The sequence below is a fragment of the Paramesorhizobium endophyticum genome, from assembly GCF_014640615.1.
Lineage (GTDB): Bacteria > Pseudomonadota > Alphaproteobacteria > Rhizobiales > Rhizobiaceae > Paramesorhizobium > Paramesorhizobium endophyticum.
Genome location: NZ_BMHH01000015.1, coordinates 56289 through 112683, shown reverse-complemented (window position 1 = coordinate 112683; position 56395 = coordinate 56289). Strand labels below are relative to the sequence as shown.

The window sequence follows — 56395 nt, the reverse complement described above, 5'->3', positions numbered from 1 at the left end:
GCTGGTCTTTCTGATGGCCGTGCTCGGCGCAGCACTTCGGGGCGGCCTATGGCCGGCATTGTTCGCTTCGGCGGTGAGCGCGGCGGCGTTCAACTTCTTCTTTCTTGACCCGCTCTATACGCTGGATATCAGAGATCCCGAAAGCACGGTCGCGTTCGGCTTCTTCCTTGGCGTGGCGATCATTGCCAGCAATCTTGCCAGCTTGGTGCAACGGCAGGCGGCAACGGCGCGCGTGCGCGCGCGGGCGACTGAAGCGCTCTATCTTTTCAGCAAGAAACTTGCGGGGGCCGGCACGCTGGAAGACGTGCTATGGGCGACTGTCTATCAGATCGCATACATGCTTCGCGTCAGAGTGGTGATCCTCCTGCCGCGGGACGGGCGCATTGCGGTGGAGGCGGGTTATCCGCCGGACGATACGCTCGATGATTCCGATATTGCCGCGGCCTATTGGGCATGGGAGCATGACCGCCCGGCGGGACGCGGCGCCGATACCCTGCCGGGAGCCAAGCGTCTTTATCTGCCGCTCAGAACGGGGCGCAATCGTGTCGGTGTGGTCGGGCTCGACAATGACAAGCAGGGACCGGTTCTGTCGCCTGACCAGCAGCGCCTCTTCGATTCCCTTGCCGATCAGGCAGCCCTGGCGATCGAGCGTATCCAGCTTGCGGTCGATGTCGACAATGCCAGGCTTGCTGCTGAGGCCGACAGGCTCCGCTCGGCTCTTCTGGCTTCCCTTTCGCATGATCTCAAGACGCCGCTTGCATCCATCCTGGGGGCAGCCGGGACATTGCGGGATTATTCATTGTCTCTGCCGGAAGCCGACCGAGCGGAATTGCTTTCGACGGTTGTCGAGGAGTCGGAGCGCCTCAACCGTTTCATAGCCAACCTCCTCGATATGACGAAGCTGGAATCGGGCGCTACGGACGCTTCTTCCTCGCCGAACTATATCGGCGACATTGTCGGAAGCACGCTTCGCCGCACGGAGAAAATACTGGGAGGGCATCAAGTTGAACTGGCCATTCCCGAAGACCTCCCGATGGTGAGGCTCGATCCGGTGTTGTTCGAGCAGGTGCTGTTCAATCTCCTCGACAATGCGCGGAAATATGCGCCCGCCGGGTCGCGCGTGCTTATTCGAGCCTGGGCGGATGATGCGCATGTTGTGCTTCAGGTTATCGACGAAGGGCCGGGCATTCCGCCGGAGGATCTCACCAAGATATTCAACAGCTTCTACCGGGTTCGCAAAAGAGATAAGGTGCAGGCCGGTACGGGCCTCGGCCTCGCAATCTGCAAGGGGTTTGTCGAAGCCATGGGAGGCACGATCGAGGCGAGCAATCGCACTGACCGGTCCGGGGCGATTTTCACGGTCAGGTTTCCAAGCGCGCCGGAGCCCGCCAATCTGGATGGCAAATCATGAGTACATCCACGGTCAAGATACTCGTTGTCGATGACGAACCGCCGATCCGCAAGCTGCTGAGGGTCGGCTTGACGACCGAGGGCTACGCCGTTCTGGAGGCGCAGAACGCCGAGGAGGCGATCGCCTGCATCAGCAGGGACAAGCCGGATTTGATCCTTCTCGATTTGGGACTTCCCGACATCTCGGGACATGATCTACTGGTGCGCTGGCGCGGCGAGCAGCTTGAACTGCCGATCATTATCCTGTCGAGCCGTACCGACGAAGCAGGCATCGTCAAGGCTCTCGAACTGGGAGCGGACGATTATCTCACCAAGCCGTTCGGCATGCGGGAACTTGCCGCCCGCATCCGGGTCGCGCTCCGCCACCGGCTGCAGCAGCAGGGGGAGCGTCCTGCTTTCCAGACAGGTGACCTGTCGGTGGATCTCGTGAAAAGGATCGTGAAGATCGCAGACAGGGAAATCAAGCTTTCGCCGAAGGAGTACGACATTCTGCGCCTTCTCGTGCAGCATGCCGGCAAGGTCATCACGCACCAGCATATTCTCAAGAATGTCTGGAATGAAAGCACCGACGTTCAATATCTGCGCGTCTATGTGCGGCAGCTCAGGCACAAAATAGAGAAAACGCCGGACCAGCCGCAATATATCATTACAGAAACGGGAGTAGGATACAGGCTTCGTGAGCCGGACTCGTGAGGCGTTTGACCTAGAGCGGGTCGCGCTTAATCGTACCCATTGCGCTCGCTCTAGATTCTTAGTTTGTCGCATTGTCGCGGTCGTTAAATGAGGCCATTTAACTGCGAAATGCTTTAGCAGCCGGCCAGATAGAATTGCTGGAGCGGATGCATCAAATTCATCCGAACCTCGATGTTCAGCGGCGCCTCTGACTGAACATGAAATACGGTCCGCCGATGAAGGCGGCAAGAAGGCCGGCGGGGATTTGCCAGGGAAAGATCATCGTCCGGCCCAGCCAGTCGGCGGCAAGGAGGATGAGGCCGCCGGCCAGCGCCGAGGCGAAGAGCTGCGGCAACGCGCGATGGAAGCCGAGGGTTCGGGCAAGATGCGGAGCCATCAGCCCGACGAAGCTCAGCGGGCCGATGAGCAGGGTCGCGACGCCCGTGGGGATCGCAATCAGCAGCATGAGCAGAAGACGCGCACGTTTCAATGTCAGGCCGAGGGCTTGCGCGCTTGTCGACCCAAGCGGCAGGATATCGAGCCAGCGGGCCGTCAGGGGGAGGGCGGCCAGGAGGACCAGCGCCGTCGCCGAGGCGATGATGGCGTCGGCGGTATCGGCGCGATAGGTCGAGCCTGCCATCCAGGCGAGGAGATATTCCAGCCTTTGATCGCCCGACGCGATGAACAGGGCCGAGAAGGATGAGGCGATCGTCGTCACCGACACCCCTGATAGCAGGAGCTGTCCGCCGGAAAAGCGGTTGCGGCGGCCAACGGCCAGCAAAGCGAAAAGCGCCCCGAGCGAACCGGTAGAGGCCGCGACGAGCATCATGACATGGTCGATGCCTGTGGTGACAAGCATCAGCGCCAGCACGCCGATGGTAGCGCCGCCGGAAACGCCGAGAATTTCCGGCGCGGCCATGGGATTGCCGGTCATGCGCTGCATGAGCGTGCCCGCAAGCGCCAGCATGATGCCGCATCCCAACGCGGTGAAGACGCGCGGCGCGCGCAACTCCAGCAGTTCAGCCGACAAGGTCCAATGCCAGCCGTCGATACCGCGGCCGAACGCAAGGGAGGCAATGACCGTACCGGCGAGTACGGCGCAACCGATGCCGATGTTTCGCCAAGAGCCGCGCCGTTCGGAAAGAAGGCCCGGTGGGGCGGGTTCCGGCATTGCACGCACTTTGGCGAGGAGGAACAGGAGCAGCGGCGCGCCGAGGAGGGCGGTCGCCGTACCCGCGGGTACTTCCGAGGGAAAGGGCGCGATTTGCACCAGCCGGTCGGTCAGCCACAGCAGGGAGGCTCCGGCCAGCGGCGCCCAGACGAGGCGCTTGCGCAAGGTGCGCGCGCCCATGATCTGCGTGAGGGCAGGGGCGGCAAGCGCGACAAAGCTGATGACGCCGGTATAAGCGACGACGACGCTGTTCAAGGTGACGGCCAGGCACAGGCCCCCCATGCGGATGAAGGCAGGACGGGAGCCGAGATTGCGTATGCCCTCCTGGCCCAGTTCGAGCAAGATCAGCGGGCGCAGAAGCATGAAGGCTGCAAGCAGTGCGGTCAGCAGCCAGGGGATCAGGGCGAGAGCACCTGCATCGCCATTCTGGATGAGCGATCCGCTTTGCCAGATGAACAGTTCCTCGGAATATTCCCGATTGAGCGCCATCAGAAGGGCGCTGGCCGAACTGCAGGTCAGGCTGATGATCAGGCCTGTAATGATGATCGATACGGGTGAGAAGGCCCGGTCGCGGGCGATCATGAAAACGAAGGCCGTGCTCGCCGCGCCTCCCGCGAGCGCGACCCAGATTCTTCCCCCGTCGAGCATTGAGGGGGCGTAGAGCGTTGCAATGGTGATGGCGAGGCTTGCCCCGGCATTGGTGCCGATGGTGGTTGGTTCCGCCAGTGGATTGCGCAGGATTTGCTGGAGGAGCACTCCGGTCAGCGCCAGGGCGGCGCCCGCAAGCGGCGCGATGACGAGGCGCGGCAGCGCGGCATGGCGGAAAAGCAATTGCCGGGGATCGTTGAGATCGGTGGAAACGAGGGCTTTCCACCACAGTTCGAGCGGCAGGAGCTTCAGGAAGCCCGCGATCGTCAGCGCCGCCGCCAGCAATACGGGAAGCATGACCAGCAGAACCAGGGTCCTTTGGCTACCGGCAAGCCGGGCGGGAGGGAGAGCGGCGTTCATCTATTTGCCAACAATGCCGCGAAGCGCTGCGCTGCAAGAAGACCGCCGAAAGGCCAGACCGGCGCGATCCTGGTCACCCGGCCATTCCTGACGCAGGGGAGATTGTTCCACAATGAGCTGTTGTCGATGCGGATCTGGACATGCTTCGGAATGGGATCGAGCGAAATCACCGTGGCGTCTCCGACCAGGACCAGATCCTCGACGCCGATTTGCGCGAAGCCCCAGGAGGTGGTGGGCCGAACCCATGCATTGGTAAGCTCGAGCTTGTCCATGACATCCTGAAACAGGCTTCCCGCGCCATAGACCCGAACATGACGGTCATCGAATATACTGATGATGCAAAAAGGCCGCGTTGCCAGGGGCGCAAGCTTCGCCCGCGCCCGCGCGATGGTATTTTCGACATCTGCGATCAATTGCTCTGCCTGCCGCTCGCGGTCCAGTACGGTTCCAAGCCTCCGGGTTTCCGCGACAGCTTGGGCAAAGGGCGAGGCGGTTCCGTCATAGAATGGAATGCTGAAGGTGGGTGCGAAGCGGACGAACTCCTTTTCTTCGAGCCCATAGCCATAGGCGCCGACGATAAGATCGGCTTCCAGCTTTGTCAGCAATTCCCGGTTGGGCTCACTGCGTGACCCGATATCGAGGACGGAGTCGGGAAGTGCAGGCTCGATCACCCAATCGCGATAGCCCTTGAGGTCGCCGACGGCGATGGGGGATATGCCGAGCGATGTCACCATCTCCGCTGACGTCCATTCGAGGCATACCACGCGGCGCGGCGGGCGCGTCTTTGCGATGGCGCGACCTCCACCCAGTCCGGCCAGCGCCAGCCCGCCAAACAACGCCCGTCGTGTAATCGCAGCGACCATCAACCGAACTACCAGCTATATTTCACGGTGCCGGTTACACGGCGTCCCTCGCCATAGAAACAGCCGAAACTTTCGTCGAAGCAGGAAGCGACGTATCGCTTGTCGAACAGGTTGGTGACGTTGAGCTTGAAGTCCAGATCCTTCCACGCATAGTGGACGGATGCGTCGACAAGCGTGGCGGAAGGCACCTTGAAGGAATTGGCGTCATCGCCATAGGTCGAACCCATATAGCGGATACCGGCGCCGAGGCCGAGGCCCTCAAAACGGCCGCTCTGGATCGTGTAGTCGGCCCAAAGCGATGCCTTGTGGCTGGGCACGCCATAGGGGACATGGTCTTGAGTCACTTCGTCGCCCTTGGTGACTTCGGTGTCCAGATAGGTGTAGGCCAATCGCAGGTCGAGCCCGGCGGTGAGGCTTGCGACGCCTTCCACCTCGATGCCGCGCGAGCGGATTTCGCCGGTCTGATCGGTGACGTTGCCGAACTTCCTGACAACGTTCTGCTTGGTGAGATCGAAGGCGGCGACGGTGATGAAGGAATTCCAGCCGGTTGGCTGGTATTTCACGCCGATTTCATATTGCTCGCCGGTTTCCGGTTCGAAGGGGTCACCGGAGGGATCGCTGCCCAATTCGGGCATGAAGGATGTGGAATAGCTGGCATAGGGCGCCAGCCCGTTCTCCGCGAGATAGACCACCCCGGCGCGGCCGGTAAAGGCGCTATCGGACTGCTCGCTCGCGCTGTCGTTGAGATTGTCGTCGATCTTCGTTTTCGACCAATCGTGCCGGCCGCCCAGCGTGAACGCCCAGTTGCCGAGCTTTATCTGGTCCTGCGCATAGATGCCGAACTGGTTCTGCTTCTTGTCCGCGTCCTGGTACGGGTCAAGCGGCGTGATCGGCGCGCCGTAAACCGGATTGAAGATATCCTCGAGCGGATCGATGGAGCCGCCTGCGCCGAAGTCGCTGTAGTCGGTGTATTGATAATCGAGCCCCAGCAGCAGCTTGTGGGTGAGTGCCCCGGTTTCGAAATTGGCCTCCGCCTGGTTGTCGATGGTGAAGGTGCCGGCGGTCACGCGGCCCGCATCCGTATATCGCTCGTAGGTTTGCTCGTTGGCGTCCAGGCCGGAACCGAAAACCCCAAACGCCTCATTGTCGAGATAGGCGTAGCGGGCGTTCTGCCTGATGGTCCAGGTGTCGTTGAAGGTATGCTCGAATTCGTAGCCGAGCATGGCCATCGAGGTGTTGTAATAGTCGTGGCCGGGTTCGCCGACGAAGCGGCTTATGGGAAGGGTGCCGTTGCTGTTGGGCAGGACCGTGCCGCGCGCCGGCAGGAACTGGTTGCCCCAGCCCTGCTTGTCCTTCTGGTATTTGGCAAGAAACGTCAGGCTCGTCTCCGCATCCGGCGCCCATTTCAGTGCCGATGACAGGAAGATGCGGTCGTCCTCGACATAGTCGACAAAGGTGCCTCCATCCCGGAACAAGCCGGTCACCCGGCCGGTCAAGACCCCTTCTTCGTCGAGCTTCCCGCTCACGTCGAACTGGGCCTGGTAGCGGTCGAAGCTGCCGGCGCTGAGCTCGACTTCCCGGATGGTCTCCTCAGTCGGACGCTTGCTGACATAGTTGATCATGCCGCCGGGGCCGATCTGGCCGTAGAGCACCGAGCTTGGACCGCGCATGATCTCGAGCCCGTCGGCGCCGTATACATCAAGCGTCAGGAAGGATGCGTAATCGGTGCCTCTAAGGCGCAGCCCATCGACATAGAATACTTCGTCATATGCACTGAAGCCGCGCAATTGCAAACCGTTGCCGCGCAGGTCGCCGCCATAGAGCTCGCCGGTCACGCCCGGCACGTAGCGCAATGCCGCGCCGAGTGTCTGCGCGCCCTGGGCTTCGATCTCCTTTGCCGTGACAACGGAGATGGACTGCGGCGTTTCGATCAAGGGCGTATCGGTCTTCATGCCGGCGGAGCCCTGCTTGGCGACATATCCGACCTGTCCCCATGCGGATTCGATACGGGAATCGATGGTGATCGGATCGAGAACGATCGACCCGGTGTCCGCGTCCGCCGTGGTGGCCCCCGTCGTCTCGATGAGCGTGACGGTCGTGGCATTGGTGAAGCGGTAGCTGAGCCCGGTCCCGCGCAGCAGCCTGGACAGCGCCTCTTCCCGCGTCAGATTTCCCGACACGGCGCGGGAATTGCGGCCACGGGCGAGATCGGCGGGATAAAGCACCTGCAGATTGCTGCGCTCGCCGAACTGCGCAAGGGCGCTACCGAGCGATGCCGCTGGAATGGCATAGCTTATGCGTCCAGGCTGCGCCGCCTGGGCTTGCGCCATGGAGGGGTAGATCGCCGCCGTCGCCAGCAGCGCAAAATTCACGCGGGCGAGAGTCGCCCCGATTGCAACCGATATACATTTGCCGAACCCCTGCATGCCGTCCCTCTCACGCAAAACTTTTGTCCCCGTTGGACGCGATGATTTGCGTCCGTCGAGGGCATGACGAGTCCCGGCGGGCAGTCCCTCACCTAAAATATGAAAAAAATAGTCATAAAAAAATTCACGCCCTTATGCGGGGCGCAGCAGCACCAGATAGGGGGTGAGCTCAGTGGCTCTCACCGGCAATGTCCCGGTGATGGCGTCAAGCACGCCATCCGGATTGCGGATGTCGAAAATGCCGCTGACGCGCAAGGAAAGCAGCCGCTTGTCGAGGATGCGGATCGTGCCGCGGCGATAGCGGTTGACATCGTTTATGACGCGCCGCAACGGCTGGTCGTTGAATATAAGCTTGCCACGCCGCCATGCGGTTTCCGCCGCAAGCGTCTCCCCCTGTGCCGCGCTTATGCGCCCGTCCTGATAGGAAGCGCTTTCACCCGCTTGAAGCCGCGTATCGATCGCGCCCGGCGCGGGCGTGACGGATACAGCGCTTTCCTCGACGGCGACGATGACGTCGTCATCGGTCATGTGGACGACGAATTCCGTCCCAAGGGCAGTGGTGCGCCCGCCCGCGGCTTCGACGATGAAGGGGCGGCTCGCATCCTTCGCCACCTTGAAGAAAGCCCGACCGCGCCGCAGGAACAGCCGTCTGGCCGCCGGTGTATAATCGACGGACAGGGCGCTATCGGCGTCGAGATCGACAATGCTTCCGTCAGCCAGCGTCAGCGATTTGAGTTCGGACGTGCCGGTATAATGGTCGCTGGCGATGAAATCCGGCACGCCGTTCAGCGCGAAGAGCCCTCCGGCGAGCGTAAGCGTGGCCGCGCCGCCCAGGAAAACGCGTCGCGAAAGGAGGGCCCGGCGTGCAGGCTGTCGCCGGCGAGGATCGTCTATGCCATCCATCGAAGACCAGATGCCGGCAAGCTTTTCATATTCCCGACGGTGCGCGGCATCGTCCGCGAGCCATCGCTCGAATGCCTGCCGATCCTCCACCGTGGCATCGCCGGAATTGATCCGCACGAACCATGCGAGCGCCGCTTCGCGAACGGTCTGGCTGGCAATATTGTCGCTGCTTCGGGCCATCGGCAACCAGTTTGGAGGAGGGCGAACCGGAAATGACGGCCGCATATCGAAAACAAGACGGCTCTCGAGGGGCTTTCCCTCACTCGGCCCATGAAAAAATCAATCGAGCAAGCCCGCCATCCGGTCGCGGCAGTGCGAAAGCGCCTTCATGATGTGCTTTTCCACCATGCTGCGCGAAATGCCGAGCGCATTGGCGATCTCCGCATGGCTCAACCCGTCGAATTTGTGCATCAGGAACACCTCGCGGCATTTATCGGGGAGCTCATCGACGGCCTGCTCCAGAATCTTGAGGCGCTGGCGGTAATCGATCACACTGTCCGGCAGCGGTTCGTCCAATGGCTGGTCATGGCCATTCTCCGCTGTGAAGTAGCGGGCGCGGGAGGTCTCCGCGCGCAGATAATCGACCGCGATGTTGTTGGCGACGCGGAAGATATAGGCGCGTGGACTGAGAACCAGCGTTTCAGCAGGCAGATGACGCAAGCGCAGATAGGTATCCTGCGCCACGTCGCGCGCGGAGGCGGCATTGCCGAGCTTTTTCGTCAGGTGCCGGACCAGATCGGCATAATGCAGGGTCAGCATATGCAGCAGCGGAGACTTTTCGTCCGTGACCATTCCAGGCACCAACTTGAACTTCGATATATGTTCGTGAGCAAGCCAGCTTTAGGCATGTTTAATAGATGAGTAAAGGTGGGGGCAAACACGACGCGCCGCCTGACGAGGGCGGCTGAACAAATGACGGGCGAAATCCCATCGCAGGACGTGGGAGATCTTAATCAGGAGGTTAGGCGTTGCAGCCCCGCGCTCAAGCGTCCTCGCCATGCTCGGTGATGACGGTGAGGAAAGCGGGGCCGTAGCGATCGAGCTTGGTTTCGCCGATGCCGGGCACGCCGGCCATTTCATCCCGTGAGGTGGGGCGGGCGGCGGCCAGTTCCATCAGCGTGCGGTCGTGGAAGATCACATAGGGCGGGACGTTCTGCGCGCGGGCGAGTTGCATTCGCTTTTCGCGCAGCGCCTGGAACAAGGCCTGGTCCCGCTCGGGCAGGGACTGGGTTGCCGCCTGCCTGCGCGAGGTCTTGTCGCGTGACGGTTTCGATTTTGGCGGCACGCGCAGCATGAGCGTCTGCTTTTCGCGCAGAAACAGCCGGCCCCTCTCCGAGATCGACAGGCCGCCATGTCCGGCGAAATCGACGTCGACCAGCCGGTGCGCGATCAATTGGCGGATGATGGCCCGCCATGTGCGGTTGTCATGCTCGCGCCCGATGCCATAGGTCGAGAGCTGGTCATGGCCGAAGCGGCTGATCCGCTCGTTCTCGACGCCCAAGAGCACATCGACGATATGAGCCTGCCCGAAGCGCTCGCCGGTCCTGTGGATGCAGGACAAGACCTTCTGGGCGGCTATCGTCCCATCGAACAGGCTTGGCGGCTCCGCGCAGGTATCGCAATTGCCGCATGGCTCGCATTCGTCGCCGAAATAGGAAAGTAGCACTTGCCTGCGGCAGCCCGCGGTTTCGGCGAGGCCCAGAAGGGTGTCCAGCTTCAACCGCTCCATGCGCTTGCGCTGATCCGGCGCTTCGGATTCCTCGATGAAGCGGCTGCGCAGCACGATGTCTTCATAGCCGTAGAGCATCATCGCGTCCGCAGGCAGGCCGTCGCGTCCCGCGCGCCCGGTCTCCTGATAATAGGCCTCGATGCTTCCAGGCAGGTCGATATGCGCGACGAAGCGCACATCCGGCTTGTCGATGCCCATGCCGAAGGCGATGGTCGCCACCATGATGACGGCTTCCTCATGCTGGAAGCGGGCCTGGTTCGCCTCCCGCGCCGCCTTGTCCATGCCGCCATGATAGGAGAGGGCGTCATAGCCGAGGCCGCGCAGCCATTCGGCGGTCTCCTCCGTCCTGCGCTTCGAAAGGCAGTACACGATGCCGCTTTCCCCTTCGTGATCCACAAGGAAGCGCTTCAGCTGCGCGCGCGGATTGTCCTTCTCCATGATCACATAGCGGATGTTGGGGCGGTCGAAGCCGGCGATGAAGGCATCGCGCTCATCGATCTGAAGGTGCGAGAGGATTTCGGCCCGCGTCGGCTCGTCGGCGGTGGCCGTCAGCGCCATGCGCGGTATATCGGGGAAATGCGCCGTCAACGCGTCGAGCTGGCGATAGGACGGCCGGAAATCATGCCCCCATTGCGACAGACAGTGCGCTTCATCCACGGCAATCAGCGAGAGCGGCACGCTGGTCAGGAGCTTCACGACATCCGGCTTCAACAGGGTCTCGGGCGCCACATAGAGCAGGTCGAGCGTTCCGGCGGAAACGTCGCGCCACAGATTGCGCCTGTCATCGCCGCCAAGGTCGGAATTGAGCGCCGCCGCCTTCACGCCAGCCTGCCGCAGCGCCGAAACCTGATCGGCCATCAGCGCCAGAAGCGGCGATATGACGACGCCCATGCCAGGCCGGGCAAGAGCCGGTATCTGATAGCAAAGCGATTTTCCGCCGCCCGTCGGCATCAGGACGAAGGCATTGTTGCCCGCCATCACATGCGAGACGATCTCCGCCTGCCGGCCACGAAAGGCATCGTAGCCATAGACGGTCTTGAGAATATGAAGCGGATCGGTCGTCAAGGAATCACTTGGGCTTTAGAATGTGAGCAATTTCGTTGATAGCAGAGATTGGAGGAAATCGATCTGTTTTCGTGGCAACGCGACGCTCATTCTCGCTATTCACGGCTTCGCGCTCCGCCCGCCTGACCTCCAGCCTTGCTTCGGACCGAATTCCGCGATGACTGGCGGCAGCATTCTGCTACAAGGGCCATCAAAATCGGAACAGCGAGGTTCGCCAGCGTGTCAGACAGTTTCTTCCCGGATTCCTTCGATGCCTTCCTTTTCGACATGGACGGCACCATCCTGACTTCAATCAAGGCAGCCGAGCGGGTGTGGACGACTTGGGCGGTGGCCCATGGGGTGGATGTCGAGACGTTTTTGCCGACGATCCACGGTGTCCGGGCGGTCGAGACGATCAGCAGGCTCAATCTGCCTGGCGTTGATCCCGTGGCCGAGGCGGAAGCCCTTACCGAAGCGGAGATCGCCGATCTCGAGGGGATCGAGGCCATCGCCGGCGCGCCGGATTTTCTCGCCGCGCTGCCTGCTGACCGCTGGGCGATCGTGACTTCCGCCCCGCGGCGGCTTGCGCTGCGCAGGATCGAGGCGGCCGGGCTTCCCGTGCCTGAGACCATGGTTACAGCCGAGGATGTCACCTTCGGCAAGCCCGCTCCCGATTGCTTCCTGCTGGCGGCGCAGCGCCTGGGGGGCGCTCCGGAGCGCTGCCTGGTCTTCGAAGACGCGGCGGCGGGCATCGCCGCGGCGGAGGCGGCGGGGTGCAAGGTCGCGGTCATGACGACCACGCACCGGCACGATATGGAAACGCCGCACAGGAAATTGGCGGATTTTTCGGGGGTGCGGCTGTTGCAAGGCGGCGAGGGAGCGCTTCAGGTGGCTCTAGCGTCCTGATGGGCAATGCTGCAGACGTGGTGCGCTTATCGGACAGCACAGACTTTCGAGCGTGTCAGGAAGCGTCTTTCGCGCCCGTTGTCGAGCGAGAACATGCCGCCGCGCCCCGGCACCACGTCGATGATGAGGTCGGTATGCTTCCACGCCTCGAACTGCGAGGCGCTGATGTAGAACGGCGCGCCGCCTATGTGGCCGAGCAGCACGTCATTGTCGCCGATGATGAAATCTCCCTGCGGATAGCACATCGGCGACGAGCCGTCGCAGCAGCCGCCGGACTGGTGGAACAGCACCGGGCCGTGATCCGCGATGATCTCCTTGAGTAGTTCGAGCGCGGCGGGGGTGGCGGTGACGTTGCCCATGATGCGGTCCTTTCGGAGTGACCAGCGGTGTGGCTGGAGTTCTTCAATTCGAAATGCCGGCGGGACAGTACCCCCCTCTGGCCTGCCGGCCATCTCCCCCACAAGGGGGGAGATTACGCCTTCATTAATGCCCGGTATCAATCGCAGGCGCCGAATATGAGGAGGGCAAGATCCATCAGCCAATCTCCCCCCTTGTGGGGGAGATGCCCGGCAGGGCAGAGGGGGGTGCCTAGCGGTTTCCTCAAAACATGATCAACTCAAAAAAAGCCCAGCTTCTTCGGGCTGTAGCTCACGAGCATGTTCTTCGTGTTCTGATAATGGTCGAGCATCATTTTGTGGGTTTCGCGTCCGATGCCGGATTGCTTGTAGCCGCCGAAGGCCGCGTGGGCGGGGTAGGCGTGGTAGCAATTGGTCCAGACGCGGCCCGCCTGGATGGCGCGGCCGAAGCGGTAGCAGCGGTTGACGTCGCGGCTCCAGATGCCCGCTCCGAGGCCGTAGAGCGTGTCGTTGGCGATGGACAGCGCCTCCTCGTCATCCTTGAAGGTGGTCACCGACACGACGGGCCCGAAAATCTCCTCCTGGAAGATGCGCATCTTGTTGTGGCCCTTGAAGACGGTGGGCTTGATGTAATAGCCCCCGGCAAGGTCACCAGGCAGTTCGTTCCGCTCGCCGCCGGTCAGCACCTCGGCGCCCTCCTGGCGGCCGATGTCGAAATAGGAGAGAATCTTCTCCAATTGCTCCGAAGAGGCCTGCGCGCCGATCATGGTGGCGGGGTCGAGCGGATCGCCCTGCACGATGGCTTCCACCCGCTTCAGCGCCCGCTCCATGAACTCGTCATAGATGTCTTCCTGGATGAGCGCGCGGCTTGGGCAGGTGCAGACCTCGCCCTGGTTGAGCGCGAACATGACGAAGCCCTCGATGGCCTTGTCGAAGAAATCGTCGTCCTCCTGCGTCACGTCCTTGAAGAAGATGTTGGGCGATTTGCCGCCCAACTCCAGCGTGACGGGGATCAGGTTCTGGCTGGCATATTGCATGATGAGCCGCCCCGTCGTCGTCTCGCCGGTAAAGGCGATCTTGGCGATGCGCGGCGAGGAAGCGAGCGGCTTGCCCGCTTCGAGGCCGAAGCCGTTGACGATGTTGAGCACGCCCGGCGGCAGGAGATCGCCGATGAGGTCGGCCCATAGCATGATCGTCGCCGGCGTCTGCTCGGCAGGCTTGATGACGACGCAATTGCCGGCGGCGAGCGCGGGGGCGAGCTTCCAGCAGGCCATCAGGAGCGGGAAGTTCCAGGGGATGATCTGGCCGACGACGCCCAGCGGCTCGTGGAAATGATAGGCGACCGTGTCGTGGTCGATTTCGGAGAGCGAGCCCTCCTGCGCGCGGATCGCCCCGGCGAAATAGCGGAAATGGTCGATGGCGAGCGGCACATCCGCGGCGGTCGTCTCGCGGATCGGCTTGCCATTGTCCCAGGTTTCGGCGAGCGCCAGCAGATCGAGATTTTCCTCCATGCGGTCGGCGATGCGGTTCAGGATGAGGGCGCGCTCGGCCACGCTGGTGCGGGCCCAGGCGTCTTTCGCCGCATGGGCGGCGTCGAGCGCGGCTTCGATATCGGCGGCATCGGAACGGGCGACTTCGCCGAGCGGGCGGCCGGTCACCGGCGAGATGTTCTCGAAATAGCGGCCCGATTTCGGCGCGACCCATTGGCCTCCGATGAAATTGTCATAACGCTTGGCGAAGGGCATTTTCGCGGTGCGTGAAAACTCTACTTTGTTCATGACTTCCTCCCGAGAAGCGACGCCGCGGAGTGCGGCATGTATAGAATGCTCCTCGGGTAAGCCAGGGTCAAGACAAGCATAGTATAATGCGCCAGCGCCGAATATTACACGGCGCTGCGCTGAGGCGGTCCGCGGCGCTTATCCCGGGAAGAAGGCGAAGCGGATGATGAACAGCGCCGCGACGATGATCGTTGCGGGATGCAATTCCTTCCAGCGGCCGGTGAAGAGCTTCAGCACGGTATAGCTGATGAAGCCGAAGGCGAGGCCGTTGGCGATGGAATAGGTCATGGGCATGGCGAGCGCGGTCACGGCGGCGGGGACCGCTTCGGTCACATCATCCCACTCGACTTCCCGCAGCTCACGCATCATGAGCGCGGCGACGTAGAGGAGGGCAGGGGCCGTGGCATAGGCCGGAACGGAGGCTGCCAGGGGGGAGATGAAGAGCGCGGCGAGGAACAGAACCGCGACCACCAGCGCGGTCAGTCCCGTCCTGCCGCCCGCCGCCACGCCGGAGGCGCTTTCGACATAGGCGGTGGTGCTGCTCGTGCCCAGCATCGCGCCGGCGACAATGGCGGAGCTGTCGGCCATCAGCGCGCGCCCGAGCCGGTTCTGCTTGCCTTCGGGCATCAGATTGGCGCGTTTTGCCACGCCAACCAGGGTGCCCGTCGCGTCGAACACTTCGACGAGGACGAAGACGAGGATGACATGCAGCAGCCCGCCATGCAGGGCGCCGAGGATATCGAGCTGCATGAAGGTGGGCGCGATGGACGGCGGGGCCGACACGAGGCCCTGAAACTGGTTGGCCCCCACGATCCAGGAAAGCACCGTCACGGCGAGGATGCCGATGAGGATCGCGCCCCTGACCCGCAGCGCATCCAGCACCGCGATGATGAAGAAGCCGAGAATGGCCAGAAGCGGGCCGGTCTGCCGCAGATCACCCAGGGTGACGAGTGTCGCCGGGTTCTTGACGACGATATGGGCATTTTCAAGCGCGATCAGCCCGAGGAACAGGCCGATGCCCGCCGCGATGGCGCTGCGTAAGGAGTGAGGAATGCCGTCGATCACCCATCGCCGGAGGCCGGTGGCCGAAAGGAAGACGAAGATGACGCCGGAGATGAACACCGCGCCCAGCGCCTGCTGCCAGGTGAAGCCCATAGCCGAGACGACGGTGAAGGCGAAGAAGGCATTGAGCCCCATGCCCGGCGCCATGCCGATGGGCCAGTTGGCGTAAAAGGCCATGATCAGGGTGCCGAGCGCCGCCGCTAGGCAGGTCGCCACGAAGACGGCGCCGCGATCCATGCCCGTGGTCGAGAGGATCTCGGGATTGACGAAGATGATGTACGACATGGTCAGGAACGTCGTGACGCCGGCAACCAACTCGGTGCGGACGGACGTTCCGTTTTCGCTCAGCTTGAAAACTCGTTCCAACATGTTTCTTCCCATCGCGTCTCGCCGGGGCCTGCCTTCGGCATATGCCGATTGCTTATTCCCGCGCGAGCGCGGGCGCAACGGAAATTCGAATCCAGGCAGGGACTTGGGGCTAACCCCTGCCGATGTGGTCGAACTTGACCGTAGCTCAGATAGCCGCCTGCCGCACGGCGTCGATGAATGCGCGCAGCGCCGGGGCCATCTGGCGCTGCCTGGGGTAGCAGAGGAAAAAGCCGGGGAAGGGCTCCGACCATGCCTCAAGCAGCGGGACGAGCCGCCCTGCCGCCAAATCGGCGGCCACGATCTCGTCGGTGCAGAAGCCGATGCCGGCGCCCGCAAGCGCGGCGCGTTTGGCCAATTCCTTGTCGTTGACGATCAGCGGGCCGTCGACCGTCACATGGAACCACCTGCCGTCCTCGCAGAACTCCCAGGCATAGGGCTGCAACTGGCCCGGCCAGCGCCAGCGGATGCAGCGATGGCGGAGGAGATCGCGCGGGTGCGACGGCGCGCCATGCCGCTCGATATAGTCCGGGGAGGCCACGGCGACCTGCCGCATTTCGGGGCCTATCCGTACGGCAATCATGTCCTGCTCGATCACTTCGCCGATGCGCAGCGACACGTCGAAACCGCCCGCGACCATATCGACCGCTTCGTCGTCGAGCGTCATGTCGATGACGATTTCGGGATGAGTGCGCAGGAATTCCGGCAGGATGGGCTCGATATAGCGCGCCGCGCCAGAACGGAAAGTGTGAACCCTCACCGTGCCTGAGGGGCGCTCCCGCGCCTGCCGCGCGGTGAGGACGGCAGCGCCCAGCTCGCTAATGGCCGGTCTTATCCTGTGGAACAGGTTCTCGCCCGCCGCCGTCAGGGAGACGCTGCGCGTTGTCCGGTTGAGAAGCTGGATGCCGATACCCTCCTCCAGCCCACGGATCGTCTGGCTCAATGCAGAAGGGGTGATGCCCAAGGTCTCGGCGGCGCGGCTGAAGCTCAGCGCTTCGGCCACCGCCACGAAGGCGCGGAGTTGGTTATAATCGGAGCCGGGGAGAATGATGTCCATGCGCGCAAGGAAGCACTTTTAAGCGCAGCTAACAAGCGAAAGTGATTTTCCCCGTATTATACCGGAGCGGGCCGGTGGCTATCTTCCTCGGCGTTAGAAGGAGACCAATCATGACCACATGGTTCATCACGGGCATTTCACGCGGCTTCGGGCTGGAACTGACGAAGGCGGCTCTTGCCAGGGGCGATACGGTCATCGGCACGGTACGGGACGGCGCGCCCGAAATCGGCGCGGACAGCGGACGGCTTCACGTGCTCAAGGCTGACCTGGCGGAGAAGGACGCGGCGGAACGGGTGGTGCGCGAGGCATTCGGCATCGCCGGCAAGATCGACATTATCGTCAACAATGCCGGCTACGGCTTGCTCGGGGCGCTCGAAACCTCGACGGACGAGGAGATGGAACGGCTGTTCGCGGTCGACGTCTTCGCGCCGGTGCGGATTATCCGCGCGGCGCTGCCGCATCTGCGTCAGCAGGGTTCCGGCCATATCGTCAACATCACCTCGATTGCCGGGCGCGCGCCGGGGCCGGGCTATGCGCTCTATGCCTCGGTCAAGTTTGCGCTCGAGGGGCTGTCCACCGCGCTTGCGCAGGAATTGCAGCCGCTCGGGATCAAGGTGACCGCTGTTGCACCGGGCGCGTTCCGCACCGACTTCCTGTCGAGCCATTCCATCCGCTGGGCCGCGCCGGAAGACAGCGCCTATGCGCAAACCGTGGGGGCAACCAGCGCCCGCTTCGCGACTTCCGACGGCAAACAGCCGGGCGACCCCGTGCGCGCCGCGCAGGCGATCATCAAAGCCGTCACGGCTCCCGAGCCGCCGGTTCACCTGCTGCTAGGCTCCGACGCGGTCCGCCGCGCCCGCGAAAAGCTCGATGCTGTCATCGAGGAGATGGACGCCTGGGATGAGGTCAGCCGCGGCACGGATTTCAGGGAGGGGTGAGGCGCTTGAGACATGTCCGCTCCGGGGAAACTCGGGGCGGCACTTGGCCGAAGCAGGGCAGTTTGGAGCACGGCCGGATTTGCGGCAAAACTTCGTTACTGCTTGTCCTGGTCGTAGGCGCGACGATACCCCTCGATGATGGGCAGGTTCTCTTGAAGCCAAAAATTAAGTCCCTCAAGGGCGCGCAGAACGCCAGCACCCATCTCGGTTAGCTCATATTCGACCCGCGGCGGCACTTCCGGAGAATAATGACGGACGACAAAGCCGTCGCGTTCGAGATTGCGTAGCGTCAGAGTCAGCATCCGCTGAGTGATCCCGTCGCTCTCTTTTTTTAGCGCGGAAAAACGGAGCCGCCGCCCGTCTGCAAGGGAAAGGCGCCAAAGGACCTGAACAGTCCATTTGTCCCCGAGCCGGGCACAGATCCCGTTAGACGGGATTGGTCTGAACTGAGGATTGCAATCTGAATCGTGAGGCTGTTTCAAGCGTATCATTCTTGTGCCCGATGCTAAAAAATGTGCCGTCTTCCGGATGAGTTATAATCGTATATATGGATTGCCCTTGTTCAACACGAGGGTTCTCGATGGCTAATGATAAACGTCCAATTCTGGTTTTCGGCGCTACAGGGCGACAGGGAGGGGCCGTCGCAAAAGCGTTGCTGAGGGCGGGATGGCCTGTTCGCGCGTTGGTACGTAACCCCGTCGAACCGGCTTCGATTGCGCTCCGAGACGCAGGAATCGAACTCGTCACCGGTTCGTTCGAGGACACCCATGTCATTCGGACTGCGATGAAAGACTCTCATGGCATTTTCAGTGTGCTGCCAGCTAATTTGGCGGCAGACGATGAGGTACGCTATGGGATATCAATCGCGGCCCTGGCCGCCGAAAGTGGCGTTACGCATTTCGTCTATTCCTCGGGCGCCAGCGTCGGCGATACGCTGACGGGTGTGGCTCGTTTCGACGCGAAACCACGCATTGAGGCCTACATTCGCAAATTGCCCATTATCGCAACCATCATCAGGCCGATGATCTTTATGGAAATGCTCGTACGGCCCGGTTTCGGTTTGGACAAGGGGCAATTGCGCTCTCTTATCAGGCCGGAACATTCGATCCAGCTTATTGCCGTAGAGGACATCGGGAAATTCGTTGCCGCCATATTCGCCGATAAGACCCGGCTCGGCGGGGTGACCTTAAAAATCGCAAGCGATAGAGTTACAGGCCGCGACCTCGAAGCCGCCTTCACCGAAGTCGCGGGTCGCCCCATATCCTACGCACGCTTTCCGGACGACGTTCTCGCAGCCAATGCTGACCTCGCACATATGGCCAGGAGCTTGGAGAACGGCCCGCTGGCGGAACAGGTCGATTTGAACGTCATGCGTGAGATCAATCCGGAAATCCTCTCTTTCCGCTCCTGGCTTGCTACGAGCGGACGCAAGGCCCTCGCCGAAGCCTTGGGTGCGGTGCCACCTGGCCATTAGGCTTCATCGCCTAATTCACAACCGTGACGCTCACCGTGCGGCCTGCGACGAGATGCGCGCCCTCCGGCAGCCTGTCGAGCTTCACCCGCACGGGAATGCGCTGGGCGAGGCGGACCCAGTTGAAGGTGGGCGAGATATTGGCGAGGAGGCTGCTGGTGTCGCTGCGCTCGCGGTCCTCGATGCCCCCGGCGATGCTGTCGACCGTACCCTTGAGCTGCGTTTTGCTGCCCATGACATCGATGACGACGGGATCGCCGACATGGATGCGGTCGAGCTTGTTTTCCTCGAAATAGCCCGCGACGTAGAAGGAATCCGTATCGACCAGCGCGGTGACGGGGTTGCCGGCGGAGACATAGTCGCCGGGCTGCAGCGAGAAATTGGTGATGAGGCCGTTGACCGGGGCCTTCACCGAGGAGCGCTCCAGATTGAGCGCGGCGAGATCGCGATCGAGTTGCGCCTGACGCCATGCGGCGTCGGCCTGCTGGGAGGTCGTCTCCGCCTGTTCCAGCTTCTGCCGGGTGATGGTGTTGTCGTCGAGCTGGCGGTAGCGGGCGAGGTCGCGGTTGGCCATGTCGAGCGCGGCTTTTGTGCTGTCCACCTTGGCTTCCGCCTGTTTCAGGGCGAGCTTGAAGCGGGCCTGGTCGATGCGGAAGATGATTTCGCCCTTCTTGACGGGCTCATTGTCACGCACCAGCACCTCGCTCACCGGCCCGGAGACATCGGGCGCGATGCGCACCACATCGGCCCGGATCTTGCCGTCGCGGGTCCAGGGCGCGTTCATGTAATAATCCCAGAGATGCAGGCCGAGAAGCCCGGCGACGGTGACCATGACGAGCGTCAGGAACACCCGTCCGGAATGGGCGAAGAGCTTTTTCATGCGTGGATTCCATTGAGAAGCACGGCAGCGGTGCCGAGAATGCAGAAATACATGGCGGCATCGAACAGGGGCCGGTGCCACACGAAACGGTAAAAGCGCAGGCGCGCGAGGAGGCGCTGCATCAGGCCATTGGCGAAATAGGCGAGCAGCGCCAGGACGCCGAGGGTGGGAATATAGATGCCGTAAATATCGAGTTCAGGTCGCATGGCGGTCATGTTTCTCTTGGGAAGATGCTCAGGCCGCTTTTCGGCTTGCGGGTTGGGCGCGCGGCGGCAGGTCGAGCGGGGGCGCATCGGGGAAAAGATTGAAGCGCAGCGCCACCAGCGCCAGGCGCGGGCGGTTGGCGGTGCCGGGCGATCCGTTGCCGATGACCGCGGCGATGGCTTCATCGATCGATTGCAGCAGGCTGTCGCCGGGTGGCGCATATGGTTCGCCTCGCGACATCGCCCGGTAATGCGCGCCGACTTCGCCGAGCACCTTGTTGACGGCTTCGCGGCAGGCTTGCGGCAGTCTCAGGCGGTAGCGCTGCAGGTCGATGACGTTCATGCCGTTGCGCAAGTCGCGCAGGAGATCGACCCGGGCGATGGCGGATGATGGAATGAGGGCGAGGCGCGGCGTCATCAGGCCGACGCGGTCGATCATGCGCAGGAGCAGCCGGTTCATATATTCACGGCGCGGCCGTCCGGCCTCAAGGCTGGCGACGAGGGCTATGTCCCGCCAGCCCGCCCGGGCCAGGCGGCGGACGCTCCATTCCGCGCCGACCGAGCGGACGATGGAGGTGACCACCGCTGCGATGCCGAGGCCCAGCACCGTCGCGATATTGGCATTGGCGAAGCTGGCAAAATCCTGGTTCAGGTGCCCTTGAAGCATGATCAGGTTGGGCAGGTTGACGCAAAGCACCATGCCGAGCAGGAATTGCGCGGGGATGGCGAGCAGGATGCCCGCCGGGATGAGGAAAAGGCCGAGCGCCAGAGCGAGCGGGACGAAGCCGTCCACCAGCGGCAGCAGCGCGAATTCGAAGACGAAGGCGGCGGCGATGACGATGAGCGTCAGCCAGTTGAACTTGCGCATGACGGGCACGGGATCGTCCATGCCGGCGAAGATGCAGCAGAAGATGCCGGCCATCATCGCCGCGATGCTGCCTTGCGACCAGCCGCTGGCGATCCAGAAGGCGGCGGCGACCATGGTGGAAAGCAGGGCCGAGAAGCCGGAAAGGAGCGCCATGCCGTAGTCACGGTGCATGGGGCGGCTCTTGCGGTGCGTGTCGTAGCGCCGCCAGCGCAGGGAATGGCGCGAGCCGGTGCCGATATCCTGCCTGAGAGTGAGGCAATCGCTCCAGATCTGGATCAGGTCGCGTACGCGGGCGGCGAGGTTGAGGGCCAGCAGTTGCTTTCCCTCGCTCGCCGTTTCGTCATGCCGCTCGATGTCGCCGATGAGCCGCAGGAGTCCGGCGCGGCCCTCCTCGGTCAGGTTCTCCCCGCTTTCCAGCCAGATGCAGGCTTCGTCGAGCAATTGCTGCACCGAGGGTGGCCATGGCCTTTCACCTTCGCCGGGTTTCATGGCGAGGAGGTCGCGCAGGCTGGAAATGATCGGCAGGACGGCAACCATGCGCTGCTGCAGAACCCGCAATTGCGCGTCCGCGCCCCGGACGGACGAGGTGTCATAGGCGGCATGGGTGGTGAGGTTGCGCAGTTCCAGCGTGTCGGCGGCAAGGCGCCGGCGATCCCGCAGCGCCTCCGGGCTGTCGCCTTCGCCGCGCATGGTGGCGAGCGCCAGCCTCGCGCCGTCCTTCAGCCAGTTGTCGATGCGGGCGACGAGCACCGGGCCGCTGTGGCGGGGAAAGAAGAGGCGGTTGACCAGCGCGGCGCAGATGATGCCGATGGCGATCTCCTCGACGCGGCCCACCGCATAGTCGAAGGCGGTCTGCGGTGTCGAAACCACGGCGAAACCGGCAATCGCCACCGTATAGCCCGCCAGCATGAAGAGATAGCTGCGCGGCGTGCCGTCGAGCAGGCTGACGACGAGGCAGGCCGCCATCCACAATCCGATGGCGAGGGTGAGGATTTCGGGTGAATTGACGAGGTTCGGCACCAAGAGAACCGTGACCGCGCCGCCGATCACGGTGCCGATGAGCCGGTAGAACGCCTTGGAGGTGGTCGCACCGGAAAGGGGATGCGCCACGATATAAACCGCCGCCACCGCCCAATAGGGATTGGGCAGGTTGGCAATCAGCGCGATCCAGAGAGCGAGCATCGCCGCGGCGAAGGTCTTCAGCGAGAAGACTACATCCTGGAAACGCGGCGCGGATTCGGCGGGTTTGGTCATGATGGGTTCGATGTGTTTGAGGAGCGGCTCATTATGCTGGCGCCAAGCGCCCTCGTGGTTCGAGGCGAATTCCGCTGCGCTCCATTCGCACCTCACCATGAGGGCTGTTGAAACGCCGGCGCTTTTCACTGTCATTGTGAAGCGCCGACGCCCCTTCACCCTCATCCTGAGGTGCGAATGGAGCGCAGCGGAATTCGCCTCGAAGGGCGAGGGTGAAGGGGATCGCCATGGCCAATGTTTCCATCTCTGCGAAAAGCCCTAGAATTTCTCGTTCAGCCGGCGCAGCACGTCCATGGCGGTATCGACTGCGTCCGGGTCGAGGTCGCCGAGGAGTGAAGTGCGCAGGCGAGCGGCAATCTTCTCCACTTTCGTGGCGGTGATGCGCCCTCCCTCGGTGAGTTGAACAAGCTTGATGCGGCGATCGGCATCGTCGGCGAGGCGCCGGATCAGGCCTTCCTTCTCCAGCTCATCGATGACGCGGACGATGGTCGGCCCTTCGATGCCCACCCTTTCCGCCAGTACCCCCTGCGGGATGCGGTCGCCATGGCGCAGCAGAACCATCAGCGGCAGGGCGGTGGCGTCGGACAGGCCATGCTCCGCCATCGCCGCGTCGAAGGCCTTGCGCCATCCGCGCGTCGTCGCGGCAAGCAGCGTCGCAAACTCGTTCCAAGCTGGTTTCATTTCGATATGATCCTAATAGATAGCTTCCTATCTATATGCGTATCATCTTCCTAACTCAATCCATGAAACCGTGTGATCAACAGTTTGTGTATGGCGGAAATCGGGGAAGCGCGGTGACGGGGCCGCTATAGCGGTTCCTGTCTTGATGGAATCGCGAGGCGCCCCCCTCTGTCCTGCCGGACATCTCCCCCGCAAGGGGGGAGATTGGCTGGCATTTATGACGGCGCGTAACCTGCAACGGCTGCGATTGGCGAAAGCCGAAGTGACAGCGTAATCTCCCCCCTTGCGGGGGAGATGCCCGGCAGGGCAGAGGGGGGCGCTGTCCCGCCAGCGTTTCCATCAAAAGTGAAATGCTCCAGAGTCAGAAGACTAGCAAATTATGTTTTGAAGGAATCGTTCGGGACAGGGATCATGCTCTATCCAGACGGCGCCCGCTTGCTTACTTCCCCGCCGCCTGGGCGGCGTACATGTAGCTGTCGTAGCTATATTCCGCGACGCGGAACCACTCGAAGGATTCGTCGCGGAACTTCTTCCAGCCCGGATAGATCTTCGCCCAGGCGGGATGCTTTTGCGAATATTCGGCATAAAGCTCGAATGAGGCCTTGTAGGCGGCGTCCATCACGTCGCGCGGCAGCGGGCGCAGCTTGACGCCTTTGGCGACGAGGGAGCGGATGGCGGTCGTGTTCTTGACGTCGTAGAGCGACTGCATGTTGACGTTCGCGCCCTGGCATGCCGCGTTCAGCGCGGCCTTGTAGGGTTCCGGGAGGGCTTCATACTGCGCCTTGTTGACGAAGAAGTGGATCGTCAGGCCGCCTTCCCAATAGGCCGGGTAATAATAGTTCGGGGCGATCTGGTAGAAGCCGAGCTTTTCGTCGTCATAGGGGCCGATCCACTCCGCCGCATCGATGGTGCCGCGTTCGAGCGCCGGATAGATGTCGCCGCCGGGCAGCTGCTGCGGCACCACGCCGAGGCGGGACATGACTTCGCCCGCCACGCCGGCGATGCGCATCTTGACGCCCTTGAGGTCGGCGACGCTGTTGATTTCCTTGCGGAACCAGCCGCCCATCTGCGCGCCGGTCGCCCCGCCAGGGATGCCGACAATGCCGTAATCGGCGAGGAAGGCGTTGTAAGCCTCGTTGCCGCCTGCGTGGTAGAGCCAGGCGTTCTGCTGGCGTCCGTTGAGGCCGAAGGGAATGGTCGAGCCGATGGCGAAGGTGGGATCCTTGCCGGTGAAATAATAGCCGCAGGTGTGGGCGATTTCGACCGTATTAGCCTTCACCGCGTCGATGGCCTGCGGGCCCGGCACCAGTTCGCCGGCCTGGAACACCTGGATCTGGAACTTGCCTTCGGTGATCTTCGACAGCGTTTCGGCCATGACCACGGCGCCCCCATAAATGGTGTCGAGATTGTTGGGGAAGCCCGATGTCAGGCGCCAGCGCAGCGTCGGCAGGCTTTGTGCGATGGCGGGCGCGGCGAGCGTCGCCCCGGCCGCGGTGGCGGCGCCCGCGATGGCTCCCTTGGTCAGGAAGCCGCGGCGGCTTACGTTATTGTCCGTCATGTCTGTTCTCCTCCTTACGTGATTGGTCGATATCAGGGGTTCTTCTGCTCCGGCGCGCCGAAACTTGGCGTCGGAGAGCCGAATGTGGGCGGCGGCGGGGTCTCCTGCGGGGCTTCCGCGCCGAAGGGCGGCGCCGGGTTGCCGAACGGATTGCCACCTTCCGCGTCGGGCATCGGCACATTCAACTGGATGGAGGCGGGATCGACCGCCGTCTGGCCGGACTTATAATGCGTGACGAGCTTCGGGAAGGCGATCACCAATGCCACCATCGCCAGTTGCATGACGAGGAACGGTATCGCGCCCATATAGATCTGCCCAGACGTGACCGGCTGCATGGTTTGGCCGGTCAGCCTGTCCTTGTAGGCGCGGGTGGGCGCGACCGAGCGCAGGTAGAAGAGCGAGAAGCCGAAGGGCGGGTGCAGGAAAGAGGTCTGCATGTTGATCGCCAGCATCACGCCGAACCAGATCAGATCGATGCCGAGGCTGTCCGCGACGGGGGCCAGAAGCGGGATGATGATGAAGGCCAGCTCGAAATAATCGAGGAAGAAGGCCAGGAAGAAGACGAGCAAATTGGCGACGATGAGGAAGCCGATCTCGCCGCCGGGGATGGACGTCATTAGATGCTCCACCCACAGATGCCCGTTGACGCCATAGAAGGTCAGCGAGAAGACGCGCGCGCCGAGCAGGATGAAGATCACGAAGGACGAGAGCTTCACCGTCGCGTAAAGCGCGGCCTTGACGATGGAAAGATCGAGCCGCCGGTTGATGGCGGCAAGCGCCAGCGCGCCAACCGCACCCATCGCGCCGCCCTCGGTCGGGGTGGCAAGGCCGATGAAAATTGTGCCGAGCACGAGGAAGATAAGCAGCAGCGGTGGCACCAACGAGATCACGACCCGCCGCAACAGCTTCCAGCCCCTGAGCGAGCGCGCCTCCAAGGGGAGGGCAGGGACGCTCTTCGGCTGGAACAGCGACATGACGATGATATAGGCGGAATAAGCCGCGACCAGCAGCAGGCCAGGGACAAGCGCGCCCTTGTACATGTCGCCGACCGAGCGCCCAAGCTGGTCAGCAAGCACGATCAGCACGAGGCTGGGCGGGATGATCTGGGCGAGGGTTCCGGACGCGGCAATCGTGCCCGCGGCCACGCGCCGGTCATAGCCGTAGCGCAGCATGATAGGCAGCGAAATCAAGCCCATGGAAATAACCGACGCCGCGACGACGCCCGTTGTGGCGGCGAGGATCGCGCCCACGAAGATTACCGCAAAGGCGAGGCCGCCACGCACCGGGCCGAAGAGCTGGCCGATGGTATCGAGCAGATCCTCGGCCATGCCGCTCTTTTCGAGAATGAGCCCCATGAAGGTGAAGAAGGGGATGGCGAGCAGCGTCTCGTTCGACATCTGGCCGAAGATGCGGTCCGGGATCGCGCCGAACAGATTGACGGGCAGCAGCCCCATCTCGATGCCGATGAAACCGAAGACGAAGCCGACAAAGGCGAGCGCGAAGGCGACCGGGTAGCCGATCAACAGCACCACGATCAGCGAGAGGAACATGATCGGCGCGAGATTTTCCGCGAAAAAGGCAAACATTACTTAGGTCCCCTTCAAAGGGTCTGGGCTTCGGCGTCGGCAAGCGCGATGGCGTCGGGCATATCGCCCCGCAGGATCGCGATGCGCTTGATGAGCTCGGAGACGCCTTGCAGCGCCAGAAGCCCGAACCCCAGGGGAATCATCGCCCAGACCGGCCAGAGAATAAGCCCGCCGGTATTGTTCGAGGTCTCGCCGGTCGCGAATTTTTCCATCACCGTCGGCCAGGAGAGGTAAATCGTGATGAGGCAGAAGGGGAGAAGGAAGAAGATGGTGCCGAAAACCTCGACCCAGAGCTGGGCGCGGCGGGACAGGTTGCCGTAGACCAGATCCACCTTCACATGCTCATTGGAGAGTAGCGTATAGGCCGCCGCGACGAGGAACGCGGCGGAGAAAAGATACCACTGCGCCTCCAGCCATGCGTTGGAGCTTAAATTGAATAGCTTTCGCGTGACCGCGTTGACTGCGCTGATAAAGATCGCCAGCAGCAGCAGCCAGGATACGGCCTTGCCTAAAAATGTATTGATTGCGTCGATCGCGCGCGAGAGCGATAAGAGCCCTGCCATATAGTCCTCCCCAAGGCCATCTCCCACAGCCCGTGCGCAAGATTATCGTCCCGGCGCTTGCCGCACAATATGGCCGGGAGAGAAAATCTCGATCTGCTTGGGGGCGTTCGTGTTTTGATCGCCTGGATTCTGACCCTTGTCGTCGTGGAGAGGTAGAGGAATGGATCCCAGTGACAAGCACTGGGATGACGGGCTGCTTGGCTGTTGCCGGTCAACCTCCAACCTCTCCGTTTGGCAGAAACATATCCGGTAGCGGAAAACACATCTCCACCCCGTCATCCCAGTGCTTGTCACTGGGATCCATTCCTCTACGGTGGCGTGGCGACAACGGTAAAGAATGAGCGACTGTTTCCATCTAAAGGTGAAATGCTCTAAGCGAAAACGCTGCCGACCGTCCTTATCGACAAGCCCGAGAATGACGGGGAAGGGGAGGGGATCACGTCCCGCCGTTCACCCTGTTATACGCGCCCAGAATAAACCGTTCGGCGCGGAAGAGATATTCTTCGAGCATCCTGGCGGCGTCCGCCTGCCGGCCTGCTTCAAGCTCGATGAGAATCTCCAGATTCTGGTCGATGAACGCGCCGTGCAGGAATTCCGGGTCCTGGATGAGGCCGAAGGCGAGGCGGAGTTCGAGCGAAATCTGGGCGTAGAGGCTGGAGAGGCGCGGGCTGTCGGCGAGTTCCACGATTGCGGCGTGGAAGGCGATGTCGGCGCTGCCGACGCCGAGCCAGTCGGCGGCGTCGCGGCAGCGATAGGCGTTTTCGACCGCCGCGCGCATGTTCCTTGCGCCGGGATGGCGCGGGTTCGCCTGCGCCAGCGCGGGGCATTCGATGAAGCGGCGCACACGGTAGATGTCCATGATGGTGGACATGCTGGGCGTCGAGACGAAAACGCCGCGATTGGTCTCGTAGCGCAGCAGCCCTTCCTTGGTGAGAAGGCGGAAGACCTCCCGAAGCGTGTTGCGCGAAACCTGCAGCTCCTCGCTCAGCGCCAGCTCCGAAAGATGGCTTCCCGGCCGCAATGTGCCGGAAATAACCTTCTCGCGGATGCGCGCGGCAACCGTTTCGGCAAGCGTTTGCGCCGGTTCAGCCAAGCGATACTCCCTTATTTCACATGAGTCTCAATAACTTCCGCTAACGTGCTTCGCTCCATGCAACAAGAAGTCTCCTTCGAAATATTTCGTGGAACACGCATCTTCGCACAATTTCTATGCAATTTGCCTAATTATAGGGCAGTAGGTAAAAATTGTTCAACACTATGGACAGGATTGCCCTCCTTTGTTAGCGTCAGGTCATATCAAGGAACAATTGGCTGTATGCGGATGCTGACAATCGACCTCAACAGTGATCTGGGTGAAAGCTTCGGCCCATGGAAGATGGGTGACGATTCTTCCATGCTGGAGGTGGTGAGCAGCGCCAATATCGCCTGCGGTTTTCATGCGGGCGACCCGGCGGGAATCCTCAGGACCTTGCGGGCCGCGTCGGATCGCGGCGTGGCTGTCGGGGCGCATGTGGGCTATCGCGACCTCGCCGGGTTCGGCCGCCGCAACATGGACCCGTCGAGCGAGGAACTGATTGGTGATGTGATCTACCAGATCGGCGCGTTGCAGGGGCTGGCGAAGGCGGCGGGAACGCGCGTCACCTATGTGAAGCCGCATGGCGCGCTCTATAACACCATCGCGGTGGATGCGCGGCAGGCGGCGGATGTGATCGCGGCCATACGCGCCGTGGACGATTCGCTGGTGCTGATGGCGCTGGCCGGTTCGCCGCTCATCGAGCAGGCGCGGGCTGCCGGGCTGGCCGTCGTGGCCGAAGCCTTCGCCGACCGCGCCTATACGGCGGATGGCCAGCTGGTGTCACGGCGGGAGAAGGGCGCCGTCCTTCACGATCCCGATGAAATTGCCGAACGCATGGTGCGGCTGGTCAGGGAGGGCGTGCTTCCCTCCATGGACGGCAGTCTCACCAAGGTCGATGCGCAGTCGATCTGCGTGCATGGCGACAGCCCCGGCGCGGTCGCCATCGCCAGGCGCGTGCGTGAGCGCCTCGAAGAGGCCGGGCTCGGCATTCGTTTCTTTGTCGCGGCGATCTGACGCGCCCATGGCAGCAGCGCCCGATACGTCGATGCGGATACTGCCGGTGAGGGCAGGGCATGTGCTGGTGGAGCTTGCCGGGCTCGATCAGGTGCTGGCGCTGAGCGCCGCGCTGGAGAGCGATCCCGTTCCCGGCATCCGCGAGATCATTCCCGCCGCGCGGACGCTGCTCGTCTCATACGACACGGGCGAAATCGGCGCGGATGCGCTGGTGCGGGCGCTTGCGTCGCGGGCGGGCGGCGAGCGGAAGCAGCTATCCAGTGCGCTGGTCGAGATTCCCGTGCGCTATGATGGTGAGGATCTGCCTGAGGTCGCGGGCCTTCTGGGCATGAGCGTGGATGAAGTGGTGCGCCTCCATACGCAAAGCGAATATGTGGTCGCCTTCATGGGCTTCGCGCCCGGCTTCGGCTATCTCGCCGGCGGCGATTTGCGACTGACCGTGCCGCGCCGTATATCGCCGCGCACGCAGGTTCCCGCAGGGGCCGTCGGGTTGGCGGGCGAGTTCAGCGGGGTTTATCCCAAGGCAAGCCCCGGCGGCTGGCAGCTCATCGGCTCGACGCCGCTTGCCATGTTCGACATCGACCGCGATCCCGCCTCGCTGCTGCAGCCGGGGAGCCGGGTGCGGTTCCGGAATATGGCGGAGGATGGGGCTTATGCGTTGACCGCCGTGGAATGCCCCTCACCCTTACCCTCTCCCCGCACGCGGGGAGAGGGGGACATGGACGTTTCGGCCCTCTCCTGTTTGCCAGGCGCGGCGATAGAAAAAGAAGCGACGGCGCTGATGCCCCCCTCTCCCCGTTCTTCACGGGGAGAGGGTAAGGGCGAGGGGCATTCCACGACCGCCGCCATCGAAATCCTCTCCACCGGCCTGCCTGTGCTGTTTCAAGACCTTGGAAGGGCCGGGCAGGCGGGGCAGGGGATCAGCGTTTCCGGCGCGGCGGACCGGGCGAGCTTCAAGGCGGCTAATCGGCTGGTGGGCAATCCGGTGGGCGCGGCGGCGCTGGAGATTACGCTTGGCGGGTTGAGGTTCGTCATGCGTGGGCGCGGCGTGATGGCGGTTACCGGCGCGGAAGTGGCAATCATCATCACCGACGCGCAGGGGCGAAAAATCGCCGTGCCGATGAACAGCGCGGTCGCGCTCGACGATGGCGATGTGGTTTCGCTTGGGGTTCCCAACGGCGGAATGCGCTCCTATCTGGCGGTCAGGGGCGGATTTGATGTCGCTCCGGTTCTGGCAAGCTGCGCGACGGATACGCTGGCGCAGATCGGCCCCGCCGCGCTGAAAGCGGGCGATGAGGTCGGCATCCGCACCGTACCGGCGGGGATGGTTGTGTCCTTGCCGGAACCTCCAGCCTTCGCCATGCCTTCACCAAGCGCGACTGTTGTTCTCGATGTCGTGCTGGGCCCGCGTACCGACTGGTTTACCCAAGAAGCGGTGGAGCGGTTTCTGTCGCGGGAATGGTCGGTGACGCCGCAGTCGAGCCGGGTCGGCATCCGGCTGGAGGGCGAGGCGCTGGAACGGAAAATCCATGCCGAACTACCAAGCGAGGCGACGGTGCGCGGCGCGGTGCAGGTGCCGGCAAGCGGTCAGCCGGTGCTGTTCCTCGTCGATCATCCGCTGACGGGCGGCTATCCTGTTATCGCCAATGTCGCCGCCCATCATCTCGACCTTGCCGGGCAGATACCCGTCGGCGCGCGTATCCAGTTCAATGCGACCGGCGATTTCGCGCCCCGGATCATTTCAGGAAAAGACGCATGAAGAAGGTTCTGATAGCAAATCGCGGCGAGATCGCGGTGCGGATTAACAGGGCCTGCAAGGACTACGGTCTTGCCTCCGTGGCCGTATATGCCGACGCCGACGCGGATGCGCCATTTGTCGCGCTGGCGGACGAGGCCTATGCGCTTGATGGAGTTTCGGCCAAGGAAACCTATCTCGACATTGAAAAGCTCATCGCCGTGGCGAAGCGTTCGGGCGCCGATGCCGTGCATCCTGGTTATGGCTTTCTGTCTGAGCGCGCGGAGTTTGCCCGGGCGGTCATCGATGCCGGGCTGACATGGATCGGCCCCGATCCTGGCGTCATCGAGGCTTTGGGCGACAAGCTGGAGGCCCGGCGCATCGCGCAGAAGGTCGGCGCGCCGCTGGTCGCGGGCAGCGAGGGGGCGATTGCGTCAGCGCAAGAGGCTTATGATTTCGCCAGGACATTCGGCCTTCCCATCGCCATCAAGGCGGCCCATGGCGGCGGGGGCAGGGGTCTCAAGATCGCCCGCCACCTCGATGAAGTGAAGGAGCTTTTCGAATCCGCCACCCGTGAGGCGGTGGCCGCTTTCGGGCGCGGCGAATGCTATGTCGAACAGTTCCTCGACCGCCCGCGCCATATCGAGGCGCAGGTGCTGGCCGACCGCCATGGCAATGTCGTGGTCGTCGGCACGCGCGATTGTTCGCTGCAAAGGCGCAACCAGAAGCTCGTCGAGGAAGCGCCCGCGCCGTTCCTCACGCCTGAACAGCGGGAAAAGATTCACAAGGCCGCGCGCGATATCTGCGCCGAGGCGGGTTATACCGGAGCGGGGACGGTGGAATTCCTGCTCTCCGCCGATGGGGTGATTTCCTTCCTCGAGGTCAATACCCGCCTGCAGGTGGAGCATCCTGTTACGGAGGAGACGACCGGGATCGACCTCGTCATCGAGCAGTTTCGTATCGCCGAGGGGCTGCGGCTGGAGATTACGCAAACACCCGAGCCGCGGGGCCACGCCATCGAACTCCGCATCAATATGGAAGATCCAGGGCGCGGCTTCCTTCCGTCCGCAGGCCGGATCACCGCGTTCGACGCCCCTGCCGGGCCGGGCGTGCGGCTCGACTCCGGTGTAACCAGGGGTACGGTCATCCCGCCCATGTTCGATTCCCTCGCGGCGAAGCTGATCGTCTGGGGGCCGACGCGCGAGGCGGCGATTGCCCGCGCGCGGCGGGCGGTGGGCGAGTTCCGCATCGAGGGAGTGCCCTCCGTGCTGCCGTTCCATCGCGCCGTGCTCGATCATCCTGACTTCACGGGCGAGGACTTCCGCGTCCACACGCGCTGGATCGAGACGGATTTCGCCGGTGCCCTCGAAGCCGAGGCGCGGCCGGAGCCCATACCTGACAGTACGCTGTTACGCGCGCCTATCGAGATCGACGGCAAAAGGGTTGAGATCGGCATTCCTGACACATTCCTGCGATTACTGGGCCAGATGCCGGGGCAGAGTGTGAAATCGGAAGCGGTCAGCTCTGGAAGCGACGCAGGCGATGTGACAGCGCCCGTGCCGGGTTTGCTCGTGCAATGGAATGTCGCTGACGGAGCTATGGTGGAAAAGGGTGATGTGCTGGCTGTCATGGATGTGATGAAGATGGAAACGCCCGTGATCGCGCCGCAAGCGGGAACCGTCACGCTTCTGGCCGAGGCCGGTACGATGCAGACATCGGGCGCAATCATCGCCCGCATCGCAGCCAAGGCGGAGGCGCTGACATGACCGCCCCGCTCCTCAGCGTCGAAAACCTGAGCGTCGAGTTCGGCGGCAACCGCGTCGTGGACGATATCTCCTTCAGCGTCGAGCCGGGCAAGACGGTGGCTATCGTCGGCGAATCCGGTTCCGGCAAGTCGGTGACCTCTCTCACTACCCTTCGGCTTGCCGACATGATGGGCGCGAAGTTTGCGAGCGGGCGCATCCTGTTCGGCGACAAGGATCTGCTCAAGGCGACCCAGAAGGAGATGCGCTCCATCAGAGGCAAGGAGATCGCCATGATCTTCCAGGAGCCGATGACGTCGCTCAACCCGGTCTTCACCATCGGCGATCAGATCTGCGAAGTCTTGCTGCTGCATGAGAAGATGGGCAAGGCGGCGGCGCTGACCGAAGCCCGGCGGCTGCTCGACATGGTGCGCCTGCCCGATTCCGCCGAGCTGCTGACCCGCTATCCGCACCAGCTTTCCGGCGGCATGCGCCAGCGCGTGATGATCGCCATGGCGCTCGCCTGCCGCCCGAAGCTGCTCATTGCCGACGAGCCGACCACGGCGCTCGACGTGACCATTCAGGCGCAGATCCTCAACATCATGCGCGATTTGCAGAAGACGCTGGGCATGGGAATGGTGTTCATCACCCATGACATGGGCGTCGTCGCAGAGATGGCCGACCATGTGGTGGTGATGTGGAAGGGCAAGAAGGTCGAGGAAGGGCCGGTCCGTGACATCTTCGCCAATCCGCAGCACGCCTATACGCGCACGCTGCTTTCCGCCGTGCCGCGCCTCGGCAGCATGGCGGGCGAGGATTATCCCAAGCGCATGCCGCTGATCGTACTGAAGGACGGCGAACCGGCTCTGGTGGGCGAGGAGCGGGTGCAGGATACGGCGAAATATGACGCCAAGCCGCTCCTTTCGGTGCGCGATCTCTTGGTGCGCTTCGATATCCGCAAAAATCTGTTCGGCAAGGCGACGCACCGCCTTTCCGCCGTGCAGAAAGTGAGCTTCGACATCCATCCCGGCGAGACGCTGGCGCTGGTGGGCGAGTCCGGCTCGGGCAAATCGACCATCGGGCGCACGATCCAGCAGCTTCAATCCGCCACATCGGGCGAAATCGCCTTCAACGGCAAGACCTATTCCTCCATGTCGGCGGCGGAGCGGTTCCGCATGCGGCAGGAGGTGCAATATATCTTCCAGGACCCGTTCGCCTCGCTCGATCCGAGGAAGACGGTGGGGTTTTCCATCGCCGAGCCGATCCATACGCATGGTTTGATCCTCGGTTCCAAGGCCGTGCGCCGCCGGGTCGATGAATTGCTGGAGCGGGTGGGCCTCACCTCCGCCCATGCCGAGCGTTATCCGCACGAGTTCTCCGGCGGCCAGCGCCAGCGCGTCTGCATCGCCCGCGCGCTTGCCTCGGACCCGAAGCTCATCATCGCCGACGAGGCGCTTTCGGCGCTCGACGTTTCCATCCAGGCGCAGATCATCAATCTGTTCATGGATCTGCAGGCGGAGCGGGGGCTGGCCTATCTCTTCATCAGCCATGACATGGCGGTCGTGGAGAAGATGAGCCACCGCGTCGCCGTGCTCTATCTCGGCCAGATCATGGAAATGGGCACGCGCCGCCAGGTGTTCGAGACGCCGACGCATGACTATACGCGCCGCCTGCTTTCCGCCGTGCCGGTCGCCGATCCAACCATCAGGCGCGAAACCGCGATGATCGAGGGCGAGATACCCAATCCGGTCCGTGCTGTCGGCGAGGAGCCGGACATTCTCGTCCATGAGGAGATCAAGCCGGGGCATTTCGTTGCGAGAAGGGTGATGGGCTTTCCACGCGCTACGGAAATGACCAAAGAAATCGCAAATCACTGAAAGAGGAGCAGACAATGACAATGATAAAAAGGGGACTGACGGCGGGTTTCGTGGCGCTTGCGATGGCAGGCGTTGCATTCACCGCACCGGCCTTCGCCGCCGGCAAGATGACCATTTCGAGCCCGCAGGATCCCGGCAGCTGGGACCCGATCGATACCTTTCTCGTGCAGTGGGCGGCGGTCGCGACCAACATCTTCGACGGCCTGACATGGCGCGGGCCGGACCTGAAAGTGGTGCCGGGGCTGGCCGAATCCTGGGAAGAGCTCGACGGCGGCAAGCGCATCCGCTTCAAGCTGCGCCAGAACGTGAAGTTCCACAATGGCGAGCCGTTCGACGCCGAGGCGGTGAAGTTCACCTTCGACCGCCTGCTGGGCGCGGAAGGCTCCAAAGGGCCGCAGCGCTCCAATTACACTTCCATCGAGAGCATCGAAATCATCGATCCCTATACGGTCGATATGAAGCTGAAGACGCCGGACCCGGTGCTGCTGACCAAGCTCGCGGGCTATGGCGCGATGATCGTGCCGCCGAAATATATCAGGGAGAAGGGCGAGGATTATTTCAACCTGAACCCTGTAGGCACCGGCGCGTTCAAGTTCGTGTCCTATGCGCCGAAGGTGGACATCAAGCTTGAGGCGAACCCCGATTACTGGGGCGGCGCGCCAAAGCTTTCCGAACTTGAATACCGCTTCATCGCCGAGCCCGCGACGGCGGTGGCCGAATTGCAGGCCGGGCGGGTCGATCTCGTCATTCCCCCGACCATCCCCATCGGCATGATCCCGGTCATCCAGAACGATCCGAAGCTGGAAGTCCTGTCCATCCCCGGACCGACGGTCGATGCGCTGCGCTTCAATACCCGCGACGGCATCACCGCCGATCCGCGCGTGCGCAAGGCGATCATCATGGCCATCGACCGCGCCACCATCGTGAAGTCGATCCTCGCCGGTCAGGCATCCGAAATCGCGAGCTTCCAGAGCGCGCTGTCCTTCGGCTACGATCCCAACCTGAAGCCGATTCCCTACGATCCAGAGGGCGCGAAGAAGCTGCTCGCCGAGGCCGGCGTGAAGGCCGGAACGCCGCTCCAGATCGATATCAGGGGCAACGACCAGACGATGAATGAGGTCGCGCAGGTCATTTCCAGCTATCTCTCCATGGTCGGCCTCACCGCGACCATCAAGCCCTACGAAACCAACGTCCTGCTCAACGACATCATCCCACAGGGCAAGACGGGCGCGATGTTCCAACAGAAATGGGGCGGCTGGACCTTCGACTACGACAACACCGCTTACCTGATGTACCACACGGGCGAGAAGTGGAACCCGTATGACAAGGATGAGAAGCTGGACAAGCTTCTGGAAGAGCAGCGGACGATGACCGACCCGACGCAGCGCGAGAAGGTTCTGCAGGAAGTGGCGAAATACGCCGCCGACCGCGCGCTGGAAGTGCCGCTTTATAATTCCAACGCGATTTACGGGATCAGCAAGCGCGTGAAGGGCTTTGTCCCGGCGCCGGATAACCGTATGAAGCTGACGGATGTGACGGTGGAGTGAACGGCGCTCGCTCAAGGCAACGTTAGCGCCAGACACCCCCCTCTGCCCTGCCGGGCATCTTCCCCACAAGGGGGGAGATTGGCCTTCATTGGCGCCAGGCACCAATCGCAGACGTCGCAGGACGAGGGCGGAGGGTCGTGTCAGCCAATCTCCCCCCTTGTGGGGGAGATGCCCGGCAGGGCAGAGGGGGGTATTCGGCGCTCCCGCATAAAGTAATTCGAGGAACACCCCATGGCCGGTTTTCTTATCAAGCGCTTCCTGCAAGCCATTTTCGTCGTCATCGTCATCACGCTCGTGGTTTCCTTCGCCATCCGGCTGACGGGCGATCCGGCGGTGACGATGTTCCAGGGCGGCGGAAGCATGACGGAGGATGATCTGGCGCGCATCCGCGCGGCGCTGGGGACCGACCAGCCTTTCCTCGTGCAATATTTCCATTTCCTGAAAGGGTTGGTGACGCTCGATCTCGGGCGCAGCTTCGTCGGCGGCACGTCTGTGGCGACGCTGATCGGCCATGCGCTGCCCGCCACCCTGCTGCTCGCCTTCGTTTCCATCGCGGTCTCGATCGTCCTGTCGATCCCGCTCGGCATCAAGGCGGCGACGGCGCGGGGCAAATGGGCGGATCAGGCGATCCGCATTCTGTCGCTGGTCGGCCTGTCCTTCCCGAATTTCTGGCTCGCCACCATGCTGGTGCTGCTCTTCGCCATAACGCTAAACCTCTTGCCGCCGAGCGGCATGGTCGGGCTATCGAGCTATATCATGCCCGCCATCACCATGGGCGTGATCCTGACGGCCACCAATGTCCGCCTCGTGCGCACCTCCATGCTGGAAACGCTGCAATCGCAATATATCATGGTCGCTCGGGCCAAGGGCCTCAGCGAAACCAAGGTGCTTTACAAGCACGCGCTGCGCAACTGCGCCATTCCGCTCATCACCTATTTCGGCATCCAGTTCGGCGGGCTCTTGGGCGGCATTGTCGTCATCGAGCGCGTCTTCAACTGGCCGGGCCTCGGCACATTGGCGTTCGACGCGGTGGGCGCGCGCGACTTTCCGGTGCTGCAGGGCGTCATCACCGTCCTTTCGCTGCTGATCGTCGGCATCAATCTTCTGGTCGATATCGCCTATGGGCTTGTCGATCCGCGCATCCGCACGGAGTAACCGCCATGGCTGCAAGCATCTCACGCGCGTCGCGCTATAAAAATCTGGAATTCATTCTCGGCGTGTCGCTCACCGCCATCATCTGCCTCGCGGTGCTTCTCTCCGACGTGCTATTTCCGGGTGGCGCGGAGAAAATCGACCTGATGGCGCGGCTCGTGAAGCCCTTCACAAATGCCGCCCATCCCTTCGGCACCGACCCGCTCGGGCGTGACGTGCTGGCGCGGGTGGTGGCTGGCGGTAAGATTTCGCTGCTCGTCGGCATCTCATCGGTCGCCGGCTCGGTGGTCGTCGGCGTCGTCGTGGGGCTGGTCGCCGGTTATTATCGCGGGTTCTGGGACATGCTGGTGATGCGCTTTGCCGATATCCAGCTCGCCATGCCGTTCATCCTCCTGGCCATCACCTTCATCGCCATCATCGGCGGCAGCCTTACAAACACGATCATTCTGCTGATCGTTTCGCAATGGGTGCAATATGCGCGCCTCGTGCGCGGGTCCGTGCTATCCTTACGCGAGCGGGAGTTCATCCTCTCGGCCCGCGCCATCGGGGTCAAGGACTGGCGCATCATCCTGCAGCACCTGCTGCCGAACCTGATCGGCCCGGTCATCGTGCTGATGACGCTCAATGTCGCCACCAACATCCTGCTCGAATCGAGCCTGACCTTCCTCGGCATGGGCGTCGATCCGACCATTCCCAGCTGGGGCGGTATGCTGGCGGACGGGCGCACTTACTTACAAACCGCGTGGTGGGTCAGCGTCTTCCCCGGCCTCGCCATCATGCTGACTGTGCTTGGCCTGAACCTGCTGGGCGACTGGCTGCGCGACACGCTGGACCCGCAAGCATGATCCCAAAAGTTGCAGACTTTTTGGATAAGATCATGCGGTCAAAAATGGCAGAACAAGGTGATCCCCATGACCTTCGAAAAAACCTTCGAACGCATCCTCGATGAAGTAGTCGCCAAGGCTGCGCCGGGCCAGTCGCTGGAGGCATGGACCTTCGACGACCGGAAAAGCCGTCGCGCGGCGGAAGAGCGGCTGAAGGAAAAGGGCGTCAACGCCCGCATCCGCAGCGCCTACAAGCCCCTGCTTTTCGCGTTCCTCGAGGAGATCGAGCTTGAGGGGGTGGAAGCAATCCAAATCCGCTATCCGGTGCATGCCCAAGCTCCCGCCAACCGGTTTCGCCTCGAAGCCTATCCGCTGGCCGCGCTGGTGGGGGATAGGAAGATCGATTTTATCCCGCGCGAGGATGATGAGTTCTTCTATGATGTGACGCTGACTGGGCCCGGCAAATCCGAAACCGTCAAGGTGTTCGCGCCGAACCGTGTCCATGCCGATATCGTCGGGGAAATGAATGTTTCTCCTACCGGCTGGCTGCGTATCGGGAACGAGTCCGGCGAACGGCTTGAGACGGATTACGAACGCCTGTTCGAAGAGACGATCCGGGCGGTGGCGGACCATGGCTGGGGCGATGCGGAGCCTTATTTCGAGGAACTCAACATTCGCGTCGCGTATCCGGCGGACGATATTCCGCTTGCCGTGGGCGACGAGTTCGTCAGCCTGCGCGAGGCGCTGCATGAGGATTTCTATTTCTCGCTGCTCGAATTCTTCCAGAAGAAATCCGGCCGACCGCTAGGGGATCGGGGTCTGAAGCCGGGCCAGATCGTGCCGGAGATCGTGCAAAGCGACGGCGCGGTTTCGGTGCGTGTCGAGGCGAGGGCGCTCAGCACGGGCTTTCTCGATGCTCAGGAGCAAGCTATCGATACGGCGAGCGAGCCGGTAGCTGCGGGGCAGCTTGCGCGGCTGCTGGCGGAGATCGGCGGCGAGGAATTTTCCGCAAGTTCGCGCTCGGGCCGGACGCTTCTGGCCCGCTATGTCAAGGGCGGCGATGCGGCTGTCATGATCAGCGGCGGCCAGCATCCGAACGAGACGACCGGCATCGTCGGGGCCATCCGCGCTGCGCGCAGGCTCGCGGAGCGTCCTGGCGCGCATTTCACCGTCTCGCCGCTGGAAAACCCTGACGGGTACGCGCTGCACCAGCGCTTGCGCAAGGACAATGCCCGCCACATGCACCACGCCGCCCGCTACACGGCGCTGGGCGATGATCTGGAATACCGCACGCGAGAGAATGACGGGGTGCACCTCAATGAGAAGGAAATCCGGCTCAAGGCGGAGAGCCTCAGCGGCGCGAAGCTGCATGTGAACCTGCACGGCTACCCCTCGCACGAATGGACGCGCCCGCTTTCCGGCTATGTGCCGCGTGGCTTCGCCATGTGGACGCTGCCCAAGGGCTTCTTCCTCATCATGCGCCACCATGAGGGATGGGACGCCCAAGCCGAGACGATCCTCGACCGCGTGACGCGGCATCTGGGCGCGATCCCCGGCCTTCTCGACTATAACAACCGCCAGATTGCGCTATACGAGATCCATGCGGGCGAAACCGGCTTCCGCATCGTCAACGGCTTCCCGTGCATGTCCTCGGTCGATAATCGCCACACCGTGCCGATCACGCTCATCACCGAATATCCTGACGAGACGATCTATGGCGAGGATTTCACCGCCGGCCACACGGCGCAGATGGAAACGGTGCTTTCGGCCTATGAGGCATGGCAGGAATTGCAGGCCGAGGCGCTGGCTGGCGCATGATCCGGAGAGTGGTTTCCCGGTTCTGTTTGTCTCGCCGCAAATAGCAGGGCGTCCCGTCCTTCTATGATGCGGCTGCCGGGTGGGGAGCCCCGTCCGGTTGACTCAACAGGTTCGGGAAGCATCATGCCTGATAACAAGACCATTCCGCTGATCGATGTGCGGATTATCCCGCCCGCCGAGCGCCACCCGAGGATTTTCGGAGAGCTGACCATGCTTCACCCCGGCGCGGCGATGCATGTGGTCAGCGACCATGATCCGCAGCCTTTGCATTACCAGATCGAGGCGCGCTTTCCGGGCGTGTTCCATTGGCAATATCTCGCCCAGGGGCCGGATGTCTGGCGCATCGAAATCCGCCGCTATGAGAGTTCCGGCTGCGGATGCGGTGGCGGTTGCCACTGAGCCGATGTGACTGGCATTCGCTGTGGGCGGCGCCGCATCGGCCGCTGTTCGCGCTCGCCGGGCTCTGGGCGTTCGCCGCGCCCGCCGTCTGGCTTCTGCCTGAAAGCTTCGTCCTCGACCGTACCGCATGGCACGCGCATGAGCTGCTCTTCGGCATGGGCGGCGCGGCGGTGGGGGGCTGTCTTCTGACTGCGCTTCCGGCGTGGACCGGGGGCGAGCCGGTTCAGCCGGTGGTGACGCGGATGCTGACCATGCTCTGGCTGGCGGCGCGGGTGGCCGGGCTGTTCGGCGATCATATTCCGGCTGCCGTGCGCTTAGCGGGGACGGCGGGCTATTTCGCGGGACTGGCGGCGGTCCTCGCCTGGCATCTCCTGCCGGCGCGCGTCTGGAGCCGCCTTTGGGTACTGCTCGCGCCCGTCATTCTCGGCGGAGCCGCCATCCTCTCCGGTTCGGATAATGGCGAGATGAGACGCAATGCGCCCTTGCTGTTTTCCATCTTGATTATCTTGATCGGCGGGCGGGCGGTGCCTGCTTTCACGCGCTATTGGCTGAAACGGATGGATGTTCCGGTTAGACTGGACGACAGGCCGTTCCTGTCCCGCGCCGCCATTCCCGCCATCCTCGGCGCGGTTTTGCTCGATGGGCTTGCCCGCGGCCTCCTCCTGATAATCGCGGCGGCGCTCCTGTTCCTCCGCATGGCGCGCTGGCAGGGGCTCGAAACTGTCCGCTACCCGGCGCTATTCATGATGCATGCCGCCTGGGCCTCTACGCCGTTCGGGCTACTGCTGGTGGGGTTTGCCTCGATTTTCCCCGGAGAATTCCCCGTTTCGTCCGCCCTTCATGCGCTGACCATGGGCGCGATGGGGACGATGATGCTGAGCTTCATGCTGCGGCCCGCCATGATCAGGGAGAATGACCGGCTTCTCGTCAGCCGGACGATGGCGGGCGCATACATGCTTGTCTGTATGTCCGCGTTCCTCAGAATAGGCGGGGGCTGGCTGGCCGTTCTCCAGCCTCTCAGTGCCTTGTGCTGGATGGCGGGATGGGGATTATTTATCCTTGCCTACCGGCCTGCCTTGAGCGGCCCGGTGCAAAGGCCGATATTCAGCGTGGCGCTTCGCCGCTGAAGCGCCCGATATTTGTTTCAGAGCAAAGAGGGCCGGGCTGGCCTCATCCTATAATCACACCCCAAGAAAACGGAAAAACAGGCATGACCGAAAGCCCTAGTTCCGGACGAACCGTCCTCATCGACGGGACGCCGCTGCCGGACGTTCTCACCGAGAAGATGATCCACGACGTCGTGCATGGCTTCTATGACAGGATCCGCGCGGATGCGCTTCTGGGGCCGATCTTCAACGGCGCGATAGAGCCTCACCGCTGGCCGGAGCATCTCGCCAGGATGTGCGATTTCTGGTCGTCCATGCTCTTGCGAACCTCCCGCTATGACGGGCGACCCCTGCCGGCGCATCTGAAATTCCCCGAGCTGGGTGAGCCGCATTTCCGGCAATGGCTGAAGCTGTTCCGCGAGACGGTCTCCACGCTCTGCCCGCCTGAGGTGGAGGCGCTGTTCATGAGCCGGGCGCAGCGTGTGGCGCATAGTTTCCGCCTGGCCATCGCGGTCAGCCGCGGCGAGTCCTCGCTCGGCATCGCGCCGATCGTGGAATGAAAGGATGAAAGAAAAATGCCAGTCCCCCGCGTGAAGCCGGGAAACTACCCCGCGGTGCTTTCTTACGGCTTCCGGCCGTTCTTCCTCCTGGGCAGTCTCTATGCCGGGCTTTCCATTCTCTTCTGGCTGCCGCTCTTCTATGGCCAGCTGGAAACGGCGAGCCTGTTCGCGCCGGTCGATTGGCATATCCATGAAATGCTGTTCGGTTATCTCGGAGCGATCATAACGGGCTTCCTCCTGACCGCCATCCCGAACTGGACCGGACGCCTTCCCGTGCAGGGCATGTCGCTGTTCGTGCTCATCATGCTCTGGCTTGCGGGACGCTTCGCGGTGTTCTTTTCCGCCGATATCGGCTGGGTTGCCGCCGCGGTCGTCGATTGCGCCTTCCTTGCCGCCGTCGCGGTCGCCGCCGGGGTGGAGATCGCCGCCGGGCACAATTGGCGCAATCTGAAAGTGCTGGCGCCGGTCGTCGTCCTCCTGCTGGCCAATGTGCTCTTTCACATCGAGGCGCATCAGGACGGGATTTCCGATATGAGCCGCCGCCTGGGGATCGGTGCGGTGACAGTGCTCATCATGATCATCGGCGGGCGGATCATCCCGAGCTTCACGCGCAACTGGCTCGCCCGGGAGAATCCGGGACGGCTTCCGGTGCCGTTCAACCGCTTCGACGCGGTGACGATCGTGATCTCGGCGCTGGCTCTGGCCGCATGGGCCTTTGCCCCCGAAACCTTCATTGCCGGGTTTGCGCTTCTTATCGCAGGCGGCATCAATCTCGTCCGGCTGGCGCGCTGGGCGGGTGACAGGACGCTGCGCGATCCGCTGGTGCTGATCCTCCATGTCGCCTATGTCTTCGTTCCCGCCGGGTTCCTGCTGGCCGGCATCGCCATCTTCGCTCCCGGCACCGTTCCGCCGGTCGCCGCCATCCACGCCTTCGGCGCGGGCGCGATGGGCGCGATGACGCTTGCCGTCATGGCCCGCGCGACGCTTGGACATACGGGACGGGATTTGCGGGCCGGAACCGGCACCTGCATGATCTTCGCGGGCATCACGCTTTCGGCCCTCCTACGGATCGCGGAGCCGTTCACCGGAAGCACGGCCCTCCTGCACGCATCCGCCGCGCTCTGGGCGCTCGCCTTCCTGGGCTACGCCGCTCTCTACGGGCAGGCGCTGGTGACGCCGAGGTTACGCCCGCGCGCGGGTGTGGCCTGACGCGATCCGGTCCCTGCGGGAGACATGCCTGTTTTCCGCAAGGCCCGCAAGCCGATGGGGGTCGGTGACGACGACCTTCTGCCTGCCGTTCTTCACGACGCCTTCGCTTTCCCAATGGCTGAGGATGCGGCTTACCGTGTGCAGCGTCGTGCCGGTCATTTCGGCGATGTCCTGCCGCGAGATGGGGAAAGCGATGGCGATGCCTTCCTCGCATTTGCGGCCCGACCGCTCCATCAGGCGCAGGAGCGCACGGGCGACGCGCTGCTCGACCTGCTCGGTCGAAATCTCCAGCACCCGGTCATGGGTTTCGAGCAGTCGGTTGCCCATGGTGTGGTAGGTGCTCATGGAGAAGGAGGGCAGCCGCTCCTGCATCTGCGGCCAGACGGCATTGGGCCAGATCAGCACGATGCAATCCACCGCCGCCAGCGCGGTGGCGGGATAGGCGGACGTGCCCATCGCCATGGCGATGCCGAAGAGTTCCCCCTCATTGATATAGCGCACCACCACCTGGTCGCCCTCCGGGGAGGTTCTCACCACCCGGACATGGCCTGAAAGCAGCACAAAGAAGGAGTGGGCGCGCTGCCCCTGGCTGAAAATAGCGCTGTCCTTGCCATAGCGGGCAGGGCGGGCGAGGGAGAGCACGAATTCCATATCCTCCGCCGGGAGACCCCGGAAGGGCGGAAGCCCTGCGATCAGCGATTTGTCCAGATGTGGCATGGCGGCTCCAATGTTCTGCTTTGCCATAGCCCAGGACTTCGCCGTTTGAATTTGAGCTAGCTCAAACAGGGCGGGCGGGAGCGGCATTATAAGCGGCCAACGAGCGAACTGACTTCGCTTGGAGCATTCTGCTCCAAGCCGCTGTTTCAGCCGCATGATCTCTCATCCGAAAAGTCTGCAACTTTTCGGGATCATGCTCCTAGGAAAGGGAAAAACGATGAACAAAATCCTTGCCGCCTTGACCCTCGGCGCTGCCGCCATCTTCGCCGCCAATGCGGGCGCCGCCGAAATCGAGGTCAAGATGCTCAACAAGGGTGCGAAAGGCGTGATGGTCTTCGAACCGGATTTCATCAAGGCCGCGCCGGGCGACACCATCAAATTCGTGCCCACCGACAAGGGCCATAATGCGGAGATCATCAAGGGGATGCTCCCTGACGGCGCTGAGGCTTTCAAGGGCAAGACCAATGAAGAGGTCACGGTGACGCTGACCAAGGAAGGCCTCTACGGCGTCAAATGCCTGCCGCATTACGGCATGGGCATGGTCGCCCTGATCCAGGTGGGCGCGCCAACCAACCTCGACGCAGCCAAGGCTGTGAAGCATCCGGGGAAGGCGAAGATCCATTTCGAGGCGCTTCTGGGACAGGTGGCGAATTAAGCCTTAGTGCGTTTCTTCCTTTCACGGAATCGTCAGGCCCCCCTCACCGTCCGCTACGCGGCCACCTCTCCCCCGCAAAGCGGGGGCGAGGAGCACCAGACTTCTCCAGCTTGGCGGAAAGCCGAGCGCTGGTTGCGCTGGCGCAAGGACGCGTAGAGGCATGGATTCCTGTGACAAGCCCAGGATGACGGGGTGCTTGATTGTGGATGACAGTCCTCCATCCGCGTCGCCTGCACAACGGTTCTCGTTTGAGAACCGCCATCTCCACCCGTCACTCCTGTGCTTGTCACAGGAATCCATGCCTCAGCCTCTCCATCACAACGACGGTCCAGACGAAATTCAGACCACCCGCAAGCCTATCTGCCGCTTCCACTTGCGCAAGCGCTTGCGTGCATTGTCGTAGGGAGATGAGGTGTTGAGCTGGATCATGCGTCCCATGGTCCAGTTCCGATACCAGGTTCGGCCATAAAGCGTGGCGTCATCGCGGCCTTCGACCTCGGCGACGATCCGCCTCTTCGCCTCCTGCAGGCGTTCGAGGAGCAGGGGATAGGGCGTCCCGTCATAGTCCTGATAGAATTTCCGGGCGAGTTGGCCGAGCTCATTCCACTGGAAGCCGGTTTCGGGGAAATCGACGGGCTGGCCGGGCTTGTCTCTTTCCAGCCATTTGAGGACAAGCTCGTTCCATCCCACCAGATAGGAGACCAGATTGGCGGCGCTCATAAGCGTTCCCTTGGCATGTCCTTCCATGGTTCGAATGGGGGTAGCCGTTTCGGGGAGGGAGGCGAGATCCTCATAGAGGCGGTCGAAATTCGTATTGATTGCATTCAGCAATTCGTCCTTGTTTCGAGGTATCGCCATTTGTCAGCCTTCAGGGCTCGCCGGGTTCATTCCACCATCCCACGCCATCGCTGTCGCTGGTGCTATCCTTAGCAGATCGACAGCGCGGCGGGCGATCTGCTGGATGATTTCGTTAATATCCTGAGGTTTCAGGTAAAAGGCCGGGACCGGCGGCATGATGATGGCGCCCATCTCGGTCGCTGCCGTCATCGCGCGCAGATGGCCGAGATGGAGCGGGGTTTCGCGGGCGACAAGCACCAGCGGGCGACGCTCCTTCAGATGCACATCCGCCGCGCGCACCAGAAGATTGTCGGAAAGCGAATGGGCGATGGCGGAGAGCGTGCGCATGGAGCAGGGCGCGACGATCATGCCATGGGTCGGGTTGGAGCCGGAGGCGATGGTTGCGCCGATATCCGAGGGGTCGTGGCGGCGGATGGGAAGGGCGTCGATTTCGGCGAGGGTGTGGGGACCGAGCTCTTCGGCAATCGTGCGTTCGGCGGCGTTCGATATGACGAGATCGACGTTTGCGCCGAGATGGAGCAGCGTCCGGACGATCTCGACCCCGACGGCCGCGCCCGAAGCGCCGCTGATGCCGACGACGATTCGGGCGGTCATTGGAGGCTCGGAGTGTTTTGGGTTTCAAATGGAAGCATCGGCGGGACAGCGCCCCCCTCTGTCCTGCCGGACATCTCCCCCGCATGGGGGGAGATCAGGCATTCATCCATGCTTGCTGTCAATCGTAGAGATTGCATAATAGGCGATGATCGTCGTGCCAGCCAATCTCCCCCCTTGCGGGGGAGATGTCCGGCAGGACAGAGGGGGACGACGTAGAGCGCCGATGTTTCCATTAAAATAGTAAAGACCACAGCGCATCGACCTTTGCGATAATCTCGGGAGTCATAACAAGCGGTTTGCCCCATTCGCGTGTCGTCTCGCTGCCGATCTTGGTGGTGGCGTCGATGCCGAGCTTGCCGCCGAGGCCGGGTTGTGGCGAGGCGAAATCGAGATAGTCGATGGGCGTGCGCTCCATCAGCATCAGATCGCGGGAGGGGTCGGCGCGGGTCGAGACGGCCCAGAGGATGTCCGCGCCGCTGCGCACGTCGATGTCGTCATCCACGACGACAATGCCCTTGGTGTAGCTGAACTGCGGCAGCATGCCCCAAAGCCCCGCCATCACCCGGCGCGCCTGGCCGGGATAGCGCTTCCTGATCGACACCACCGCCAGCCGGTAGGAGCAGGCGTCGGGCGGGAAGTGAATATCGGCGATTTCGGGCATCTGCTGGCGGATGAGCGGCACGGCGAGATGGTTCATCGCCTCGCCGATGACCGACGGCTCGTCGGGCGGGCGGCCGGCGAAGGTGGAGACATAGAGCGGGTTCTCGCGCGTGGTGATCGCCGTCACCCGCATGACCGGGAAACGCTCAACCTGGTTGTAATAGCCGGTATGGTCGCCGTAGGGGCCTTCGGGGGCGGTTTGCGTCGCCGAGACCCAGCCTTCGATGACGATCTCCGCATCGGCGGGCACCATCAGCGGCACGGTGACGGCGGGCGCAACGCGCGGGCGCTCGCCGCGAAGGAGGCCGGCGAAGCTCATTTCCGACAGGGTTTCGGGCAGCGGCAGGGTGGCGGCAAGCATGGTGGCGGGGTCCGCGCCGATGGCGATGGCGACGGGCATATCCTCGCCGCGCGCCGCCCAGGCGCGGTGATGCGCTGCGCCGCCGCGATGGGCCAGCCAGCGCATGATCAGCCGGTCGCGGGAGAGAACCTGTATCCGGTAGACGCCGACATTCATGCGGGCGATCCCGGCAGGATCGGCGTCGGGCGGGCGGGTGATGACCAGCGGCCAGGTGATGAGCGGCGCGGGCTCGCCCGGCCAGCAGGTCTGGACCGGCAGGTGGCCGAGATCGGCATCATCTCCCTGGCGGATTAGCGCCTGCACGGGCGGGCGCGATAGGGTTTGCGCGCGCGTCCGCAAGGCGGCCTTGAGCATGGGAAGGCGGCTCATCGCGTCGCGAAGCCCGTTGACAGGCTGCGGCCCGCGCAGCGCGGCAAGCGCCTCGCCCAGCACGGGCAGGTTTTCCGGCGTGACGCCGAGGCCTGCGGCGACACGGGCCATCGTGCCGAAGAGATTGACCACCACGGGCATGGCCGCCTCATTGCCTTGCGCATCGGCCGGATGGTCGAACTGCAAGACCGGCCCGCCGCGTTTCAGGACGCGGCGATGTATCTCGGTCATCTCATGGACGAGCGAAACCGGCGTTTCGATGCGGGCGACATTATCCTCCGCGTCGAGATGGGTGAGGAAGTCGCGCAGGTTCCGGAAAGGAGGCAGGTCGCGAATGGGCATAGGGTACTCCTTGGAGGATCATGTGCCTTTCGCGCCGATCCCAAGTCTTTGCGCAGGCGCAAAGACTTGGGAGGAGCTTTCCATGCATGTTGCGCGCCATGACAGATACATCCGCCATCCCCGTCCTCCCGGGCGCGCTCCGGCTTGCGCTTGCGCCTCTTCCTCTTCCTCCTCTCGAGTTCGCGCTTCAGCGGCTCGTGGCGAGCGTGGGGCGGCGCAAGCCGGGGCTTTTTGCGCGGCTCGGGGCGCAGGGCAAGAAAACGTTTTTGATCGATCCCACCGATCTTCCCTTCGTTTTTCGCCTGATTCCGGCCCGTGATACCCCCCGAATCGAGGCGCGGAGGCGTTATCAATGTGGCGAATGGGAGGCGCGTATCGCCGGAAACCTCTCGGCCCTGCTCGGCATGCTGCACGGCGCGGCGGATGGGGATGCCCTGTTCTTCTCCCGCGATATCGTCATCGAGGGCGATACGGAGGCGGTGCTGGCGTTGCGCAATGCGCTTGACGACGCCGAACTCGACCTCGCCGCGGAGATGGCGGCCATGCTCGGCGGCAGCCGGATTATCGAGCGGGCCACAAGAAATCTGGTGCCTGTGGCGTCCCGCCTGACCGGGCTGCCGTTGACGCGCTGCGACAGGAGTTAAGACATGCAGAATGGGATGAGGCCGGAGCTCGTCTGTCCGGCTGGAACGCCCGCGGCCCTGCGCGCCGCCGTGGATGCCGGGGCGGACAGCGTCTATTGCGGCTTCAATGACGAGACCAATGCGCGCAATTTCCCCGGACTCAATTTTTCGCCTGACGAAATGGCGGAAGGCGTGCGCTATGCCCATGCCGCCGGGACGGGCGTGCTCGTCGCCATCAACACGTTTCCCCGGGCGGGCGCTGGGGAGATCTGGCACCGGGCCATCGGCAATGCGGAGCGGGCAGGGGCGGATGCCGTCATCCTCGCCGATATCGGCCTCCTCGCCTATGCCAGGGAGAAGCATCCCGGCCTGAGACGCCATCTCTCGGTGCAGGCGGCGGCGGCCAATGCCGATGCGATCCGCTTCTATGTCGAAGAATTCGACGTCAAGCGGGTGGTGCTGCCGCGTGTGCTCACTGTCAACGAGATCGCGGCGATCAACCGGGACGTGGCCTGCGAGACGGAGGTTTTCGTCTTCGGCGGCCTGTGCGTGATGGCGGAAGGGCGCTGCTCGCTCTCCTCCTACGCGACAGGCAAATCGCCCAACATGAACGGCGTCTGCTCGCCCGCGAGCCATGTCCACTACCGCGAGGAAAATGGCGAGCTTGTCTCGCACCTCGGCGAATTCACCATCGACCGCGTGCCGAAGCATCAGCCCGCGCCTTACCCGACGCTGTGCAAGGGTTGTTTCTCGGCGGGGGACTATCGCGGCCATGTCTTCGAGGATCCGGTGAGTCTCGATGCCGCAACGCTCATCCCGCAACTCGTGCAGGCTGGGGTCAGCGCCTTCAAGATCGAGGGGCGCCAGCGAAGCCGGTCCTATATCCGCGACGTGGTGGCGAGCTTCCGCCGTGCGGTCGATGCGCAAATGGCGGGCGAGCCGATCCCCGCCGGTGTGCTCCAGCATTTGAGCGAGGGACAGACGACAACCGCAGGCGCCTATCGCAAAACGTGGCGATGAAGGTGAGGACATGGCTATGACAGAAAAAACCTCCATCACGCTCGGGCCGCTGCTCTTCAACTGGACGGCGGATCAATGGAGCGATTTCTATGCCCGCATCGCGGACGAAGCGCCGGTTGACCGGGTATGCCTCGGCGAAGTGGTCTGCTCCAAGCGGCTGCCATTCTATATCGACCGCATTCCCGAGGCCATCGAGCGGCTCGAGCGCGCGGGCAAGAAGGTGATCCTTTCCTCGCTGGCGCTGGTCACGCTGAAGCGCGAGCGGCAGATGTGCGTGGACCTCACGGCCAATGACGGCATGGAAGTGGAGGTCAACGACCTGACCATGCTGGCGCATATGGACCCCGGACGGCGTTTCACGGTCGGCCCGCTGGTCAATGTCTATAATGAAGGCACGCTTGCGCATCTGGCGCGGCGCGGCGCCACGCGCGTCTGTCTGCCGCCCGAACTGCCGCTCGCGTCCATCGAGCTTCTGGCGCGGGAGGCGGCGTTCCACGGCATCGAGCCGGAGGTCTGGGCTTTCGGACGTGTGCCGCTCGCCATTTCCGGCCGCTGCTATCATGCGCGGGTGCATGGGCTGGCCAAGGATAATTGCCAGTTCGTCTGCGGCGAGGATCCGGACGGGCTGGAGGTGGGTACGCTCGACGGCGAATCCTTCCTTGCGGTCAACGGCGTGCAGACGCTGTCGTCTACCTATTGCAATCTTCTTGATGATATCGGGCAACTGACCGCCGCGGGCGTCACCTCGTTCCGCCTCTCGCCGCATGGCACGGACATGGTCGCGGTCGCCACGATCTTCCGCCGGGTTCTGGATGCCGGAATGGATGGACAGGAGGCCGCGCACGATCTTGCCGCGCTTCTGCCCGGCGCGGCCTTCTCCAACGGCTTCCTGGCGGGTGCTTATGGTGCGGCGTATGAGCGGGCTGTGGGGTAGGGCGTTTTTTTGACGGAGGCGTTGGCGGGACAGTAACCCCCCTCTGCCCTGCCGGGCATCTCCCCCACAAGGGGGGAGATTGGCTGACACGACGCTCCGGCTTCATCCTGTAACGCTTGCGACTGGTGCCAAGCGCCGATGAAGGCTCATCTCCCCCCTTGCGGGGGAGATGCCCGGCAGGGCAGAGGGGGGCGCCTCGCGCTTCCGTTAAATCCATTTGGATTTCAACCCCGCTTTAAATCCACCACATAGGCGCGGAGCATATCGGCCATGGCGTTTGCGTAAGCCACGATTTCGGCCTCGGTTCGCGGCGTTTCCGAGAATTGCTTTCCGACCGCGGTCATCGTCGTCATGATCAGGTCTCCGGCCCGCTCCCGGATATCCGCCGATGCGGCGGGGAGCAGGTCGTGCATGAAATCCGTCAGGACCCGGTCCGCTTCGGCCCGAGCCGTCTCAGCCTCGGGCGCATCGCGATAGAGCGGAGCCGCGTCGTCGAGGGCCACGCGAACCTCGGCCTCCTCGCATTCGGACCGCAGGAAGGCGTGCACCAGCGTCCGCAGCCGGTCGAGCGGCGGCTTCTCCCTCTCTTCCAGGATCTGGCGCAACATGCGGGCCGTCTGCCGCCACTCGTCGCATTGGAGCCGGAACAGGATGGACGCCTTGTTCGGAAAATATTGATAGAGCGAGCCGATGCTGATGCCGGCCCTTTCCGCCACGCGCGCGGTGGTAAAACGCTGTGCGCCTTCCTGCGTCAAAACCTGAACAGCGGCTTGCAAAATGGCCGAAACAAGCTCGCTGGAGCGGGCCTGTTTCGGCTGTTTTCTCAATGATACCAGTGTTTTATGGCCACCGCTCATCACACGCTCCACCAATGCGAATAGGAAACGCGACGAATTATTCGTATTTTCCGGCCCGGCACAAGAGCTGTGTTCCTTGCTAACGGAGAATATGATGACCACGCTTACCACCGCGCCGCTGGCGCCGCTTCTCGACCGCCTGTTTGACGAAGCCGAGAGGGCGACGAGCCCGGCGCTCGCCGCAATATCCTGCGCCGAGCGGGAGCGCCTTATGCGCAGCAAGACCGAATATCTCGACCTTTATGGACGCCTCAAGGATCTATGGCTGCCCGTCTCGCGCGAAACCGGGCTGCTGCTTTATATGCTGGCGCGCGGCTCAAGGGCGAGGACAATCCTCGAGTTCGGCACCTCCTTCGGCATCTCGACCCTGCACCTCGCCGCGGCCTTGCGCGACAATGGCGGCGGGCGGCTCATCACCAGCGAGTTCGAGCCGTCGAAAGTCAAGCGGGCGCGGCAGCACCTGACGGAAGGCGGGCTTATCGATCTCGTCGAAATCCGCGAAGGCGACGCGCTCAAGACGCTGAGCGCCGATCTCCCTGAAACGGTCGACCTGCTGCTGCTCGACGGCGCAAAGTCGCTCTATCCGGAAATCCTGCGGCTCGTCGAAGACCGCCTGCGCCCCGGCGCATTCATCGTCGCCGACAATGCCGACTATTGTCCTGAATATCTCGAGCATGTCCGCTCGCCCGGCAATGGCTACATGTCGGTGCCGTTCGCCGAGGATATCGAGCTTTCCATGCGTATCGGGTGACGCGGTACTGAAAACCAACCAGACTAGAGCCGTTCATGTTTTGATGGAAACAGCGCCAAGCGCCCTCGTGGTTCGAGGCTCATTCCCCCTTCGGGGCTCGCTACGCTCGCTCATCAGGGTCCAATCGCACCTCACCATGAGGGCTATTGAAACGCCGACGCCTCTTCACCCTCATCCTGAGGTGCTCGCGTAGCGAGCCTCGAAGGGCGAGGGTGAAGGGGTCACGGTAGCAACAGTTTCCATCAAACCGTGAAACGCTCTAAATCAAGAGTATGCAACGATGCATGATACCACCCGGCCAGATCTGGCCTATCGCCGCGTCGTCGCGCTGACGGCGGCGCTTTTTCTTTCTTATCTCAGCGTCGCCATGGCGCTTCCGGCAGTGCCTGTGCATGTCGTGCAGGGGCTCGGCCTCGACAATGCCTATGGCGGCCTCGCGGTCGGCATTGCCTTCCTCTCCACGATCCTGACGCGCGGGCGCGCCGGGGCATGGGCGGACAGGCTCGGCGGCAAGCTCTGCATGCAGCGCGGCCTTGTCATCTATGCGGCGGCGGGGGTGATCTGCCTGCTGGCGAGCTGGCCGGGGCTTACCGCCGGAGCGAGCTATACGGTGCTGATCCTCGGGCGGCTTCTCCTCGGGCTCGGCGAAAGCGTGGCCATGGTCGGCATGATCAGCTGGGGCATCGGCCTGATGGGCCATGCCCGCTCGGGCCAGGTGATGGCGCTGGTCGGCATGGGCATGTATGGCGCTTTCGCCTTGGGCGGCCCGCTGGGGCTGATGCTGCTCGACCGGCTGGGCTTTGGCGGGCTGATGGCGGTGACGGCGGCCCTGCCGCTCGCCGGGCTCGTTGCCATCCACTGGCTTCCGGCTGTTGCGCCGCAGGCGGGCAAGCGCGAGCCGTTCTGGCGGATCATCGGGCGCATCTGGCGTCCGGGCGCCGCCGTGGGGTTGCAAGGGGTCGGCTTTGCGGCGCTGGGCGCATTCTTCTCGCTCTATTTCCTCAGCCGTGGCTGGCCCCATGCCGGGCTTGGCCTTACCTGCTTCGGTGTGGGGTTCGTGCTGATGCGGCTTCTCGGCGGCCATCTGCCGGACCGGATCGGCGGAGCGCCCGTCGCCATCGTCTCGCTCGCGGTGGAAGCCTGCGGCCAATATCTGCTGTGGATGGCGCCAGGGCCCTATGCGGCCCTCGCCGGGGCGCTGCTGACCGGGCTCGGCTGCTCGCTGGTGTTTCCCGCCATGGGCTCCGAAGTGGTCAAGCAGGTGCCCCCGCATCTGCGCGGCACGGCGCTGGGCGGCTTCGCCGCTTTCCAGGACCTTGCCTATGGCGCGACGGGACCCGTGGCCGGCATTCTGGCGGATTCATGGGGCTATTCGTTCGTGTTCCTGATCGGCGGCCTCGCCGCCACGCTCGGTCTGTGGATGGCCATCACGACGCGACGGGTGGAGGGCGATGCGGCGGCGTGACGGGTTAGAATATTTCACTTTGGATGGAAACGCCCAGCATCCCTTCATCCCGTTGCCCGTCACTTGGCGGTTCTGTCAAAGAAAGAAATGCTCTAGCCACTGACGGATGACAGATGGGTGGGGCTGACGCCCGTCTGCCGGCGGAACATGGCGATGAAGGCGGAGGGGCTCGAATAGCCGAGCGCCTCCGCTATTTCCTGTACCGGCGTGCCCTCCTCGATCATGGAGAGGGAGGCGACCAGCTTCAGCCTTTGCCGCCATTCGTTGAAGGATATTCCGAGCGCGCCGTGGAAACGCCGGGAGAGGGTTCTCTCTGTCGTGCTCAGGCAGCGCGCCCATTCAGCCAGCGATCTTCTGTCGTCGGGCTGGGCCTGCAGCGCTTCGATGACGGGTTGCAGCAATTTGTCATCCGATACGGGCAGATAGCTTTCCCGGCGGGGCGCTTGCAGCAACTGGTCAACCAGCACCAGAGCAAGCCGGATATCCGCCTCGGTCCGCGGCACCTTGATCTCCCGGGCGGCGAAATCGGCGAGGATGGCCTTGACGAGCGGGCTCATGGCGAGCGTGCAGGGCATCTGCGGCATGCCGGCGCAAAGCTCCCGCTCGATATAGACGGAAACGAATTTCACGTTCTGCCGGTTGTGGCAGCAATGCAGCGTATCGGCGGGTATCCAGGCCGCGTAATGCGGCGGGCAGAGGAACCGGCGTCCCTCTACGGTCGCCTCCATGACGCCTCGCACCGCATAGCCGATCTTGCCCCAGGGCTGGCGGCGCATCTCGAATATGCCGCCCGCTTCATAGCTCTCGGTGCGAAACGACAGGGGGGCGGGGCGTTCGCCCTCGGGGATGAGGTGGTTCATGCTCGGTGTCCGATCATCGCAAGAGGCTTTCCGGAAAACGCTATATAACGATAATCCGCCATTTGGTAGGCCCAAGGCAATTCTGAAAAACCGGAGCATTGCCGATGCCTGCCAAATATATCCTCTTTTCGCTCGTCGCCGTCGCTATCTGGGCGGGGAACACCATCGTCAGCAAGCTCGCCGCCGGGGCCATTCCGCCCGGCGTGATCGCCTTCGACCGCTGGTTCCTGGCCTTCCTGCTGCTCACGCCTTTCGTGGCCAAAGACGCCTGGCGGCACAGGAAGACCATCGGCAAATATCTGCCGAAGCTCGCCATTCTCGGACTGCTCGGCATGGCCGTATGCCAGGGCCTTGGCTATTATGCGGCGAGCTTCACCTTCGCCACCAACATGGCGATCCTGCTTTCGCTGGTGCCGCTCCTGACGCTGATGCTGAGCGCGCTTTTCCTCAGCGAGAAGCCGTCATCGCTTGCCATGCTGGGCGGCGTGCTCTCGCTTTGCGGCATCTTCGTCGTGCTCGGCAAAGGCGACCTGTCGCTGCTCCTCTGGCAAGGGGTGGGACGGGGCGATGCGATCATGCTGATCGCGGTTCTCGCTTATGCCGGCTATGGCATTCTCCTGAAGAAATGGTCCATCCCGCTTGGCGTCTGGACTTCGCTCTATGTGCAGATGGGCGCCGCCGTCGTGCTGCTGCTGCCCGGCTATCTCATGGAAGGCGCGGCGAGCTTCACGCCGGCCAATGCGACCATGATCCTCTACACCGCCATTCCCGGCTCGATCATCGCCCCCTTCGTCTGGATGACGGCGGTGAAGCATCTAGGCGCCGGGCGCACGGCGATCTTCATGAATCTCATTCCGGTCATCACAGCAGTGGTCGCGTCGCTGTTTCTCAATGAGGCGCTGCATGTCTATCACCTCATCGGCGGGGGCATGACGATTGCGGGGATCGTGCTCGTCCAGAGCAAGCCAGCCGTAGCAAAAAGGCGCTTGAAAGCACACGCAGCGGACTGAAATCAACTTTTAAGAAAAACAGATTCAGCCGGGAACATCATCCCTATTCACTGGTTAACAAGGTGTGTTTCACCAGCTAAAGGAGAAAGACAATGGCTGATAACACTTCCAACCGCGGTTTTGCTTCCATGGACGAGAACAAGCAGCGCGAGATCGCCGCGAAGGGCGGACGTGCCTCGGGAGGCAACTTCAAGAACGATCCCGAGCGCGCCGCTGAAGCTGGCCACAAGGGTGGCCAGGTTTCTGGCGGTAACTTCAAGAACGACCGTGAACGCGCTGCCGAAGCCGGTCGCAAGGGCGGCGAGCACTAATTGATGCACGCTCCCAACGAAACGCCCGCCAGATGGCGGGCGTTTTTTTTGTGGGATTAGCGGCGATAAAAATTTGCAGCCGGATGATGAACACCGGCTGCAAAGTATCGTGGAGTGGATGGTCTGATTAGAGAATGGGCTTTCCGCCTGTCACGGCGATGGTGGCGCCGGAGGTGTAGCTCGACAGTGGATCGGCCAGCATGACATAGGCGGAGGCCAGTTCCGCAGGCTGAGCCGGGCGCTTCATCGGCACCTGCTTGCCGAAATTCGCAACCGACTCATCCGGAAGCGTGGAGGGGATGAGCGGCGTCCAGACCGGCCCTGGCGCAACCGTGTTCACCCGAACGCCCTTTTCGGCCAGCATCTGCGCCAGCCCTGCGGTGAAATTCTGGATCGCGCCCTTGGTGGTCGCATAGGCCAGAAGCGTCGGGTTCGGCATGTCGGAATTGATCGAGGCGGTGTTGATTATGGAGGAACCGGGCTTCATGTAGGGCAGGGCGGCCTTCACCAGATAGAACATTGCGTGGATGTTGACGCGGAAGGTCAGCTCCCATTCCTCGTCCGTTATGTCCTCGAGGTTCGAGAAGCTTGCCTGATGCGCGGCATTGTTGACGAGGATGTCGATGCCGCCCAGTTCGTTCGCGGCGGCGCGCACCACATCGCGGCAGGACGCGGCATATTGCAGGTCGCATTTCACGGCGACGGCCTTGCGCCCCTCGGCCTCGATGAGCGCGCAGGTATCTTCCGCGTCTTCGTCTTCCTGCACATAGGCAATGAGCACATCCGCGCCTTCCCGGGCAAACGCAATCGCGACTGCGCGGCCGATGCCGCTATCGCCGCCGGTGATGATGGCCTTTTTGCCCATGAGCTTGCCCGAGCCGCGATAGCTGTTCTCGCCATGATCCGGCTTGGGATTCATCGCATCCGTCATGCCGGGCATCGGTTGGTGCGGGGTGTCGAATGGCGGGGTAGGGTACGGGGTTTCCATATCGGCCTCCTTGGTTGGGAATACCGTAGGGGAACTCCGTGGGGAGGCGAGTGTTCCAGACAGAATTGCGGGCGTGTAAAACGGCGCGGCAATGGCTTTCCAACCCACCATTGCGCCCAAAGAAAAAGCCGCCCGACTGGAGAAGGGCGGCTTCTTATCCGTTTGTGGCGTAAGGCCTAGAACTTGTAGTTCACGCCGACGCGGATGGT

General features: G+C 62.9%; 52 protein-coding genes (2 of these 52 only partly in view). 25 read left to right on the top strand and 27 right to left on the bottom strand.

All coding sequences use genetic code 11. The features are described 5' to 3' along the window. Window positions 1-1411 carry the 3' portion of a DUF4118 domain-containing protein gene (locus IEX53_RS16990; RefSeq protein ID WP_188825372.1) on the top strand. The gene continues 1283 nt to the left of window position 1, outside the view, so only the last 1411 of its 2694 coding nucleotides appear in the window; its start codon lies beyond the left edge, outside the window; the stop codon is at window positions 1409-1411. Next, a complete protein-coding gene (locus IEX53_RS16985; RefSeq protein WP_188825371.1) occupies window positions 1408-2103 on the top strand; it encodes a response regulator transcription factor in 696 nt (231 codons plus the stop codon). Before IEX53_RS16990 ends, IEX53_RS16985 begins: the two co-directional genes overlap by 4 nt. A gap of 175 nt (window positions 2104-2278) precedes the next feature. On the opposite strand, the gene fhuB is transcribed toward IEX53_RS16985, so the two are convergent. The 6 genes from fhuB to recQ all read right to left on the bottom strand — a co-directional run bounded on the left by fhuB (window position 2279) and on the right by recQ (window position 11247). Further along, entirely contained in the window at window positions 2279-4261 is a 1983-nt protein-coding gene (fhuB, locus tag IEX53_RS16980) for a Fe(3+)-hydroxamate ABC transporter permease FhuB (RefSeq protein ID WP_188825370.1), read from the bottom strand. Next, window positions 4258-5124 carry an ABC transporter substrate-binding protein gene (locus tag IEX53_RS16975; RefSeq protein ID WP_188825369.1) on the bottom strand — a complete coding sequence of 289 codons (867 nt, stop codon included), beginning with the start codon at window positions 5122-5124 and terminating at the stop codon, window positions 4258-4260. Before IEX53_RS16975 ends, fhuB begins: the two co-directional genes overlap by 4 nt. 8 nt (window positions 5125-5132) lie before the next feature. Continuing rightward, window positions 5133-7568 carry a TonB-dependent siderophore receptor gene (locus IEX53_RS16970; RefSeq protein WP_236016242.1) on the bottom strand — a complete coding sequence of 812 codons (2436 nt, stop codon included), beginning with the start codon at window positions 7566-7568 and terminating at the stop codon, window positions 5133-5135. Between the two features lie 114 nt (window positions 7569-7682). Further along, window positions 7683-8633 (bottom strand): FecR family protein, encoded by a 951-nt coding sequence (locus tag IEX53_RS16965; RefSeq protein ID WP_188825368.1) that lies wholly within the window; start codon window positions 8631-8633, stop codon window positions 7683-7685. Between the two features lie 99 nt (window positions 8634-8732). Then, complete coding sequence (locus IEX53_RS16960; RefSeq protein WP_188825367.1) at window positions 8733-9245, bottom strand: sigma-70 family RNA polymerase sigma factor; 513 nt, start codon at window positions 9243-9245, stop codon at window positions 8733-8735. Window positions 9246-9435: 190 nt separating this feature from the next. Continuing rightward, window positions 9436-11247 (bottom strand): DNA helicase RecQ, encoded by a 1812-nt coding sequence (gene recQ / locus IEX53_RS16955; RefSeq protein ID WP_188825366.1) that lies wholly within the window; start codon window positions 11245-11247, stop codon window positions 9436-9438. Window positions 11248-11514: 267 nt separating this feature from the next. On the opposite strand from recQ, the gene IEX53_RS16950 reads away from it, so the two are divergent. After that, window positions 11515-12132, top strand: a complete 618-nt coding sequence (locus tag IEX53_RS16950; protein ID WP_210311656.1) for an HAD-IA family hydrolase — start codon at window positions 11515-11517, stop codon at window positions 12130-12132. Between the two features lie 26 nt (window positions 12133-12158). On the opposite strand, the gene IEX53_RS16945 is transcribed toward IEX53_RS16950, so the two are convergent. From IEX53_RS16945 to IEX53_RS16930, 4 genes are all read right to left on the bottom strand, one after another. Beyond that, window positions 12159-12584, bottom strand: a complete 426-nt coding sequence (locus tag IEX53_RS16945; RefSeq protein ID WP_373288681.1) for a DUF779 domain-containing protein — start codon at window positions 12582-12584, stop codon at window positions 12159-12161. Between the two features lie 164 nt (window positions 12585-12748). Then, the gene (gene adh, locus IEX53_RS16940; RefSeq protein ID WP_188825363.1) at window positions 12749-14266 is read right to left on the bottom strand and encodes an aldehyde dehydrogenase; all 1518 of its coding nucleotides are present in this window, start codon (window positions 14264-14266) and stop codon (window positions 12749-12751) included. A gap of 138 nt (window positions 14267-14404) precedes the next feature. Next, window positions 14405-15697, bottom strand: a complete 1293-nt coding sequence (locus tag IEX53_RS16935) for an NCS2 family permease (protein ID WP_188825362.1) — start codon at window positions 15695-15697, stop codon at window positions 14405-14407. Window positions 15698-15842: 145 nt separating this feature from the next. Continuing rightward, window positions 15843-16751 carry a LysR family transcriptional regulator gene (locus IEX53_RS16930; protein ID WP_188825361.1) on the bottom strand — a complete coding sequence of 303 codons (909 nt, stop codon included), beginning with the start codon at window positions 16749-16751 and terminating at the stop codon, window positions 15843-15845. Window positions 16752-16861: 110 nt separating this feature from the next. Here IEX53_RS16930 and IEX53_RS16925 point away from each other — a divergent pair, with 110 nt between their 5' ends. Next, window positions 16862-17689, top strand: coding sequence for an oxidoreductase (locus IEX53_RS16925; protein ID WP_188825360.1), 828 nt, complete (start codon window positions 16862-16864; stop codon window positions 17687-17689). Between the two features lie 95 nt (window positions 17690-17784). Here IEX53_RS16925 and IEX53_RS16920 read toward each other — a convergent pair whose 3' ends face one another. Next, window positions 17785-18180: a winged helix-turn-helix transcriptional regulator gene (locus IEX53_RS16920; protein ID WP_188825359.1), complete on the bottom strand. Its 396-nt coding sequence runs from the start codon at window positions 18178-18180 to the stop codon at window positions 17785-17787. A gap of 56 nt (window positions 18181-18236) precedes the next feature. Between IEX53_RS16920 and IEX53_RS16915 the strand changes: the two genes are divergently transcribed. After that, entirely contained in the window at window positions 18237-19163 is a 927-nt protein-coding gene (locus IEX53_RS16915) for an NmrA/HSCARG family protein (protein ID WP_308429153.1), read from the top strand. 10 nt (window positions 19164-19173) lie between these two features. Here the strand turns inward: IEX53_RS16915 and IEX53_RS16910 are convergent, their stop codons facing one another. The 8 genes from IEX53_RS16910 to IEX53_RS16875 all read right to left on the bottom strand — a co-directional run bounded on the left by IEX53_RS16910 (window position 19174) and on the right by IEX53_RS16875 (window position 27846). Then, on the bottom strand, window positions 19174-20040 hold the full coding sequence (locus IEX53_RS16910; protein ID WP_188825357.1) for an efflux RND transporter periplasmic adaptor subunit: 867 nt from the start codon (window positions 20038-20040) through the stop codon (window positions 19174-19176). Further along, window positions 20037-20246 carry a DUF1656 domain-containing protein gene (locus IEX53_RS16905; RefSeq protein ID WP_188825388.1) on the bottom strand — a complete coding sequence of 70 codons (210 nt, stop codon included), beginning with the start codon at window positions 20244-20246 and terminating at the stop codon, window positions 20037-20039. The genes IEX53_RS16910 and IEX53_RS16905 overlap by 4 nt, the downstream gene beginning before the upstream one ends. A gap of 28 nt (window positions 20247-20274) precedes the next feature. Then, a complete protein-coding gene (locus IEX53_RS16900) occupies window positions 20275-22365 on the bottom strand; it encodes an FUSC family protein (RefSeq protein WP_188825387.1) in 2091 nt (696 codons plus the stop codon). Window positions 22366-22623: 258 nt separating this feature from the next. Continuing rightward, entirely contained in the window at window positions 22624-23046 is a 423-nt protein-coding gene (locus IEX53_RS16895; RefSeq protein WP_188825356.1) for a MarR family winged helix-turn-helix transcriptional regulator, read from the bottom strand. Window positions 23047-23485: 439 nt separating this feature from the next. Then, window positions 23486-24604 carry a TRAP transporter substrate-binding protein gene (locus IEX53_RS16890; protein ID WP_188825355.1) on the bottom strand — a complete coding sequence of 373 codons (1119 nt, stop codon included), beginning with the start codon at window positions 24602-24604 and terminating at the stop codon, window positions 23486-23488. 32 nt (window positions 24605-24636) lie between these two features. Then, entirely contained in the window at window positions 24637-26190 is a 1554-nt protein-coding gene (locus IEX53_RS16885; protein WP_188825354.1) for a TRAP transporter large permease, read from the bottom strand. A gap of 14 nt (window positions 26191-26204) precedes the next feature. Beyond that, on the bottom strand, window positions 26205-26753 hold the full coding sequence (locus tag IEX53_RS16880; RefSeq protein WP_188825353.1) for a TRAP transporter small permease subunit: 549 nt from the start codon (window positions 26751-26753) through the stop codon (window positions 26205-26207). 436 nt (window positions 26754-27189) lie between these two features. Then, the gene (locus IEX53_RS16875) at window positions 27190-27846 is read right to left on the bottom strand and encodes a GntR family transcriptional regulator (RefSeq protein ID WP_188825352.1); all 657 of its coding nucleotides are present in this window, start codon (window positions 27844-27846) and stop codon (window positions 27190-27192) included. Between the two features lie 228 nt (window positions 27847-28074). Between IEX53_RS16875 and IEX53_RS16870 the strand changes: the two genes are divergently transcribed. The 12 genes from IEX53_RS16870 to IEX53_RS16815 all read left to right on the top strand — a co-directional run bounded on the left by IEX53_RS16870 (window position 28075) and on the right by IEX53_RS16815 (window position 42811). Next, window positions 28075-28842, top strand: coding sequence for a LamB/YcsF family protein (locus tag IEX53_RS16870; RefSeq protein WP_188825351.1), 768 nt, complete (start codon window positions 28075-28077; stop codon window positions 28840-28842). 31 nt (window positions 28843-28873) lie between these two features. Beyond that, entirely contained in the window at window positions 28874-30601 is a 1728-nt protein-coding gene (pxpB, locus tag IEX53_RS16865; RefSeq protein WP_188825386.1) for a 5-oxoprolinase subunit PxpB, read from the top strand. Further along, window positions 30598-32343: an acetyl/propionyl/methylcrotonyl-CoA carboxylase subunit alpha gene (locus tag IEX53_RS16860; RefSeq protein WP_188825350.1), complete on the top strand. Its 1746-nt coding sequence runs from the start codon at window positions 30598-30600 to the stop codon at window positions 32341-32343. Before pxpB ends, IEX53_RS16860 begins: the two co-directional genes overlap by 4 nt. Then, window positions 32340-34196 (top strand): ABC transporter ATP-binding protein, encoded by a 1857-nt coding sequence (locus tag IEX53_RS16855; RefSeq protein ID WP_188825349.1) that lies wholly within the window; start codon window positions 32340-32342, stop codon window positions 34194-34196. Before IEX53_RS16860 ends, IEX53_RS16855 begins: the two co-directional genes overlap by 4 nt. 14 nt (window positions 34197-34210) lie before the next feature. Next, entirely contained in the window at window positions 34211-35743 is a 1533-nt protein-coding gene (locus IEX53_RS16850) for an ABC transporter substrate-binding protein (RefSeq protein ID WP_188825348.1), read from the top strand. A gap of 231 nt (window positions 35744-35974) precedes the next feature. Next, entirely contained in the window at window positions 35975-36898 is a 924-nt protein-coding gene (locus tag IEX53_RS16845) for an ABC transporter permease (RefSeq protein ID WP_188825347.1), read from the top strand. 5 nt (window positions 36899-36903) lie between these two features. Then, entirely contained in the window at window positions 36904-37740 is an 837-nt protein-coding gene (locus tag IEX53_RS16840; RefSeq protein ID WP_188825346.1) for an ABC transporter permease, read from the top strand. Between the two features lie 66 nt (window positions 37741-37806). Beyond that, the gene (locus IEX53_RS16835) at window positions 37807-39537 is read left to right on the top strand and encodes a M14 family metallopeptidase (protein WP_373288680.1); all 1731 of its coding nucleotides are present in this window, start codon (window positions 37807-37809) and stop codon (window positions 39535-39537) included. A 123-nt stretch (window positions 39538-39660) separates the two neighbouring features. Continuing rightward, the gene (locus tag IEX53_RS16830) at window positions 39661-39936 is read left to right on the top strand and encodes a DUF2249 domain-containing protein (protein WP_188825345.1); all 276 of its coding nucleotides are present in this window, start codon (window positions 39661-39663) and stop codon (window positions 39934-39936) included. After that, complete coding sequence (locus IEX53_RS16825; protein WP_236016241.1) at window positions 39927-41063, top strand: NnrS family protein; 1137 nt, start codon at window positions 39927-39929, stop codon at window positions 41061-41063. Before IEX53_RS16830 ends, IEX53_RS16825 begins: the two co-directional genes overlap by 10 nt. An 83-nt stretch (window positions 41064-41146) precedes the next feature. Next, entirely contained in the window at window positions 41147-41602 is a 456-nt protein-coding gene (locus tag IEX53_RS16820; protein WP_188825343.1) for a group III truncated hemoglobin, read from the top strand. A 15-nt stretch (window positions 41603-41617) separates the two neighbouring features. Continuing rightward, a complete protein-coding gene (locus IEX53_RS16815; RefSeq protein WP_188825342.1) occupies window positions 41618-42811 on the top strand; it encodes an NnrS family protein in 1194 nt (397 codons plus the stop codon). On the opposite strand, the gene IEX53_RS16810 is transcribed toward IEX53_RS16815, so the two are convergent. Then, the gene (locus IEX53_RS16810) at window positions 42785-43528 is read right to left on the bottom strand and encodes a Crp/Fnr family transcriptional regulator (RefSeq protein ID WP_188825341.1); all 744 of its coding nucleotides are present in this window, start codon (window positions 43526-43528) and stop codon (window positions 42785-42787) included. The two genes, IEX53_RS16815 and IEX53_RS16810, sit on opposite strands and share 27 nt — an antisense overlap. 217 nt (window positions 43529-43745) lie before the next feature. Between IEX53_RS16810 and IEX53_RS16805 the strand changes: the two genes are divergently transcribed. Further along, window positions 43746-44183: a pseudoazurin gene (locus IEX53_RS16805; protein WP_188825340.1), complete on the top strand. Its 438-nt coding sequence runs from the start codon at window positions 43746-43748 to the stop codon at window positions 44181-44183. A 339-nt stretch (window positions 44184-44522) separates the two neighbouring features. On the opposite strand, the gene IEX53_RS16800 is transcribed toward IEX53_RS16805, so the two are convergent. The 3 genes from IEX53_RS16800 to IEX53_RS16790 all read right to left on the bottom strand — a co-directional run bounded on the left by IEX53_RS16800 (window position 44523) and on the right by IEX53_RS16790 (window position 47367). Beyond that, entirely contained in the window at window positions 44523-45041 is a 519-nt protein-coding gene (locus tag IEX53_RS16800) for a ClbS/DfsB family four-helix bundle protein (protein WP_188825339.1), read from the bottom strand. A 3-nt stretch (window positions 45042-45044) separates the two neighbouring features. Further along, window positions 45045-45635: a UbiX family flavin prenyltransferase gene (locus IEX53_RS16795; RefSeq protein ID WP_188825338.1), complete on the bottom strand. Its 591-nt coding sequence runs from the start codon at window positions 45633-45635 to the stop codon at window positions 45045-45047. Between the two features lie 232 nt (window positions 45636-45867). Further along, entirely contained in the window at window positions 45868-47367 is a 1500-nt protein-coding gene (locus tag IEX53_RS16790; protein ID WP_188825337.1) for a UbiD family decarboxylase, read from the bottom strand. Window positions 47368-47465: 98 nt separating this feature from the next. On the opposite strand from IEX53_RS16790, the gene ubiT reads away from it, so the two are divergent. Genes ubiT through ubiV form a run of 3 tightly spaced genes read left to right on the top strand, consistent with a single transcriptional unit; the run spans window position 47466 to window position 49944 of the window. Continuing rightward, window positions 47466-48011, top strand: coding sequence for a ubiquinone anaerobic biosynthesis accessory factor UbiT (gene ubiT / locus IEX53_RS16785; protein WP_188825336.1), 546 nt, complete (start codon window positions 47466-47468; stop codon window positions 48009-48011). 3 nt (window positions 48012-48014) lie between these two features. Beyond that, window positions 48015-49010 (top strand): ubiquinone anaerobic biosynthesis protein UbiU, encoded by a 996-nt coding sequence (ubiU, locus tag IEX53_RS16780; RefSeq protein WP_236016240.1) that lies wholly within the window; start codon window positions 48015-48017, stop codon window positions 49008-49010. 16 nt (window positions 49011-49026) lie between these two features. Continuing rightward, window positions 49027-49944 (top strand): ubiquinone anaerobic biosynthesis protein UbiV, encoded by a 918-nt coding sequence (ubiV, locus tag IEX53_RS16775; RefSeq protein WP_188825335.1) that lies wholly within the window; start codon window positions 49027-49029, stop codon window positions 49942-49944. Window positions 49945-50168: 224 nt separating this feature from the next. On the opposite strand, the gene IEX53_RS16770 is transcribed toward ubiV, so the two are convergent. Then, complete coding sequence (locus IEX53_RS16770) at window positions 50169-50801, bottom strand: TetR/AcrR family transcriptional regulator (protein ID WP_188825334.1); 633 nt, start codon at window positions 50799-50801, stop codon at window positions 50169-50171. Between the two features lie 94 nt (window positions 50802-50895). Between IEX53_RS16770 and IEX53_RS16765 the strand changes: the two genes are divergently transcribed. After that, entirely contained in the window at window positions 50896-51552 is a 657-nt protein-coding gene (locus IEX53_RS16765; protein ID WP_188825383.1) for an O-methyltransferase, read from the top strand. A 280-nt stretch (window positions 51553-51832) separates the two neighbouring features. Continuing rightward, on the top strand, window positions 51833-53017 hold the full coding sequence (locus IEX53_RS16760; RefSeq protein WP_188825333.1) for an arabinose transporter: 1185 nt from the start codon (window positions 51833-51835) through the stop codon (window positions 53015-53017). Between the two features lie 92 nt (window positions 53018-53109). Here IEX53_RS16760 and IEX53_RS16755 read toward each other — a convergent pair whose 3' ends face one another. Further along, complete coding sequence (locus tag IEX53_RS16755; RefSeq protein WP_188825332.1) at window positions 53110-53877, bottom strand: AraC family transcriptional regulator; 768 nt, start codon at window positions 53875-53877, stop codon at window positions 53110-53112. Between the two features lie 104 nt (window positions 53878-53981). On the opposite strand from IEX53_RS16755, the gene IEX53_RS16750 reads away from it, so the two are divergent. Further along, window positions 53982-54887 (top strand): DMT family transporter, encoded by a 906-nt coding sequence (locus IEX53_RS16750; RefSeq protein WP_188825331.1) that lies wholly within the window; start codon window positions 53982-53984, stop codon window positions 54885-54887. Window positions 54888-54979: 92 nt separating this feature from the next. Then, window positions 54980-55198 carry a con-10 family general stress protein gene (locus IEX53_RS16745; RefSeq protein WP_188825330.1) on the top strand — a complete coding sequence of 73 codons (219 nt, stop codon included), beginning with the start codon at window positions 54980-54982 and terminating at the stop codon, window positions 55196-55198. 127 nt (window positions 55199-55325) lie between these two features. Here IEX53_RS16745 and IEX53_RS16740 read toward each other — a convergent pair whose 3' ends face one another. Beyond that, a complete protein-coding gene (locus IEX53_RS16740) occupies window positions 55326-56186 on the bottom strand; it encodes an SDR family oxidoreductase (RefSeq protein ID WP_188825329.1) in 861 nt (286 codons plus the stop codon). 176 nt (window positions 56187-56362) lie between these two features. Then, on the bottom strand, window positions 56363-56395 hold the end of the coding sequence (locus tag IEX53_RS16735) for an outer membrane protein (protein WP_188825328.1). The gene runs 702 nt beyond the window's last position; 33 of the gene's 735 nt are visible here — the last part of the coding sequence; its start codon lies beyond the right edge, outside the window — the gene reads right to left on this strand; it ends in the stop codon at window positions 56363-56365.

Bases quoted from the DNA above. Each gene is read 5' to 3' on its own strand.
- adh (WP_188825363.1), bottom strand. From the start codon at position 14,266: ATGAACAAAGTAGAGTTTTCACGCACCGCGAAAATGCCCTTCGCCAAG.
- IEX53_RS16845 (WP_188825347.1), top strand. From the start codon at position 35,975: ATGGCCGGTTTTCTTATCAAGCGCTTCCTGCAAGCCATTTTCGTCGTC.
- IEX53_RS16950 (WP_210311656.1), top strand. From the start codon at position 11,515: ATGGACGGCACCATCCTGACTTCAATCAAGGCAGCCGAGCGGGTGTGG.
- IEX53_RS16900 (WP_188825387.1), bottom strand. From the start codon at position 22,365: ATGACCAAACCCGCCGAATCCGCGCCGCGTTTCCAGGATGTAGTCTTC.
- IEX53_RS16820 (WP_188825343.1), top strand. From the start codon at position 41,147: ATGACCGAAAGCCCTAGTTCCGGACGAACCGTCCTCATCGACGGGACG.
- IEX53_RS16740 (WP_188825329.1), bottom strand. From the start codon at position 56,186: ATGGAAACCCCGTACCCTACCCCGCCATTCGACACCCCGCACCAACCG.
- IEX53_RS16985 (WP_188825371.1), top strand. From the start codon at position 1,408: ATGAGTACATCCACGGTCAAGATACTCGTTGTCGATGACGAACCGCCG.
- IEX53_RS16795 (WP_188825338.1), bottom strand. From the start codon at position 45,635: ATGACCGCCCGAATCGTCGTCGGCATCAGCGGCGCTTCGGGCGCGGCC.
- IEX53_RS16910 (WP_188825357.1), bottom strand. From the start codon at position 20,040: ATGAAAAAGCTCTTCGCCCATTCCGGACGGGTGTTCCTGACGCTCGTC.
- IEX53_RS16935 (WP_188825362.1), bottom strand. From the start codon at position 15,697: ATGTTGGAACGAGTTTTCAAGCTGAGCGAAAACGGAACGTCCGTCCGC.
- IEX53_RS16945 (WP_373288681.1), bottom strand. From the start codon at position 12,584: ATGGCCGGCAGGCCAGAGGGGGGTACTGTCCCGCCGGCATTTCGAATT.
- IEX53_RS16755 (WP_188825332.1), bottom strand. From the start codon at position 53,877: ATGAACCACCTCATCCCCGAGGGCGAACGCCCCGCCCCCCTGTCGTTT.
- IEX53_RS16815 (WP_188825342.1), top strand. From the start codon at position 41,618: ATGCCAGTCCCCCGCGTGAAGCCGGGAAACTACCCCGCGGTGCTTTCT.
- IEX53_RS16790 (WP_188825337.1), bottom strand. From the start codon at position 47,367: ATGCCCATTCGCGACCTGCCTCCTTTCCGGAACCTGCGCGACTTCCTC.
- IEX53_RS16855 (WP_188825349.1), top strand. From the start codon at position 32,340: ATGACCGCCCCGCTCCTCAGCGTCGAAAACCTGAGCGTCGAGTTCGGC.
- IEX53_RS16835 (WP_373288680.1), top strand. From the start codon at position 37,807: ATGACCTTCGAAAAAACCTTCGAACGCATCCTCGATGAAGTAGTCGCC.
- ubiV (WP_188825335.1), top strand. From the start codon at position 49,027: ATGACAGAAAAAACCTCCATCACGCTCGGGCCGCTGCTCTTCAACTGG.
- IEX53_RS16745 (WP_188825330.1), top strand. From the start codon at position 54,980: ATGGCTGATAACACTTCCAACCGCGGTTTTGCTTCCATGGACGAGAAC.
- IEX53_RS16960 (WP_188825367.1), bottom strand. From the start codon at position 9,245: ATGGTCACGGACGAAAAGTCTCCGCTGCTGCATATGCTGACCCTGCAT.
- IEX53_RS16975 (WP_188825369.1), bottom strand. From the start codon at position 5,124: ATGGTCGCTGCGATTACACGACGGGCGTTGTTTGGCGGGCTGGCGCTG.
- IEX53_RS16830 (WP_188825345.1), top strand. From the start codon at position 39,661: ATGCCTGATAACAAGACCATTCCGCTGATCGATGTGCGGATTATCCCG.
- IEX53_RS16880 (WP_188825353.1), bottom strand. From the start codon at position 26,753: ATGGCAGGGCTCTTATCGCTCTCGCGCGCGATCGACGCAATCAATACA.
- IEX53_RS16905 (WP_188825388.1), bottom strand. From the start codon at position 20,246: ATGCGACCTGAACTCGATATTTACGGCATCTATATTCCCACCCTCGGC.
- IEX53_RS16915 (WP_308429153.1), top strand. From the start codon at position 18,237: ATGGATTGCCCTTGTTCAACACGAGGGTTCTCGATGGCTAATGATAAA.
- IEX53_RS16870 (WP_188825351.1), top strand. From the start codon at position 28,075: ATGCTGACAATCGACCTCAACAGTGATCTGGGTGAAAGCTTCGGCCCA.
- IEX53_RS16770 (WP_188825334.1), bottom strand. From the start codon at position 50,801: ATGAGCGGTGGCCATAAAACACTGGTATCATTGAGAAAACAGCCGAAA.
- IEX53_RS16800 (WP_188825339.1), bottom strand. From the start codon at position 45,041: ATGGCGATACCTCGAAACAAGGACGAATTGCTGAATGCAATCAATACG.
- pxpB (WP_188825386.1), top strand. From the start codon at position 28,874: ATGCGGATACTGCCGGTGAGGGCAGGGCATGTGCTGGTGGAGCTTGCC.
- IEX53_RS16930 (WP_188825361.1), bottom strand. From the start codon at position 16,751: ATGGACATCATTCTCCCCGGCTCCGATTATAACCAACTCCGCGCCTTC.
- IEX53_RS16810 (WP_188825341.1), bottom strand. From the start codon at position 43,528: ATGCCACATCTGGACAAATCGCTGATCGCAGGGCTTCCGCCCTTCCGG.
- IEX53_RS16920 (WP_188825359.1), bottom strand. From the start codon at position 18,180: ATGATACGCTTGAAACAGCCTCACGATTCAGATTGCAATCCTCAGTTC.
- IEX53_RS16895 (WP_188825356.1), bottom strand. From the start codon at position 23,046: ATGAAACCAGCTTGGAACGAGTTTGCGACGCTGCTTGCCGCGACGACG.
- IEX53_RS16805 (WP_188825340.1), top strand. From the start codon at position 43,746: ATGAACAAAATCCTTGCCGCCTTGACCCTCGGCGCTGCCGCCATCTTC.
- IEX53_RS16925 (WP_188825360.1), top strand. From the start codon at position 16,862: ATGACCACATGGTTCATCACGGGCATTTCACGCGGCTTCGGGCTGGAA.
- IEX53_RS16860 (WP_188825350.1), top strand. From the start codon at position 30,598: ATGAAGAAGGTTCTGATAGCAAATCGCGGCGAGATCGCGGTGCGGATT.
- IEX53_RS16965 (WP_188825368.1), bottom strand. From the start codon at position 8,633: ATGGCCCGAAGCAGCGACAATATTGCCAGCCAGACCGTTCGCGAAGCG.
- ubiT (WP_188825336.1), top strand. From the start codon at position 47,466: ATGACAGATACATCCGCCATCCCCGTCCTCCCGGGCGCGCTCCGGCTT.
- IEX53_RS16760 (WP_188825333.1), top strand. From the start codon at position 51,833: ATGCATGATACCACCCGGCCAGATCTGGCCTATCGCCGCGTCGTCGCG.
- IEX53_RS16890 (WP_188825355.1), bottom strand. From the start codon at position 24,604: ATGACGGACAATAACGTAAGCCGCCGCGGCTTCCTGACCAAGGGAGCC.
- IEX53_RS16850 (WP_188825348.1), top strand. From the start codon at position 34,211: ATGACAATGATAAAAAGGGGACTGACGGCGGGTTTCGTGGCGCTTGCG.
- fhuB (WP_188825370.1), bottom strand. From the start codon at position 4,261: ATGAACGCCGCTCTCCCTCCCGCCCGGCTTGCCGGTAGCCAAAGGACC.
- IEX53_RS16840 (WP_188825346.1), top strand. From the start codon at position 36,904: ATGGCTGCAAGCATCTCACGCGCGTCGCGCTATAAAAATCTGGAATTC.
- ubiU (WP_236016240.1), top strand. From the start codon at position 48,015: ATGCAGAATGGGATGAGGCCGGAGCTCGTCTGTCCGGCTGGAACGCCC.
- IEX53_RS16885 (WP_188825354.1), bottom strand. From the start codon at position 26,190: ATGTTTGCCTTTTTCGCGGAAAATCTCGCGCCGATCATGTTCCTCTCG.
- IEX53_RS16765 (WP_188825383.1), top strand. From the start codon at position 50,896: ATGACCACGCTTACCACCGCGCCGCTGGCGCCGCTTCTCGACCGCCTG.
- IEX53_RS16750 (WP_188825331.1), top strand. From the start codon at position 53,982: ATGCCTGCCAAATATATCCTCTTTTCGCTCGTCGCCGTCGCTATCTGG.